This window comes from Marinobacter sp. (assembly GCF_048266785.1).
Lineage (GTDB): Bacteria > Pseudomonadota > Gammaproteobacteria > Pseudomonadales > Oleiphilaceae > Marinobacter.
Genome location: NZ_JBLWYX010000015.1, coordinates 1 through 55584, shown reverse-complemented (window position 1 = coordinate 55584; position 55584 = coordinate 1). Strand labels below are relative to the sequence as shown.

Below are 55584 nucleotides of genomic sequence, written 5' to 3'. Positions count from 1 at the left end.
GGCATTACTTTGGGGCGTGGTCATGGCCATATTCTCGCTGCTGCCTGCTGTGGGCGCGGCGCTGGTTTGGGTGCCGGCTGCGATTTATCTGGCCGCCGTGGGTGATGTCGTTGAGTCCATAGTGCTTACGATATTCGGCGTGGTAGTGATAGGGCTTGCCGATAACGTTTTACGACCGATTCTGGTCGGGCGGGATACAAAACTCCCTGATTACATTGTGCTGCTTTCGACTTTGGGCGGCCTTGCCATGTTTGGCGTTAACGGTTTTGTGATGGGCCCGCTGGTCGCCGCATTGTTCATGGCGTTCTGGGGGATCTTCATCCGGGAATTCAGCGAGGAGTCTCAGAGGGTCTGAGGTCAAGACTGTGATGTCGGTTTAGGCGACATGAGACAAAAGTATGTTAGGATTTTGCCAGCTAGCCCCAGTCCGTGGAGATTGGCACCACACAACAAGAAAGAAACGGATATCGCTGAGATATCAGGAGTAAAGCAGGTGAGTATCATTAAAAACGCGACCACCCGTATGGGCCTCTTTGCGCTTGCAGCAGGCGCAGCTGCAGTGTTGGGTTTCGCGCCCACCGCATTCGCCGATGAAACGGTTGCGCTGAAGAATGCCCTGTATGGCGCCGGGTACAATATTACGAATGTCAGTTCCAGAATGGATGATGCCACCCGGTCTGAATTGTCCCGCTTTCAGAAGGACAACGGGCTTCAGGCGAGCGGAATTCTGGATGAGGCAACCAAAAAAGCGCTGGGCATGATCAGTGTTCAGGTTGCGGCAGTCGCAACAGCTTCCAGGCCGGTAGTGTCCCAGCCTGCAGCCGTCAGCAACCCCGAGCCTGTCGAAGAAGACGCCATTGAGGAAGAAGGAGACGGTGGCTGGTCCCTGTTCTGATCGGGGGGCCCTTTTCGGTTTTGCAGGTGTCCAGGACGCAATACGAAAAAGCCCGCACAGATCATCTGTGCGGGCTTTTTTGTACCAGAGCCTGAATCAGCCAAGCTTCTCCAGATCCCTTACTGCACCTTTGTCAGCGCTGGTTGCCAGCAGGGCGTAGGCTTTCAGCGCAGCTGATACCGCACGCGCTCTGGGCAATTCGGGTTTCCAGCCTTTCGCGTCCCGGGCTTCGCGGCGACGATCGAGCTGCTGTTGATCCAACTGCACATTGATGGATCGCTGGGGAATGTCGATAAGGATCGGATCACCGTTTTCGATAAGCCCGATCGCGCCACCGGCTGCAGCTTCAGGTGAAGCGTGACCGATGGACAGTCCGGAAGTTCCGCCCGAGAAGCGGCCGTCGGTCAGCAGTGCGCAGGCTGCGCCCAATCCTTTGGATTTGAGATAGCTGGTGGGGTAAAGCATTTCCTGCATACCAGGGCCACCCTTGGGGCCTTCGTAGCGGATAATCACCACGTCGCCGGGCTTGACCTTGTCATCCAGAATGCCGGCTACGGCAGCGTCCTGGCTTTCAAATACCCTGGCTTTGCCTTCAAATACGAAAATGCTTTCATCCACACCGGCGGTTTTTACTACACAGCCGTCGACAGCGATGTTGCCATACAGAACCGCCAGGCCGCCCTCGGAGCTGTAGGCGTGCTCAGCAGAACGGATGCAGCCTGTCTCGCGGTCGCCGTCCAGGCTTGGCCAGCGGGTGCTCTGGCTGAAGGCCGTTTGGGTAGGGATGCCCGCCGGTCCGGCTTTGTAGAACTCAACAACCTCAGGGGTCGGAGAGCGCATGATGTCCCAGGTTTCCAGAGCTTCCTTCATGGTTTTGCTGTGTACCGTGGGCAGGTCAGTATTGATCAGGCCGCCACGTTCCAGCTCTCCCATAATGCCCATGATGCCACCGGCGCGATGCACGTCTTCCATATGATATTTTGGAGAATTTGGAGCCACTTTGCACAACTGGGGCACGCGGCGGGAAAGCTGGTCAATCTCGTTCAGAGTGAACGGGACCCCACCTTCCTGAGCGGCTGCCAACAGATGAAGAATGGTGTTAGTGGATCCGCCCATGGCGATATCCATAATCATGGCGTTTTCAAATGCCGCCATGGAGGCGATGCTCCGGGGCAGAACACTGGCGTCGTCCTGCTCGTAATAACGCTTTGCATTCGCCACAATTTGGCGACCGGCTTTCAGGAACAGCTGCTCCCGGTCGGCGTGGGTCGCCAGCATGGAGCCGTTGCCGGGGAGCGCCAAGCCTATGGCTTCGGCCAGGCAGTTCATGGAGTTGGCGGTAAACATGCCGGAGCAGGAACCACAGGTTGGGCAGGCACTGCGTTCGTATTCCGCGACCATTTCATCATCGGCAGCTGGATCTGCGGCTATGACCATGGCATCGACCAGGTCCAGCTTGTGCTCTGACAGCTTGGTTTTGCCGGCTTCCATAGGGCCGCCGGAAACGAAAATAGCGGGAATGTTCAGGCGCATGGCGGCCATCAGCATGCCCGGTGTGATTTTATCGCAGTTGGATATGCACACCATCGCATCGGCACAGTGGGCATTCACCATATACTCGACAGAATCAGCAATGAGTTCCCGTGAAGGCAGGGAATAAAGCATGCCGTCGTGGCCCATGGCGATGCCGTCATCCACCGCGATGGTGTTGAATTCTTTGGCAACGCCGCCGGCTGCCTCGATTTCGCGGCATACAAGCTGCCCCAGATCCTTGAGGTGGACGTGCCCAGGTACAAACTGGGTAAAGGAGTTAACAACGGCAATAATCGGCTTGCCGAAATCATCGTCTTTCATGCCGGTGGCGCGCCAGAGGGCGCGGGCGCCGGCCATATTACGGCCTGCGGTGGAAGTCCGCGAACGATACTGAGGCATGGTGCTCTGGTCTCTCTGTAGGAATACTTGGTAATAGCTTTGATTAAATGACAAAGTCTACCAGATTGGGCTCTCGGCGCATGGTTGTTTTCCTGCTCCATGGTTACAATGATTAACAGATATCACAAATCAGCTGCCCGCCTTGAGCTCACTCAGGAGATTGCCTATGGCTAGCCAGGAAAGCCTGCCGCTTCGTCGTCTGAAAGAATTTCAGCCGCTGAACCGGCTGACCGATGACCAGTTGGTATTGCTAGCCAGTCGCGCCGAACGCAGATCTCATGGCCCGGGCCAGCGGGTGCTGGAGCGCGGTGTGCGTGATGGTCTGGACTATTTCCTGGTAACCGGCAAGGTCGAGTTGGAATCCGTTGATGGGCGCAAAACGGTTATCGAAGCTGAAACCGATAAAGCTCTGAACCCCATCGCCAGGCTACAGCCAAGAATGTACGAAGTGACGGCGGTAAAGCCATGCGAATTTCTTGTCGTGGAACAGGATGTTCTCAATCAGCTTCTTCGGGCGGCCCCGGTTGCACAGGTAGAGATGGACTCAGGCGAAAGCCACGACAGCGGTGAGAGCGAAGAGCACCACCTTCTGATGAAATTCTATGCTGAGCTCCGCTCGAACCAGCTCAAACTACCCAGTGTTCCCGACGTAGCGTGGAAAGTGCGGCGCATGGTGGGTCGGGACGATACGACGGCAGACCAGGTGGCCAGCGCTGTGTCGGCGGACCCGGCCATGGCAGCCAAGCTGGTGCGGGCCTGTAATAGCCCGCTTTACCGTGGTTTCAGCGACGTGCGCAATGTTCGCGAATCGGTTATTCGGCTGGGTATGAAGACGACTCGCCAGCTTGTAACTGTGTTCTCCATGCGGGAAGTGTTCAAAAGCCGACACCCGTCGCTGCAGCAGGAAATAGAAAAACTCTGGCGACATTCTCGCGAAGTGGCGGCACTTTGCTGGGTGCTGGCGGACCACGCTACCCGTCTGAACCCCGAAGAAGCATTGCTGGCGGGTCTGCTTCATGACATAGGCGTAGTTCCGGTTCTGGTGCAAGCGGAGCACCACGTAAACCTGTTTGCCAACGACACAAATCTACAGAATGCCATCAGTGAACTCCGGGTTGATGTCGGCACCGCTGTCCTGGAGAGCTGGTCGTTCCCGCCGCCTTTCGTTGATGCCGTGCGGTACGCCGAAAATTGGAGTTATGAGAGCCGGGAGCCGGAGCCGCAGCTGGTGGATGTTGTGATTGTGGCGCAACTTCACGCCATGATTGGCTCCAGCCAGAATGAAGGTTTGCCGTCATTCGATGAGGTGCCGGCCTATCGCAGGCTTGGTAATCTTGAGCTCAACGCCTCACGGAGCCTGGAACTTCTGACAGAAGCACGGGCGCGGGTGGATGAAGTTCAACAGTTGCTGTCTGTCCGATGAAGGTTCCGGTCTTTCCGCTCAATTCGGTTGTGTTGCCCGGTGGCAGGATACCACTGCAGCTGTTCGAACCACGCTACATCGATATGCTGACCCGCTGCTTGAAGAGTGATGAGGGTTTTGTCATAACCTTGTTGCGTGATGGCGCTGAGGCCGGTCGGGTGGCGTCTTTTTACGAGACTGGCACATACGTGCGCATTATTGATTTTCAGCAACTGGACAACGGGCTGCTGGGAATTACCGTGGAGGGCGAAACCAAAGTTTCCATTGCCCGCTCCTGGCAGCAGGATGACGGTTTGAATCTTTGTGAGATGGAGTTTCTTCCGGCGGAAGCTCCAGGCAGCATTCCTGTCGCTTTCCATGAGCTGCCATCGGTTTTGCGTGCGCTTTTCCGACACCCGGTTATCCGGGACCTGGGGATGAGCGTGGATTATGAGGATGCCCGGGAGGTCGGCTGGCGGCTGACTGAACTGCTACCCTTGGACAAACAGGAAAAACAGCATCTCATGGAGATACAGGATCCTTTGGAGCGGTTGAACCGTTTGCAGGGATTGCTTGAGGCCCTCGAAGAGGGCTGATTGTTTCAGAATGCCGGTGCGTAGTGCCGTATGACATCTGGCCACGAGTGCCAGATGTAGCATGCGCAGATTGCTAACCAGGTAAGTGCTGCCGAGATGGTTACGGTATCCGGAGCGATAGGAACCCTGTCGAACCTGCTGAAGCTGGCTCTTGTTGCGCCGGTGATCGCCAATCCCAGTAATAACCCCCCTACAATATCGCTGAACCAGTGTACGCCCAGATAAAGCCGGCTAAGGGCTACGGGAATCAGTGGCAACGAGAACAAAATGTAGGTCTGCCAACGCTTGCGATTGCGGGTCTCAGCAGCCACAAAACTGGCCAGTAGGGTGACAAGCACCGTAATGCCTGTTGTATGGCCGCTGGGAAACGCACCGGATGAGGGTGGGTTTATAATCTGATCCGGCCGAGCAACGCCAAAGGCGGCTTTCAAGCTCCACACCAACACAATGGTCATCATGGCAGCCAGCAGAACATGAGCGGCAGCAGCGTAGTGCCCCCGGAATGCCAGTGCCAGACATGCCAGCACCGCTGCAGCAATGAGCAATGGAGGGTCGCCCAGAAGCGTGGCGGCAAGAGCCGGCGCGTCAAGTAACGGTTGGCGTAAGTCGCTGAACCACTGCAGGGCCAGTTGATCGAAAGGGACAATCACGTCCGTCATGGTCGCCAACTGGCCCCAGAGTATAAACAGCGCAAGGGCACCCAAGGCAAGCATTAGCGAGGCCAGCGGAAATTCCCCCTCTTGTGCAGGTCGCTCGTTGGTGTAAAGGCGCCAGAAACGATGAGTGGTCTCATACTGGGCCATTTGCCGCTGAAGCCAGAGGTAGAGGCGGCTCTGGTCGCCAAGGCCAAGTTGGAATCGAAAAATGATCAGGTAGATAAGTGCCAGTATTGCGATGCTGACACCGGTAACCAGGTAAACGTGCGCCGGAGGCTGTACATCACTCGCCATCGCGCTGCCCACCAGAAATCCTGGCAGAACATAGACAGGCGCCCAGCCAATGGCTGACCCGATGTTGAATGCCAGGAAACGCCGCCAGGGCATCAGAAGTGCACCGGCGATCAAGGGTATTACCGGGCGTACGGGCCCTACGAAACGCCCGATAATAACGCTTTTACCACCGTGACTATGAAAGAAGCGCTCGCCCTTGTGGATCAGCTTGGGGTAATGGTTCAGTGGCCACACGCTGGTCAGTCGGCCCTGAAAAAGCCTGCCGATCGCAAAACTCACTGTGTCCCCGGCGATTGCACCCAAGCCAGCCCACGCCAGCACGGGCATCAGCGGCATGCCTATCTGGGCCGCCATGGCGGCAAAGGTGAAAAGAAACGCTACGCCCGGTACAAGAATGCCCGCAATTGCCAGGGACTCAATAAATGCGGTACTGAACAGCGCCAGTGATAACCATCCCGGGTTGGCGCTCAGCCACGCGGTCAGGTCCGTAAGCCAGTCGCCGCTCATGAACCGAATGTTTCTCCCGGGCTGAACCACGCCGAGTCCGCGCCACGCCGACGGGCTTCAAGCATGGCCTGATGCGCACGGTTGCGCAGAGTATCAGTGCGCGTGTCACCGCTGCCCCGCGTTGTGCAGCCCAGGCTTACCGTCGCTTTGCCGATCACCGGCCAGTGGTTTTCGGAAATGGTGCGTCTGATACGTTCAGCAATCACGCGCACGCCTTCCTCCGGGGTGAAAGGCAGGATCAGAAAGAATTCCGAATCATGCAGTGTATACAGTGTGTCTCCGGCACGAATCACGCCAAACAGGTGCTGGGTCATGTTGCAAAACAATCCCTGTATGCCAGGTTTGCCGTGGAGGTCGGCCGCCTCGTCGGCATAATCGATGGTCAGGTTGATCACCGAGAGCGCGTGACCGGTGGCAATTGCACGACTGATTTCTTTCTGCAATGTCTCGTCGAGAAAGCGCGCGTTGTGTGCCCCCGTTACCGGATCGGTAATGGCAAGATCTTCGGCAGACTGTGCCATGTGATCGTAGTGCCATATATAAAGTGCCGCGACAGTCAGAACAATGAGCAGACCACTGACGGCTGTGATGGCATCTGCGGGGGGTTGCTTAACGAACAACAGAATTGCCATGGGTGTAAGCAGAAGCAGCGACAACATAAGCGCATGCCGGAGCGGCAGGATCAGCAAATTAAGCACCAGTAGCGGCATGGCCCAGTGCGTAATGCCGGTGCTGTTCATTGTCAGCATGGCCGCCAGAAGGCCGCTGTTCAGGCCGGAGAGAATAACCAGGTGGCCGGGTGCGGAAAGTTGGTGGCGACGGCTCAGGAGCGTATAAGCAACGCCCGCAAGCGTCAGTATGGCCATGCCGGTAGCCAGGTAGAAAAGCTCGTAAAAACCATAGCGAAGGTTTTGCAGGGCCAATGTAAAAATAAACAGCGTGGCAAGACCGTAGCTAACGCCGTGTGTCCAGGTTCTCAGCCGGGTTTCTGTCATGGCGCAGATCCTTCCGCACGGGGCTGGATTGGGGGAGTGGTTGGTGTCCAGGCGCTGTAGGCCTGAGTCCGGTTGCCTCCTTGTTGTTGAGCGCGACGCAGTGCGTTGGCGGCGCTTTGCTGGAGGCTGTCGGCATCATCGCCAATATTCAGCCCGGCGATGCCGGTGCTGATGGTCAGGTTCAAGCCGTGGGCTTCGAGTAGGGTGCAAAGTCCTTTACGGATAGTTTCAGCCCGGGCGATGGCTTCATGGGTGGCTATGCCCGGTAAAATAACCAGAAACTGCAGGTCTGCCGCCCGGTAATAGGTGTCAAAATCCCGGATCTGGGAGTGCAGAAAACGGCCGATTCTGGGAAGGATCGAGCGGATATCTTCGTCCGGGTCATTGTCACTGGCATGTGCGTCGAGACCGATCATGATGATGGACATATCCGTTCCTTCGCGCTCGCTGCGCTGGATTTCCTTATGCAAGTCTGCAGAGAGATATTCGCGGCTGGCGGCCTGAGTAAGTTCGTCTGTACGCCTCAGGGGCGCCAACTGGCGGGTTTTGTATTCGCGCAGAAATATCAGCACGGCTGAAAGAAGAATGGTTAGCAAAAACGCACTGATCATCTGGTGGCGATCTGCAATGCCTTCTGCCCAGTGAGCGGCGGCCAGGGCCAGAATCACCATGAATACGGTTACCAGGGTTGCGATTCCGCGGGGCACCAGTGCAAATGCAACCAGTACAAGCCCGTAAAGCCAATGGCTGAGTGCCCAGGGGCCAGTCCAGAAGCTGGTCATCAGCAATAGTATCAACGCTGCGAAAAACAGTTTCTGGATGGCTGGCCAAGGGCGGACTCCGCGCCCGGGATGGAAGCTGCGACCGCTTACAATGATACCGGCGACAGCTGCGGCGCTGGCCGCGGTGAGCGGCTCACCAAGCACGGCGCACAGAGCGACAACAACCAGAAAAAAAGCGAGGCTGGCGCGTGATAACCGGTTCAGCAAAAATTTTTCGGCCGTTTGGGCCATGGTATTCGTCCTTTTCGGGGGTTCCCATTGTACCGCAGCGGTATAATATCTGTTTGGGGTGCGTACTTGAAACCGGAAAGGTAAAGTTAGCCTCTTAATCCTGAATTCTGACTGAAAACACATAAGGTAAAGGGATGGATATTGCAGCCTATATGACCGAGGTCGGTCAGCAAGCCCGTGCAGCGGCAACGCTCGTAGCCCGCTCTACGACAGAAACCCGGAACCGCGCGCTGCTGGCCACCGCCGAGGCGCTGGATGCCGCCCGCAGTGAGTTGGCCGCGGCAAATGCCCGCGATCTTGCCAGCGGCAAGGAAAGCGGGTTGGATGCCGCCATGCTGGACCGGCTCGAGCTTACACCTGAGCGTGTTGATACGATGATTGAAGGGCTTCGCCAGGTAGCGTCTTTGCCCGACCCCATCGGAGCAATTACCGATATGACCTATCGCCCCTCCGGAATTCAGGTAGGAAAAATGCGCGTGCCCCTGGGGGTTATAGGCATTATCTATGAATCCCGTCCCAATGTGACCGTTGAGGCTGCAAGCCTCTGCCTCAAGTCCGGCAACGCAACGATCTTGCGCGGTGGCTCCGAGTCTATTCATTCCAATCAGGCTATTGCTTTGTGTTTGGCACGAGGCCTGGCTGACGCAGGCTTGCCGGCATCGGCCGTGCAGGTTGTCAAAACCACCGACCGGGCTGCCGTCGGCGAACTGATTACCATGCCGGAATACGTAGATGTGATTGTTCCCAGAGGCGGCAAGGGGCTGATCGAACGAATCAGCCGGGACGCGCGGGTACCCGTTATCAAGCATCTTGATGGCGTATGCCATGTTTATATCGACAGCCATGCCGATCCTGAAAAGGCATTGAACGTTGCCGTGAATTCCAAAACCCAGCGATACGGCACCTGCAACACCATGGAAACCCTTCTGGTGGACAAGGAAATCGCAGTTGACATGCTGGCGCTGCTGGGCCCGGCTTTTATCGAAAAAGGTGTTGAGCTGCGTGGCTGCGAGCAGACCCGGGAAATCCTCGCAGATATAAACGCTGCCACTGACGCAGACTGGGAGGAAGAATACCTGGCGCCAGTGCTGGCTATTCGCGTGGTTGACGGGCTGGAGGGAGCTATCGAGCACATCAACCGTTACAGCTCCCGACATACCGACAGTATCATCACGGAAAACTACACCCGAGCCAGACGCTTCATTACCGAGGTTGATTCGAGCTCGGTCATGGTCAACGCATCGACCCGCTTTGCAGACGGCTTCGAGTATGGGCTTGGCGCCGAGATTGGCATCTCTACCGACAAAATACACGCCCGCGGCCCGGTTGGGCTCGAGGGGCTGACCTCGCAGAAATACGTAGTGTTTGGCGACGGGCACATTAGGGCCTGATGCCGATGCATGTGATTTATGGCGGAACCTTCGACCCGGTGCATCATGGCCATCTGCGGCTTGCGCTGGAGGTTAGCGAACGGCTCGGACACGTGACGGTCAGTCTGGTGCCTTGCCATGTTCCGCCGCACCGTGGTGAGACTGGAGCAACGGCTGCGCAACGGCTGCGCTTGCTGGAGCTGGCGATTGCCGGTGAAGCTCGCCTGCGTATTGATGACCGCGAACTGCGCCGTGAAGGCGCGTCTTATACAGCGGATACGCTACGCCAACTGCGCAACGAGCTGGGTGCGGATGTGCCGCTGGTGATGGTGGTAGGTACGGACGCGTTTGCTGGTTTTGACCGCTGGAAGGAGTGGCAGCAGATTCCCGGCCTCGCGCACATAATTGTTGTGCGCCGCCCCGGTACCGCGCTGGATCCGCAAGGCGAGCCTGCGCGCCTGGTGGCAGAACGTGGAATTGAAAGTGAAGTAGATGGTGCAGGGGCTCTTTCTGGCCAGGCTTCAGGCCTTATTCTTGAGTTGGACCCGCCCTGGCTTGATATCTCCGCAACTGGCATTCGCGAGCGTATTGGCAGCGGCCGGTCACCCCGTTATCTGATGCCCGAGACGGTCTTGGCGGAGATTCAGCGTATGGGGCTTTATGGGGCATGCCCTGTGACGAACTTTTAGTGTTACAATCGCGTTCGAATATGACTTTTCGGGTGGCCATTCCGGCCGGCACCCGGACAACAGGGTAATTATGCAGGCAGAGCAACTCAAAGATCTGATAGTGAACGCACTTGAAGATGTAAAAGCAAAAGACATCAGCGTTATTGATGTGCGGGATCGTACCAGCGTCACCGACTTCATGGTTCTGGCATCCGGAACATCCAATCGCCACGTTAAATCCCTCGCGGACTCCGTTGTTATTGACGCAAAAGAGCAAGGCGTTCGTGTCGGCAGTGTGGAAGGCAGTGGCGGCAGCGACTGGATTCTTGTGGACATGGGAGACGTTATTGTTCATGTAATGTTGCCGGCGGCCCGTGAGTTTTACGATCTGGAGCGCTTCTGGCGCGATGCACCGGATGTCGGTGCTGCGGGCAGCGAGTAACCGTGCGGTTGCGTCTGATCTGTGTGGGGCAGAAAATGCCCGACTGGGTCAGTAAAGGCTACGACGATTACGCGCGTCGTATGCCTCCGGAAATGCCTCTTGATCTGGTAGAAATTGCCATGCCTCATCGTGGTAAAAATCCTGATATTCCGAGGCTCATGCAGCGCGAAAGCGAGGCAGTGCTGGCCGCCGCGGGGCCCAAGGACAGGGTTGTGGCACTTGAGGTTAATGGCCGTCCCTGGTCTACTGAAACGCTGGCCAGTCAGCTCGAAAGCTGGCAGCAAGACGGCCGTGACGTGAGCTTTCTCGTAGGCGGGCCAGACGGTCTGGCCGAACCTTGCCGCCAACGCGCCGACCAGCAGTGGTCACTTTCTCCTCTTACCTTGCCCCATCCTCTGGTGCGTATCCTTTTGGCGGAGCAGCTTTACAGAGCCTGGTCGATTACCCGCAACCACCCGTACCACCGGGCCTAGGAAACATCCATGCCGTGGGGTGAATTCAAGGATACTGCCGCCGAGCGCAGGCTATTCCAGCGTCGCGCTGTCGTTATGCTGGTCATTGTGTTTCTGCTTTTGGCAGGGCTAATCGCGCGGATGTACCAGCTTCAAGTGGTAGAACACGACATTTACACCACTCTCTCTGATAAAAACCGGGTTCAGGTTCAGTCTGTGCCGCCTCCGCGCGGGCTGGTTTACGATCGGAATCACGTGTTGCTGGCGGAAAATCGCCCGGTGTTCAGTGTGACCGTTGTGCCGGAGAGGGTTGGCGGCATGGATGCGACGCTGGAACAGCTGGTCAGCATTCTCGATGTTTCCGACGAAGATATGGAGCGTTTTCAGCGCCGTCTTCGCGAGCCCCGACGGCCCTTCCAGGAGATTCCGCTACGCTATGACCTCACCGAAGACGAGATTGCGCGGCTGGCTGTGCACCGGCACGAATTGCCCGGTGTGGAAGTGGAAGCAGAGCTGGTCCGCTATTATCCCCACAGCGAGCTGACAGCGCACGCGCTGGGGTTTGTCAGCCGTATTAACCGTGATGAGTTGCAGCGGATTGATCCGGTCAACTACGCGGGTACCAACTACATCGGTAAATCCGGTGTCGAACGGTTTTATGAAGAGCTGCTGCATGGAAAGGTCGGTTATCAGCACGTAGAAACCAACGCGCGGGGCCGTACCTTGAGGGTTCTCGAGCGGGAAAACCCGGTGCCGGGTGAGGATCTGGAGCTGCACATCGACCTGCGCCTGCAGAACCGGGCGCACGAGTTACTTGATGGGCGCCGGGGTGCCATCGTTGCCATTGAGCCCGCAACGGGCGGGATACTCGCCCTTGCCAGCGTCCCTGGTTTTGACGCCAACAAATTTGTGACCGGCATCAGCGTGCCGGACTACCGCGAATTAAGTGAGAGTAAAGACAAGCCTCTGTTTAATCGGGCTTTGCGGGGGCAGTATCCTCCGGGCTCCACGCTCAAGCCCATGCTGGCCATTGCGGCGCTTGATAGCGGTGCTGTGACCAGGGACCACAGCATTTGGGACCCGGGATACTTCCAGATCAACTCTGCGGGTCGCCGTTGGAGGGACTGGAAGCGAGGAGGGCACGGCTGGGTTGATTTGACCTATGCAATGGCTCAGTCCTGTGACGTCTATTTCTATGAAGCGGCTGTGGAAATGGGCGTGGACACCATGGTCAACTATTTGGCTCACTTCGGGTTTGGCGAAGATGCAACTCTGGATGTGTCCGGGGCCTTGAGTGGCCTTCTGCCGTCTCCGGACTGGAAGAGGGCAACGCGGAACGAACCCTGGTACCCCGGCGACACCGTTAATCTCGGGATCGGTCAGGGGTTTATGCTGTCTACGCCACTGCAGCTCGCCACGGCGACAGCGCTGATCGCCAATCGGGGAGAGTGGGTTGAGCCGCGACTGCTGAAAGATATTCAGGGAGACCGCACGCCAGATGAATTTTTGCCGGACGAAACTCACGAGCCTCTGAAGCTTAAAGATCCCAGCAACTGGGAATTTATTGCAGATGCCATGGCCGAAGTGATGCATGGCGTGAAGGGCACCGCACGTGCCGCTGCCCGGGGCGCGTCTTATCGAATGGCCGGGAAAACCGGCACGGCCCAGGTATTCAGCCTTGCAGAAGATGAAGAATACGATGCCGAAGAGGTTCGGGAGCGGTTGCGCGACCACGCCCTGTTTGTCGGCTTCGCGCCTTTGGAGAACCCGCAGATCGCCGTTGCGGTGATTGTTGAGAACGGAGGCGGCGGCAGCAGTACCGCAGCCCCTGTTGCCCGGGCCCTTTTCGATGCCTGGTTACTGGAATTTTCTGCGACTGGCGACGGCGCGCTGGTTAGCAAAACCGATTTTGAGAACGAGGCGCGCTGATGGCCACCCGGGAAGTGTTCAGTTCAACTGCCAGCAACCCCCTCGGTCGCCCGAGAGGATTGTGGTCGGCCCTGCACCTGGATCCTATTCTGCTTTTCCTGCTTCTCGCGCTGGTCTCTGGCGGATTGTTTGTACTTTACAGTGGCGCAGACCGCAATTTTGATGTGGTTAAGGCACAAGGTGTGCGTTTTGGCGTTGCCTTCATGGTGATGCTGGTTTTCGCCCAGCTCGATCCCTCTGTATTCCGGCGCTGGGCGCCTTGGCTGTATGGTCTGGGCCTGCTCGGTTTGATCGCTGTATTGTTTGTTGGTGTTGGCGCTAAAGGTGCGCAGCGCTGGCTGGCGCTGCCTGGGCTGCCACGGTTTCAGCCGTCAGAGTTTATGAAGCTGGCCGTGCCCATGATGGCTGCCTGGTATCTGTCGCGGTATTTTTTGCCGCCGAGACTGTCCCGCATCGGTGTGGGTCTGGCGATTGTGCTGCTCCCCATGGTCCTGATTGTGAAACAGCCGGATCTCGGAACGTCGCTTCTGGTGGGTATGGCCGGGTTGTTCGTAGTGTTTTTTGCGGGCATGAGCTGGAAGCTGATCAGTGCCTTTTTTGTGATGGTTTCCGTCGCAGCGCCGGTAATGTGGTTTTTTGGAATGCGGGACTATCAAAAGCAGCGTGTGCTGACAATGCTTGACCCCCAAAGTGATCCATTGGGTGCTGGCTGGAATATTATCCAGTCCAAAACTGCCATTGGCTCCGGTGGTTTTGATGGCAAGGGGTGGCTTCAAGGCACTCAGTCGCATCTTGAATTTCTTCCTGAAAGCCATACGGATTTTATCGTAGCTGTATTGGCGGAAGAGTTCGGGTTTATCGGTATTCTGGTGCTGCTCAGCGTGTACTTTCTGATTATTCTGCGATGTCTCTTTATTGCGGTCACCGCTCAGGATTCATTCAGCAGGCTGGTAGCCGGCGCACTGACCATGACTTTTTTCATTTATGTGTTTGTAAATGTCGGCATGGTGAGCGGGCTGCTGCCTGTTGTCGGCGTGCCCTTGCCACTGGTTTCCTACGGCGGTACCTCAACCGTCACGCTGATGGCGGCCTTTGGCATATTAATGTCCATACACACCCATCGCAGGATGATCACGGCCTGATGTCAGGCCGGTAATGGTGATACCTATAGCGAACCCGTTACAATGGTATGTGTCGCGATGTTTCATGTATCTGGCGGCACGTATTTCAGAGGACGTCCCGACAGTGGTATCAAATTATTTACATTTATGGCTGATGGTATCGGCAGCTTCGGTACTGACCGGTTGCGCATCGTCTCCGACATCGGCGCCGGCCGGAACCGATCATTCATCGCGTTATACGATTACCCAGGACAGAGCGCCCACGGGAAACTTTGATGTATCCGGGTTGTCAGATGCCGTACCCGTATACCAGGCGCCGGTCAGGGCCGGAAATAAATCGTCTTATACGGTTTGGGGCAAACATTATAACGTAATGGACAGTAACGACGGTTATGTCGCCCGCGGCACTGCAAGCTGGTATGGCGAAAAGTTTCATGGCCACAAAACGTCTAACGGCGAGATCTTCGACATGTATGAGATGTCTGCCGCCCATAAATCCCTGAGGATTCCGGGATACGCAAGAGTGACCAATCTGGATAATGGCCGCACAGTGATCGTTCGGGTTAATGATCGAGGGCCGTTTCATGGAGATCGATTGATCGACTTGTCCTATGCGGCCGCCAAGAAACTGGGTTATCAGTCGCGCGGAACCGCCCGGGTAGAGGTAGCATCGATTACGGTCAAGCCTGATGGCAGTATGTTCATTGCTGGCCAGCCCTTTGCGCCCGATGGGCAGCCGACTGTTCAGCCCGTTCCAGGGACCGACGATGCTGTGGCCGCAAACGATCGGCAGGATGCCAACGGCGGCCTGTTTGTCCAGCTGGGTTCGTTCAGCAGTCGTGACCCCGCAGAGAAACTGCAGGTTCGAGCCAGTAGCGTGCTCAACAGCTCTCTAGATAACCCCGTGCGGGTGCGTTCCGTAGACACCGCTTCCGGGCGTTTTCACCGGGTACAGGTTGGGCCGTTTCAGGATGAGGGCAGTGCGCGCAAGACCCAGAGCCTGCTGGAAGCACGAGGGTTTTCGCAGTCAATTGTAATGACCGACTCTCACTGAGCGTCAGGCCAGACATAAAAAACACACTTAACGACGAATGAATGGACCCATGGCACTAAAATCAGTTTTTCGCTCGCTCTCCTTTATCTCAGCGTCTCTCGCGTTTGTGTTGATGCTTTCAGTATCAACCAACGCCATGTCCCAGACAGTGCTGATTCCGTCTCCGCCACAGATTGCTGGCAGTTCTTACGTGCTCATGGATCCGAAAAGTGGTCGCATTATTATGGAGCAGAACAGTAACGAGCGGCTGCCACCGGCCAGTCTGACCAAAATGATGACGGCCTATATTGTCGAGCGTGAGCTGGACGAGGGGCGGATCAACATGTCCGACATGGTCCCCATCAGCGTAAAGGCCTGGAAAACAGAAGGTTCCCGTACGTTTGTCAAAGAAGGCACCAGCGTATCCGTAGAGGATCTTCTCAAAGGCGTCATCATCCAGTCCGGTAACGATGCATCGGTTGCGCTGGCGGAATTTGTTGCCGGCAGTGAGGGAGCGTTCGTTGATATCATGAACCAGCAGGCTCAGCTACTGGGCATGAAGGACACCCACTTCGAGAACGCCACGGGCCTGCCTGCTCCTGATCACTTTTCCACCGCGTATGATCTGGCCGTTCTGGCCCGTGCAATTATTAACGACTACCCGGAAAACTATCCGATCTACGCGGAGAAACACTTTACTTACAACAATATCCGGCAGCCTAACCGCAACAGCTTGCTGTGGCGCGATGACAGTGTTGATGGCCTGAAAACCGGCCATACGGAAGAAGCCGGGTATTGCCTTGTTGCTTCTGCGAAACGCAACGATACCCGCTTCATCGCCACGGTTATGGGCACCAGCAGTTCACAGTCGCGGTCCCAGGAAATTCAGAAAATGCTGAACTACGGGTTCCGCTACTTCGAGAGCGAGCGGTTGTTCCGCGCCGGCCAGGAACTGATAGAAGCCGAGGTATGGGGCGGTCAGTCAGATCAGCTCTCTGTAGGCATGCTTGAAGACGCTTTTGTAACCATTCCCCGCGGATCCCGTGACAGCCTGGAGTCCACGGTGGATCTGGATGCGGTGATCAAGGCGCCGGTTCAGGCCGGTGATGAGCTCGGGCGTGTGAAGGTATCGTTTAACGGCGAGGTGCTGATAGACCAGCCTGTGCTGGCGCTGACAGACGTCCCCGAGGGTGGCCTGTTCAAACGCATCTGGGATGCTATCAAGCTGTTTTTTATTCAGTTATTTTAGTGAGGGCGAACTGGCCCGGGAGTGAAACGGCATGAGTGAGCCGAAAGCACCAAAAATTGAATTTCCCTGCGACTATGCCATCAAGGTGATCGGTGATTCCGCACCGGATTTCCGGGAGGTTGTCCTGGGGATTATTGAGCAGCACGCACCAGGAGTCTGTGAAGCCGATATTACGGTTAACGACAGCAGCAGGGGGCGGTTCTGCTCGATCCGGCTGACCATCGCAGCCACCGGCGAGCCGCAATTAAAAGCCTTGTTCGAAGACCTCAAGGCCAGTGGCCGCGTGCACATGGTGTTGTAAGCCTGATGTCTGAACTGATAGTGAGGTCACTGGGGCAGCAGCCCTATCTGGAAACCTGGGAGGCTATGAAAAGCTTCACGGCGGACAGAGGCGACAGCACAACCGATGAGCTCTGGTGCCTTGAACACCCGCGGGTGTATACGCAGGGTCAGGCGGGCAAAGCCGAACATATTCTGGCGCCCGGCGACATTCCGGTGATTCCGGTGGACCGGGGGGGGCAGGTAACTTACCACGGCCCAGGGCAGTTGGTAGTTTATCTGATGATCAACCTGTCTCGCCGCAGGATGGGGGTGAGGGCGCTGGTTGATGTTATTGAGCAGTCTCTTGTTGGCACGTTGGCCGAGCTCGGCATTACCGCGGAACCCCGGCCAGACGCGCCGGGCGTTTACGTCGGTGACGCGAAAATCGCGTCCCTCGGGCTTAGGGTACGGCGTGGATGCTCCTTTCATGGTCTGGCGCTGAATGTCCACATGGATATGGAACCCTTTCGAAGGATCAACCCCTGTGGCTATGCCGGCTTGGCCATGTGCCAAGTCAGCGATTTTGTTGCCACTGCGCCCATTGATGATATTGAAAAGCGCCTGGCGGCCCAACTGGTTGTGGGTCTGGGCGATATCGCAGTAAGTTATCGTGAGGGCTGGGGGAATTAAGCGGACGCGCCATCCCGATGCGCGCAAACACGGTTGTGCCCGAGAGTTTTTGCACGATACAGAGCTTCATCTGAACGTTGAAGCAGCTTGTCGACAGATTCTGATCCTCTGATAATTGCCACTCCAGTGCTTACCGTGCAATGCACGGGCTTCTCCCCGACCGAGTGAACGCCATGCGAAAAATGCCAGTAGCGGCACGGCGGCAATGCTCAGCCAGTTAATCAGAACAGGGATGGGTATGTCGCCCTTGACCCGAAACTGCGATTGCTCTTGGGCCGGGATATCAGGTGCGGTATTCGACATAGGTTGAACGGGTTCTTTTGATAGTAATCAGGGCATTTCTGGATGCGTGGAGCAGATATAAACTGGCTGCGGTTAATAAGCAATGGCCGCTTGGCCGGGAAATACCGGTCGAATCCGGTAGGTCAGGTAGTTACAGTGTCCGTATAATGGTCGAAGCCGCCTGGTGCTGTTACGTTAAAGGGATCAAATCAGCGATTCATTCAGGGTGGTTAAATTCTCCGATTCAGACAGGTTATACATGTCTTCCAGACGCCCAGGTAAATCAGTCTCCCGCATCAAGACCGGCAGCTTCGAACGTCGGCTGAGCCTGACTCGCGCAGGGCTCTTTGCAGGAACACGAATGGCTTCGCACATGGCCACCAACTGGTTCAGCAGCAAGGAAGCCCGGGATGAGCGCCACCGTGCCATGCTCTCCAAACAGGCCCGTTTTCTGGTACATGAGTTGGGCAAGCTGAAAGGCAGTGTGGTCAAAATCGGCCAGGTAATGGCGCTTTACGGTGAACATTTCCTGCCTGAAGAAGTCACTGAAGCATTGCATACCCTGGAAGACCAGACCACATCCCTTGAGTGGTCTGCCATAGAGCGTGTGCTCAAGGCAGAGCTGGGCAGCGAGCAACTGGCAGAGCTGGATATAGATATAGAGCCAATCGGGGCAGCCTCCCTCGGGCAGGTACATCGCGCCGTTCGGCGCAGCGATGGCCTGGAACTCGTGCTCAAGGTTCAGTACCCCGGTGTTGCAGATGCTGTAGACAGCGATCTGAATGCGGTGGCGCAATTGCTCAGAGTGGCGCGATTGGTGAGTTTTGGGCCTGAGTTTGAAGACTGGCTGGAAGAAGTCAGGCAGATGATGCACAGAGAGGTCGATTATCGCCTGGAAGCGCGCACCACCGAGAAGTTTCGCCAGATGCTCTTAGATGATCCACGTTTTATAGTTCCCCGGGTGCTGCCGGAGTATTCCTCTGCCCAGGTGATCGCCTCGACTTACGAACATGGCCACTCTGTCAATTCTGTCCTGGTGCGTGACTTGTCGCTTGAGCGCCGCAGCGATCTGGGCAAGGCGGCTCTGGAGCTTTTTTTCCGGGAGTTGTTCGTTTGGGGCGAGATCCAGACAGACCCCAACTTCGGGAACTACCGCATTCGGATTGCCGGAGAAGACGGTAAAGGCGCGGAGCATGATCGCATCGTGCTGCTGGACTTCGGCGCGGTACAGATCTACTCAAGAGAGTTTCTTGACCCGGTAATCCAGATGATCAAGGGCTCTTACGAGGATGATCTTGATGCCGTGATCGACGGAGGGGTGAAACTGCGTTTCATGAGCACAGACTGGCCGAAGGAGGTGCTGGAAACGTTTGGGCAGGTGTGTATGTCTGTTCTGGAGCCCTTGTCCAGTGATCACGGAAGCTGGCCAGACTACGCTGTAAACAGTAAAGGTCAGTACCGCTGGAAGCAAAGTGATCTGCCATCGAGAGTGGCCCGGCAGGCGGCTCGGTCAGCCATAAGCCGCTACTTCCGGGTGCCGCCCAGTGAATTTGTATTTCTCAACCGCAAACTCATTGGGGTGTATACCTTTATTGCCGTGCTTTACTCGGAGTTCAATGGCGAACCCTTGCTGCGCAAGTACCTTTACGGTGAGGGCGATGATATGCCTGATGCTTCAGCGACCAGCCAGATCACAAAGGCATAGCGCAGCCCTTTACCGATACCCACAAGCACAATGAAGTTCAGCCAAGGCACGCGCATGATTCCGCCGACCAGTGTCAGCGCGTCGCCACCCAGGGGCAGCCAGCCCAGAAGCAAAGACCACTGGCCGTAACGGTTGAAGCTGTTCCTGGCTTTATGCAGCTGTGTCTCGCTCAGGGGAAACCAGCGTTTGTGTTTGAAGCGGTCCACCTGCCTGCCAATGACGCCATTAACCACAGACCCCAGAGTGTTACCAAGCGTGGCCCAGAACCACAGCCACAGCATAGGGTATCCCTGAACAACCAGCGTGCCTGTCAGTATTTCCGAATACGCCGGCAGCAGCGTGGCTGCGGCAAAAGAGGTCAGAAACAGTGTCAGGTAGACCACGAAGTTCTCCTTGTGGTGATGGGGATTTGCTCCTTTCGGTAAGCGAAAAGGCTCTATGTATGATCCGGTACTATGGCGGCCATTCAAAGCATCAATTTTTAATAGTCCGTAAACATGTCATCATGATTCAAAGATTTTTAACACCCCTTTTGCACAACCCTTTTTACACTCCCGGGAATCGCTCCGGGACAACTATTCGGGAGGTTTTATGGAGCAGGTAACGATTTACGGCCGTTCAAGTTGCGGGTTCTGCGTGCGCGCAAAGAGCCTGTGCGAGTCTCGCAACATGCCGTATACCTGGGTCGACATGATCGAACATGATATGACGAAGGCAGACATTGCTGACAAGATTGGCCGCCCTGTCCATACCGTTCCCCAAATTCTTGTGGGTGACAGGTACATTGGCGGTTATGACGAGTTTTCCGCTTACGTGCGTGCACTGGAAGCGGAAAAAGCTCACTGAGCCACGTTTTGAAGATGTAAAAAGGCCCTGCAGAAAAACCGCTGCAGGGCCTTTTTCGGATGGCCCAAAATGCAGTGGGCGATGGAGTATTGCTCAGAACTGAAAGTCGGTTTTCAGTTTCTTTTCTGTCAAAGTGTTTTTCAGCTTCGCAACCCGGGGTAAACCGTTGTCAAACGGAGGGAAGCTCTCACCGGCAATCAGCGGCTCAAGGTAATCCCGGCAGTCTTTTGTAATACCGAAGCCATCATCAGTGATGTAATGGATCGGCATTTTCTTTTCCTGGTTGGCCACCTCACTGAGGGGGGCTTCGCCAATTTTCCAGATGTAGGGCTTTGCCTGCACACGCACGATGGTGGGCATAACGGCCTGTTTGCCAGCCAAGGCCATTTCCACGGCAGCCTTGCCAACGGCGTAAGCTTGCTCAACGTCCGTTGCAGAAGCGATGTGACGCGCGCTGCGCTGCAGGTAATCTGCTACCGCCCAGTGGTATTTGTGCCCGAGTGCCTGTTTGACCATGTTGGCCAGTGCTGGTGCTACGCCGCCCAGCTGCGTGTGCCCAAAGGCATCTTTCGCGCCGGCATCTGCCAGAAACCGGCCGTCTTCGTACTGAGCACCTTCCGAGGCCACCACCACGCAGTAACCATATTCTTTCACGCAGAACTCAACTCGCGCCAGAAACGCTTCGCGGTTAAACGGAATTTCCGGGAACAGGATAATATGGGGCGGCTCGCCTTCGCTCTGACCAGCCAGGCCGCCAGAAGCGGCAATCCAGCCGGCGTGGCGACCCATCACTTCAAGAATGAACACCTTGGTGGAGGTTTCGCACATGGATTGGATATCCAGGCTGGCTTCCAGTGTAGAGGTGGCAATGTACTTGGCGACAGAGCCAAAACCCGGGCAGCAGTCCGTAAACGGCAGGTCGTTATCTACGGTTTTGGGAACACCAATACAGGTAATGGGGTAGCCCATCTTCTCGCCCATCTGTGAGACTTTGTAGGCTGTATCCTGGGAGTCACCACCACCGTTGTAGAAGAAGTAGCCAATATCGTGGGCGCGGAACACCTCGATAAGACGCTCGTATTCGCGGCGGTTTTCTGAAAAGTTTTTCAGTTTATGGCGGCAAGAGCCGAAAGCACCGCCCGGAGTGTGGATCAGCTCCTGAATGGATTTATCACTTTCGAGACTGGTATCAATCAGTTCCTCGTTCAGTGCGCCCAGAATGCCGTTGCGCCCGGCAAAGACTTTGCCAATTTTGTCCGGATGCTGGCGGGCGGTCTGGATAACCCCGCAGGCACTGGCATTGATGACGGCGGTAACACCGCCGGACTGAGCGTAGAATGCGTTCTTGATGGCCATCTCGGGGTGGAGTCTCCTGCAGTTTCAATAATGGCGCAGATGATACGCCAAATGCTGACGATTTTCATGGCAAGAAATGCGGAGGGCTTTGTTCTTGACGTCTTGACGGAGTGAGGTGGATACGGGAGGCTTGTCGGGTTTAAACGCAGAGGACAGTCGGCGAATGCATATTCATATCCTGGGGATTTGTGGCACATTTATGGGCAGCCTGGCTGTTCTGGCAAGGGAGCTTGGCCATACGGTTACAGGCTCTGATCAGGGTGTCTATCCGCCCATGAGTACCCAGTTAGAGGCGCAGGGTATCAGCCTGATGGACGGTTTCCGTGCTGAGCATCTGCAGCCGAAGCCCGACCTGGTGCTGATTGGCAACGCCATGTCCCGGGGTAACCCCGAGGTAGAGGCGGTACTGAATCACAACATTGATTATATGTCCGGCCCCGAGTGGTTGGCCCGGGAAGTGCTCAGGCATCGCTGGGTTATGGCTGTGGCGGGCACCCACGGTAAAACCACTACCACCGCTATGCTGCTCTGGATTCTTGATCAGGCAGGGCTTGCGCCGGGTTACCTGGTGGGTGGTGTACCCAAAGACTTTTCGGTATCGGCCAGCCTCGGGAACAGTGACTTTTTCGTCATTGAAGCGGATGAGTACGACAGTGCCTTCTTCGACAAACGCTCCAAGTTCATCCATTACCGCCCGCATACTTTGATTCTGAACAACCTTGAGTTTGATCACGCCGACATCTTTGACAACGTCGAAGCGATTGAGCGTCAGTTCCATCATCTGGTTCGCACGGTTCCGTCTCAGGGGCTGATAATCCGCCCGAGCCTGGATGCGCACCTGGATAAAGCGCTGGCTATGGGATGCTGGAGCCCGGTTCAGGGTATAGCGATTGGTAGCGAGATAGCGGGTGCCGCCGACTGGCGCGCCGAACTGCTGTCTGAGGATGGTAGCCGGTTTATGGTTATCCACCATGAGCAACCAGTTGCTGTCGTGAAGTGGAGCCAGACCGGTATGCATAACGTTCGCAACGCTTTGGCAGCTATTGCGGCGGCAAGGCACGTGGGCGTAACGCCGGACCATGCGGTAGCCGCGCTGTGCCGGTTCTCTGGTGTAAAGCGCCGTATGGAACTGCTTGCGGATATCGGCGGGGTGCGTGTCTACGACGATTTTGCCCACCACCCCACGGCAATAGCGACCACGCTGGACGGCTTGCGTAATCAGGTGGGGGAGGAGCCGATTATCGCCCTCATCGAACCCCGTTCCAACACGATGAAGCAGGGTGTTCATCAGCATACGTTACTGCCAAGTGCAGCTTTGGCAGACAGGGTCTATTGGGCCAATCTGAACAACATGGACTGGTTGCCGGAGCTGGTGTCAGCGTGGCAATCGGATAATCCGGAATCCGGGCAACACAGTGTTGAATCGACCACAGAGGCGCTGACTGACCGGGTGATGGCAAGCCTGCCAAGTCCCTGCCACATTGTTATCATGAGCAACGGCGGTTTTGGTGGCATTCACGGTAAGCTCGTCGCAGAACTTGAACGTATCCATGGCTGATCCGGCACTCAGGGAACCATAAAGATGACGGAAACCATGACGAACAATCAGTCGAAAAGGCGAACAGTCAATCTGGCATTCACCGGCGCCTCCGGTGCCCAGTACGGCCTGCGCCTTCTGCAGTGTCTGGTGGCTGCGGGCTGCCGGGTTAACGTGATGATCAGTAAGGCCGCGCAGATTGTCATTGCGACAGAAACCGACCTGAAGCTGCCGGGAACTCCGCCGGCCATGCAAAAAACCTTGTCTGAATACGCCTCTGCCGAGCCCGGCCAGGTGCTGGTATTTGGCCGCGAAGACTGGTTTTCTCCCCCCGCTTCCGGGTCTGGCGAAAAAGCACCTCTGGTGGTTTGCCCTTGCAGTACCGGAACCCTCTCCGCGCTGGCCACCGGTGCCAGTAACAACCTGATTGAGCGCGCCGGCGATGTAGCACTTAAAGAGCGGCGCCAACTGATTCTGGTGCCCCGCGAAGCGCCATACTCCGAAGTGCACCTGGAAAACATGTTGAAGCTCACTCGCATGGGCGCTGTCATCATGCCGGCCAGCCCGGGGTTCTACCATAGGCCTGAGTCGGTGCAGGATATTGTGGACTTTATTGTCGCCCGTATTCTCGACCATCTGGGCCTGCCTCAGGATCTGATACCCCGATGGGGCGAGGCCCGGGTTAGCGCCAAAGTGGATCGCATCGATGGTTTTGGCCAGCACGATTGATGGTTTTAACCATTGAGCAAACCCGCCTGTCGGCAGAGACTTGGTGAACGCCAATAACAATATTGTTCACTGACTGAGGTTCACCATGATTCCACGTACGCTCTTCGACGCTGACCTTGACGGTTTTCGGGATTCCGTTCGGAAATTCCTTGAGCAGGAAGCTGCGCCATACCACGAGCAGTGGGAGAAGGATGGCCAGGTCAGCCGCGAGTTGTGGCAGAAGGCCGGCGAACTGGGTTTTTTGTGCCCGACCATGCCCGAGGAATACGGCGGTGTTGGCGCTGACTTCCGTTACAGCGCGGTTGTGATGGAAGAGGTCTCGCGGGCCGGGCTTTCCGGTATCGGCTGGACTCTGCATTCCGATATTGTTGCACCCTACATTCTCAAGTACGGCTCGGAAGAGCAGAAAACGCATTACCTGCCCAAAATGGCCTCTGGTGAAATTATCACCGCAATTGCCATGAGCGAGCCGGGTGCCGGTTCTGATCTTCAGGGTGTGAAAACCACGGCAATAAAGAATGGCGACCACTACACTTTAAACGGTTCCAAAACCTTTATAACCAACGGCCAGATGGCCGACCTGGTGATCGTTGTTGCCAAAACCGATCCGAAAGAAGGCGCAAAAGGCATCAGCCTGCTACTGGTTGAAGCCGCATGGGAAGGTTTTGAAAAAGGCCAGAACCTGAACAAAGTCGGTATGAAGGCTCAGGATACTTCCGAGCTTTTTTTCCAGGACGTAAAAGTCCCGGTCACTCATCTGCTTGGTTCCATGGAAGGGCAGGGCTTTATGCAACTGATGCAGGAGCTTCCTGCAGAGCGCCTGCAGATTGGCCTTACCGCAATCGCCGCCGCAGAAGCGGCCTGGCAGTGGACGCTTGATTACGTCAAAGAGCGCAAAGCCTTCGGCAAGCCGGTGATCAAATTCCAGAATACCCGTTTCAAAATGGCTGAGATGAAAGCAGAAATCACCGCCGCCCGGGTGTTCACCGACCGTTGTCTGGAGCTTCACCTGGAGAAAAAGCTCGACATACCAACCGCCGCGATGCTGAAGCAATACACGACGGATCTGCAGTGCCGGGTGATGGATGAGTGCGTGCAGTTGCATGGAGGCTACGGCTACATGTGGGAATACCCGATTGCCCGCGCCTGGGCTGATTCGCGGGTTCAGCGTATCTACGGCGGAACCAACGAAATCATGAAAGAGATCGTTGCGCGGGCATTTTAAGTTGCATTCCGCAAGAGCCCCGGAGACTGCAGGCAGGCAAGGAATCGGCTGTAATTCCTGGTCTCATCTGGGGTAAGTTCGGGAGAAACGGATTTTGGAGATTCATGTGGTTTTACCCATAACTTTTCCAAATTTTGAAGCATAAATTTTCCACTACAGAGCCAACTCACGGTTAATAATGACGCAACTATAGTCTGGCGCGAGCGCCCAGATTTTGGTGAGGCACGTTCCTGAATACTGCGGGCTCAAAACGCACGCCTTAAACAAAAGCGAACATTGGTAAGGCCTCTCTAAAGATACATGCCTCCGCTTATCGCAAGGCATTCCGCTGCCGGTAAGCCTGTGGTGTTATCCCCGTCCAGCGAATAAAGCTTCGGGTAAACGCACTGTGCTCCGAATAGCCCAGTAGTAACGCAATATCCACTAACCCCAGCCTGGTCTCGCGCAGGTAGCGTTCAGCTATTTCCTGTCGCACTGCCGCCACCTCTTTTAGAAAGCTGGTGCCGGCCGCCGTCAGTTGTCGTTGCAGGGTGCGAACGGACAGGTCCATGCTTTCTGCAACCGAGGCAATCTCCGGATTGGCTTCCGGCAATAGCCTTCCAACGCGACGACGCACCTCATCAATCAGCGGCGACTGGTCAGGCAAGCGCGCAAGCAGTGATTCCGCCTGCTCTTCCAGCATGGCGAGCATGGCCGGGTCCGCACTCTGAAGAGGTTCCAGCAGGGTCTGTGCATCCAGGTGTATCACCGTATCGACTTGTTCAAAATCCACAGGACAGCCGAAAAAATTCCTATATTCCCGAATACTGGTGGGCGTTGGGTTGATGAAAGAAACATAGGTCGGGGCAAATTCCCGGCGTGTCAGCCCCCGACACAGGTGCACCAAAGCCGTTATCGCGGTTTCATCAACCAAGGGGCCCGGCCTACCATGCTCGGCATCCCATACAAGCGCTACGCCATCACCGTTCGCCCGAATTTCCATAGGGGTTACGTCATAAACCAGCCGTTGATAGCGGTTCAGGCGACTCAACGCCTCTCTCAGATTCCGCGAGGCCATGATCATGTAGCCCAGCACACCGACGTGGCGGAGGCTCAGGGTCTGTCCCAGATGGAGCCCGAGCAGTGGGTCATTCAGGTGGCTCGCTGCACAGTCCAGCAGCGCACGCCAGTCATCGATCGGCAAATCGGCATTCAAGGCAGTGTCTGCCGGCGGCCTGGGATGTGGCAGCAATGCGTCGCTGTTCAGCCGCTTTGCGTCCAGGTGCTCGTAAAGAGCAAGAGCAAAACTGGCCGGCACACGGCGTCGATGTGGAGCACTCATTATCATCTCGATGTCAGGCAACCGCTTTGGCGCAAGATGTTAAATCGATGGCAGCCCATGTCAAGCAACCGGTTCACCATTTAGCCAAAGTAGCCCGACTACAAATAAGTTCCGAGGATGAAAACATGCAGCTATTGGTTACCGGCGCAGCCAACGGGATCGGTGCCAGCGTTACAGAGCTGGCCACTCAACAAGGGCACAAGGTTATCGCGACCGATCTAGATATTACGGCGCTGAAGCAGCGCTGGGAAAACCAGCCGTCCGTGCGCAGCGAAGCCCTGGATGTGCGCGACGAAGGGCAATGGCGCAGCCTGATCCGAAAGCTTGAGAGCGAAGGCCAAACAATTGACGTACTGGCAAACGTAGCCGGCGTATTGCGCAGCGGGCGTACGGGCAACCTTAAGGGTGAGGACGTTCACCTGATGCTGGACGTGAATGTGCAGGGTGCCATTCTGGGTGCCAACGCCGCTGCCGCACACATGATCGCCCATGGCATCAAAGGCCACATTATCAATGTCGGCTCTATCGCCTCTCTGTATGCCACATCAGGCACTACTATCTACGCCGCCAGCAAGTTTGCGGTGCGGGGGTTCAGCATTGCTGCCGCCGGCGATCTTCGCCCCCATGGCATTGCGGTCTCCCTGGTAGGCCCTGGCCCGGTCAAAACTGGCATGCTGGAACAACAGCGGGGCGACGACAACGCCGCGTTGACCTTTTCCGGGCTACGGGCCCTCACCACGCAAGAAGTGGCTGAAACAATCCTGGGCCCGGTACTCGCGAAACGCCCGCTGGAGTGTTTCTTACCTTGGCATGAAGGCATCGTGGGTAAGATTTGCAACCTCATGCCCGGCCTCTTTTTATACATGACCCGACGCGCCTTTAACCGCGGCCGCAAGAATTTCAGTTCCGACAACTTCTGATGAACGCAGCGAGGAAATAAACATGACCACGTTCAAGCAAATCACCGATTTTGACCAGTCGCGCGACGCTCACGGCCAGCAGGCCCGGGTGGGAGACACACGCGCTGCAGCTGAAACGTTCCGTGCCGCCATGCTGGCCGGGCCCAAGGCTCGCTACTTTCGCTCTTTTGATCTGATTAAGGTTCCTTACCCGTCCCGTTTCGGCCTGCGCAACGCCTTTTCCCGGGAAAAGTGGGTGGGATTTATGCACATCCAGAATCGGCTGTTTGTGGTGCAGTTCGACACCCCCGACGGCGTAAAGACTCTTCTGGTCTCACCCTCCGACCACGAAAGGGGCGGGGAAACGCCGTTCTTCCGACGCCTGCAGGACAAAAACCCGGACTTTCTCACCAAATTGATCACCCAGCGGCAAAGCACCGTTCCGGAGATCATCGCCAGCATCGGCCTGAAGCCGGAAGACATCGACTACATCACCTACGACCACCTGCACACCCAGGATGTGCGACGGTGGCTCGGGACCGATCAGGAACCGGCGTTATTTCCGAATGCCAAGCTTCTGGTGCATTGGCGTGAATGGGAGTCAGCTTTGGATCTGAACCCGTATCAGGCGGACTGGTACTGCCCCAACGGCATCGCAGGGATCAGGGATGACAGAATCATCAAATTCGACGGCTCCATCATGCTGGGCGATGGTGTCGCACTGGTTCACACACCTGGCCACACTGAGGGGAATCATTCCATCGTGGTACATACCGATGAAGGACTTTGGGTGACCAGTGAAAACGGTGTCAGCGTGGATTCCTACGCCCCTCAACTTTCTACAGCCAGTGGCGTCGCGACCTATGCCAAAACCATCGGCACCGAGGTAATCATCAACGGCAATACGCTTGAAAACTCCATCGACCAGTACATTTCCATGGTTCAGGAAAAAACCATTGCCGGGCCATCGCTGCGCGACCAGCGCTTCCCCAATGTTTTTCCGTCCTCTGAAATGACGCCGTTCTGGGCGTTCCCGGGAACCTCGTCGGCGTTCTATGTTGGCGAAGCCAGACATGGTGCGCTCTATCTACCCGCTAGCGTTGGCAGAATACAATGAAACGCACAGTCGCCTGTCTCTGACAAGAAACGAATCGATCCGAAACCGTCGGTTCATCAATCCTGGCATGCAATTCTCGGGCATACGCGTCGTCGTGGAGAATCTGGCGTGATCGGCTGGTATAGGAAGCGTCGGGCAAACAATTGATGGCGAGCGTTAATTGGTGCTAACTGAATGTTGAGGACGGATACCAGTACGCCCGCGCTCTACGGGCGCGGGCGTACTGGGGGTCTCTCGTGCACTAGCTTGCAAGCACGAGTGTTAGGAGAATCACTCCACGATCATTATCGACTTGACGTTAACGAACTCCTTCATGCCGAAACCGCCGTGCTCACGGCCGTAACCGCTGTCCTTGACACCGCCGAAGGGCAGCTGCGGCTGGGCAATATTATAGCCGTTGATGTTAACCATGCCGGTCTCGAACAGGTTGCGAGCAATATGGATGGCACGCTTTTCGTCCTTGGAGAAGATGCCGCCACCCAGGCCGTAGCGGGAATCGTTGGCGACGCGAATGGCCTCGTCCTCGTCCTTCACACGAATCAACGACGCCACCGGGCCGAACAGCTCTTCGTCATAGGCAGGCATTCCTGGCTTCAAGTCTTCCAGCACGGTGCTGGGGTAGAAGTAGCCTGGACCGTCGGGGATTTCACCGCCCAATACGCAAGTCGCACCGGCGTCGATGGAGCGCTTGACCAAGTCGTGCAGGGTTTCGCGCAAATCGTCACGGGCGATCGGGCCAAGCTTGGTGTTCTCGTTGGTCGGGTCACCGTATTCGACCTGGCTCATCTTCTCGACGAACTTGTCGCGGAATTCCTGATAGACCGCATCCACCACGATGAAGCGCTTAGCCGCCACACAGGTTTCGCCGTTATTGTAGATACGGCCCTGGACGCAAGTCTCGACCGCGAGATCGATGTCCGCATCGGCCAGCACCATAAAGGCATCGTTGCTGCCTAACTCCAGTACGGTCTTCTTCAGGCACTCACCTGCCTTGGCTGCCACGGCGCCGCCCGCCTTCGGGCTGCCGGTGAGAGTTACACCGCGCACGTATTCGTGCTCGATGAGCTGACCGACCTGGTCCGCGTCGATGAGCAGATTGCGGAACACGTTCTCCGGCAGACCGGCTTCGCGGAAGACCTTCTCGATCTCCACCGCCGACCCCCAAACATTGGGGGCGTGCTTGAGCAGCACGGTGTTGCCCGCCATGATGTTGGCGATGCTGTAACGAATTACCTGATAGAACGGGAAGTTCCAGGGCTGGATACCTAGAATCACACCGGTGGGCAGATAGCTGACCAGTGCACGGCCGCCTTCAAGTTCGCGTTCCTCGTCGGCCAGCGCCTTGGGCGCAGTGTCGGCGCTGTATTCGCAGATGGCGGCGCACAGCTCGATCTCACCGCCGCCCTGGGAAATCGGCTTGCCCATTTCCCGGGTCATCAACGCGGCGTACTCATCCTTGTTGGCCCGCAGGCGCTTGGCGATTTCACGCAGGATGTTGCCGCGCTCCTCTAAGCTGGTCTTGCGCCATTCAAGAAAAGCCTGATGGGATTCCTTGAGCGCTTGTAATGCCTGGTCGTCGCTGAGCGTTTCATAGGTGGCGATGGTCTCGCCGGTGGCCGGATTGATGGTCTGATGTGTCTTTGCCATGTCATTCATCCTTTTTTGCAATGGTTCATAGAACCCGTCTGGAACGGGGTTCTGACGTAAGTTTTGGAGTCAGGGTGCGCAGGGTCCGTCGCCCTGCTTCGCACTTAACCAAACGGCCGTTGTTTTATCCAGTCGACGGTCTGGGCGAGCGTCGTGGGTATATCGCGGAAAGTGACACCCAAGCTGTCGCGCCGGGTGAAATCGAACTGTGTCGGCTCTTCTGCCGAGCCCGTCAATGGCGCCGGTAGACCAGCTTCGGGCACGTGCGGCGCCAGGGCGGAGTAGATGTCGGCCCAGGTCCAGCTGTCGTAGACCGCGAAATAACGCCCTTCGGCAGCCGACTGTTCATAGGCGGCGAGAAACAGTGTGGCCACGTCGTCGATATGGGCCATGGAAATGGAGCCACTGGGCACCGTTTCGTGCTGGCCTTTTCGTCCCTCGACCATTGAAGCCAGGCTGGCATGCAAGCTGCGTTCGAGATGCTGCGGCAGCACCGTTGGGCCGAGCATGAACGTGGGTAGCAGAATCGCCAGCCGCTGGCAGTTATCGGCGGCGAAGGCCTTGGCCTCGCGTTCCATCACGGTCTTTTCGGCGGCCGTGTATTTTTTGCGGCTCATCTGCTCTTCGGCATCCGATACGGCGTCCAGCTCGTTTTTCACCGCTATCGGCTCGGGCGGATTGGTGCTGCTGGTACTGCTGCAGATCACCACGTTCGCGGTGCCGGCACGCGCTGCGGCCTGCATGATTGCCAGACAACCGTCAGCGGTCGGTCGGATGATGTCGCGCCAGCCCTGCTCGTCGTCCATTTCGCTGGCCGGGGTGCCGTCCGGCCCGCTATGGCGCGGCGCGAGGCTGGCGATGAATACGCCGTCTGCGCCTGCCATGGCCTCATCGAAGCTGTGGGTGTCGGTCATCTCGGCCGAGAACAACGTCAGCCGCTCAGACGCACCGGGGAGCGCCTGGAGGTGACGCGTTTTGCTGTCGTCGCTGGCATCGCGCAGCGTGGCGTTGACGCGGTAACCGGCTGCGAGCGCCGTCTTGACGATGTTCGAGCCGACGAAGCCGCTGCCGCCGGCGACACACAACGTCGTGGATTGCTTGTTCATGATTGCACACCCCGAATAGGGAAATTGATGACCGGTCCCGGCACGATGGGAAAGTGTGTCACGCCCCAGTCGTTGCGGGCAAAATGCAGGTCGCTGTGGCAAACGCCGCAATAGAGGATTTCAATGGCGACGTCGTCTTCGCGCGGCTGGCAACGCTCGAAATTGAAGGGCGCCAGAAGTTGGTCGGCGGCATGCGCCGCATAAGCACGGGTCTGACTCATAGCAGGTCTCTTCGATTGGTGTGAATGCCAGAACAATGACAAGCATTATAGGAAATGCAGCCAGCGAATGGCATCAACATTCCTGCGGGATTTTTGCACGTTTCTACTAAATCAAGGCGCCCCCAAGGATTAATGAGGGTATAATTAGCATAATCGTCCCGTGCTGAATCAAGGAGTTCAAGATGCCTGCCTCCCCATCGACCGATGTCCTGATCGAGTTGATCGCGCCGCTGATCGAGCATGACGGCTACATCAGGACATCACTGCCATCGGTGACGCTGATGGCGCTACGTCGACCCATCCCACGAACGCCACTGATATACGAACCAAGCCTGAATATCATCGCCCAGGGCTACAAGATCGGCTACCTCGGCAATCACGAGATTCACTACGGTCCAGGGCAATATCTGGTACAGACGCTGCCGCTACCTTTCGAATGCGAGACCCATGCGTCGCCCGAGTCGCCGCTACTGGGCGTATCGATACGCCTCGATCCGGCGCTGCTGGTGGAACTGGTCACGGCCATGGGAGAGCGCGACGTTAAGGATGAGGAATCGCCTGTACCCATGGACTCGGTGTCGATGACCCACGGCATGCACGGCGCTGTGGTCCGACTGTTGCAGACACTGCATGATCCCTTTGAGATCGCGGCCATGGGATCGCAGCGGGAGCGCGACGTGCTATTCGAGGCCTTGAAGGGACAGCAAGGGGCCGCCCTTCGCGCCTTGGTGCATCACCAGGGCCACTATTCGCAAATCGTCCAGGTGCTGTCACAGTTGCATGCCCGCTACGCGGAGGAGGTCTCGATAGAAGCTCTGGCTCACCAGGCCAACATGAGTCCCTCGGCTTTTCACAAGCACTTCAAGCAGGTCACCCAGGCCTCTCCACTGCAATATCTCAAGCGGCTGCGTCTGATCAAGGCGCAGCAACTGCTTGTTCAGGAAGCTCACAACGTGAATCAGATTGCCGAGGCGGTCGGCTATCACAGCGTTTCCCAGTTCAGTCGTGACTACAAGCGTTGCTTCGGCACCCCGCCTCTGCGTCATCGCAAGGAGGAACGTGCGCTGCAAGCCTCATGAACCGTTCGCTTGGGAGTTGTTGCCTTCTCCAATGGCCGGATACAGCCAAGGTCGACGATAAGTGTCGGTAGCAGAACCCCATCGGAATCCAATACACGTACTGAGCGATCAGGATCGGGTCCCAGTTCGACCAACCTAGATCCTGTTGGTCAGGGAATCAGGACAATCTTTTCAGAAGCGCCCTCTTTCACTCGATGATAGGCCGCCACTGCCTCTCTTAAGGGTCGCTCGATAAAATCACCCATATCAGGGATATTCAGAGGATTATCGAGGAAATCAAAGAGGGTGAAGCGAGCTTCTATCAGCCCGATATTGATGAGTTGAAGAGTGAATTCATTGGAATGCGCAGTCCCGCACCCTCAAGCCCAGTGAAAGAAAAAAAGGCCGGAACTTCCCCTTCCCATCCTGGTGTCAGGAAGCCAAAAAGGGATCCGATCAATGCATCATGAAGAGTATCTCAGTTCAGCTGCGCGTAGCACGCTCCGGCCGATTGTGATTAGAGGAGAGGGAGAACACATCGAGTCCCTGACGTCATACATCGGGCGTCTCGCCTGGCACCACTCGGTTAAGCCCTCTTTGCTGATCAGTAGTTTGATGGACCCCGGAAAGTCCGCTGGATTTCTGAATCATGAAATAGCGACGAGCTTTAATTCACTGACTCCCAAAACGGCCGCCATCGTAGAAAGTGTCGCGACGCAGGCAGGCCTTGCCAGTCATTTGGTCGCGGCTATGACCTTTGTCCATCTTCATGATCAGATTGATCATAGCGCGCGCGGATTCATCAGAAAGGCCAAGCAGTGGTGTCCCGTTTGCTATCACGAAGATCATTCGAATGGAGGCCAGTACGATCGCCTCGCCTGGAGCTTGCAAGGCGTCTCGCATTGTGTGAAGCACCGATGCAAGCTCAGGGATTATTGCCAGCATTGCTTAAAAGCTCAGCCCTACCTCTCCACCAAATGTAAGGTGGGATTCTGTCATCACTGTGAGCAATCACTAACGGAGAGCGTTCTATCGAAACGAGCGGATGTCGACTGCAAAGAAAGTGAGGTTTATTCCTCCCTCGTACTGGGAATTGTCGATCAAGCTAACGCTGAAACTGAAAGCCTTGAGTCCATATTGCGGCAAATTGCCTATATGTTCTCCGCTGAAGGAATCCCGCGATTTGCTGAGTTCCTTAAAATGGACAGGCATTGTGTAGAGCGCTGGATGACGGGGGAAACGAAACCAGCTTTCAAAAGTGTTCAGCGCGTTTGTGGCAAACTAAAGGTGCCCTGGGCAGATGTTCTGATGAGGCGTATGAGCGCATCTGAAATCATCGAATCAAACAAACGAAGTCGATCGAAAATCCAATGGGCTCGCAGAGAGCTGGACTCTGAAAGAGAGCTACGAGTGGTTGATGGAGAAATACTTCATGACGATCAGCCCTGTGCAAGGAAGGTCAGGAGCGCTGCTGCAATTGAACGGATTGATCGTTACCTCGATCAAATTATTTCCGGCAAAGTAAAGCCCTATTCGCGCGCAAAAATCGCCTCCACGCTGGGCGTCTCCTCTGGTTATCTTGAGTCCTTGTTCGGCCAAAAGGTCAAAACAATCTCAGAGATCTACAAGAAGTACTTGGATGACTTGAGCGTATCAAGAACCGAGCTCCTGAAGGCTGAAATTTATGTGTCGCTTCAAATGGTCTATGAGGACGGAGAGGCCCCAAGCTGGAGTAACGTCGGTGTCTACCTCTCGGAGGATCTGCAAAAGCGTTTTTCGATGACGGAGATCGCTAGGATTCGGAAGGAGGCAATCCCGGACGTTTTCTCCGGCCGTTACCAAGCAAGTGCCCAAAAGGCCAAGAGGAAGCTGGGGCTCGTTAAGTGAAGACTTTAAGAGAATGCTTTTCCTGAATTCTTTTCAGACGTTGGCTTGAGCTTACAGGTCGAATGCGATGAACTTTTTTGGCCCAGATTATGAACCATAAAATTTCCTCAATTATCGAGATTTGAGGGTGGTAGGTGTGGAAGCATAACTTTTCCGAAAGGGGGCAAGTGCTGTAAGTGAGCGAATTCAGATGACATTCAATGAACTGCGCCGGGGTGACAGTGATTCGTGGTCAGTCCATTGGTACTGTCCGAGAACAATAAATTTTCCATCACGGAAAAGTTATGATTCAGATGACAATTCAGCATTTCTCAGGAAGAGAAATGGTGCCGAGGAGAGGACTTGAACCTCCACGCCCTTGCGAGCACTAGCACCTGAAGCTAGCGTGTCTACCAATTTCACCACCTCGGCAGGTGATTTGCAGATTTACCGTTAGTTTGTTGAAAACTAGGCGTTTCTGCCAAATATGAAGGTATACTTCATCAGATGGCGCGTACTTTAATAATTCCGACTGTAGCTGTCAAACGTTTTTTCAGTAATTGGGCGGCACGTATTTGTGCTTATAAAGGGTGGGTTGTTAGGCAGTCGATCCGTACCAACGTATACTATATCGCAAACGAATATGAACAGCGCCGCTGTGGCGCCGCATTTAGCAAGGATTTTAATGGTTTCCAGGAATAAAAAACACAAAGACCCCCACGCGGGCCGTGAGGCTCAAAACTATGATAACCCGATTCAAAGTAGGGAATTCATTCTCGCGCACCTGAAAGACCGTGGGGCGCCGGCAACACACGAGACGTTGTGTTCCGAGCTTGGCCAGACAACTCCGGAAGGTATCGAAGCACTCAGGCGGCGCCTGATTGCCATGTGCCGGGATGGTCAGCTTATTTGTAACCGTCGCGACGCGTTCCTTCCGATTGAGGAAGCCGATCTGGTCAGCGGTCGGGTTATTGGTCACAGAGATGGCTTCGGCTTTCTGGTGCCGGATGATGGTGGGTCTGATCTGTTTCTTACCGCACGCCAGATGCGCATGGTGTTTCACGGTGACAGGGTTGCCGCACGGGTAGACAAGGTTGATGATCGTGGTCGGCGTGAAGGCGTTATCGTTGATGTTATAGAACATCGCACACACCAGACCGTCGGGCGCTTTTTTAATGAAAGCGGTATCGCCTACGTGGTACCCGAGAATGCCAGGATCAACCACGAAGTGCTGGTGCCGGAAGAGCATATTGGTGAGGCTTATCACGGTCAGTATGTCGTTGTGGATATTTTGCGCCAGCCCACAATGCGCAGCAAGCCCACGGGCAAGATTGCTGAGATTCTGGGGGAGCATATGGCCCCGGGTATGGAAATTGATGTGGCTATCCGCTCTTACGATATTCCCCATAGCTGGCCAACGGAGGTGGGCGCCCAGGCAGCGGCTATTCCAGGGGAAGTGGAAGAGAAAGACAAAGCCAATCGTGTGGATATCCGCAATATGCGATTGGTGACGATCGATGGCGAGACTGCGCGGGATTTCGACGACGCCATATATTGTGAACCGAGGGGCCGTGGTGCCTATCGCCTGGTCGTGGCAATAGCCGATGTATCCCATTACGTACGCACCGGCTCGCCTCTGGATGAAGAGGCCCTGCGCCGGGGCAACTCGGTGTACTTCCCGGACCACGTGGTGCCCATGCTTCCGGAGAAGCTTTCCAATGGCCTGTGTTCCCTGAACCCGGACGTTGATCGCCTGTGCATGGTGGCAGATATGACCATCAGCGCTGCTGGCAATATCAGTGGGTACACTTTCTATCAGGCGGTGATGCGCAGTCATGCGCGGCTGACCTATAACAAAGTCAGCGACATGCTTGAGCGGCCAGATTCAGAGCCGGGTTATCGGTTGTCTGCCCAGTACGCGGATGTGCTTCCGCATCTGCATAACCTGTACGATCTTTATAAGCTGCTGCGTAAAGCGCGAACGGAACGTGGTGCTATTGATTTTGAAACCACGGAAACCCAAATTGTTTTCGATGCCGAGCGCAAAATCGAAGAAATTGTGCCGGTGCACCGTAACGATGCTCACAAGATTGTGGAAGAGAGCATGCTGTGTGCCAACGTGGCCGCGGCGCGCTTCCTGAAGAAACATAAAATGCCAGCACTCTACCGCGTGCACGATGGCCCCTCGGAAGAGCGGCTCAATTCGGTGCGTTTGTTCCTGGGTGAGCTTGGGCTGCAGCTGGGTGGCGGAGACAAGCCGACTTCGGCAGATTATCAGGCGCTGTTAGCCCAGATAACAGACAGGCCAGATGCCAATGTGATCCAGACGGTTATGTTGCGGTCGCTGAGTCAGGCGGTCTATAGCCCGGAAGAAAGTGGTCACTTTGGCCTTGGCTTTCCGAGTTACGCCCACTTTACCTCCCCGATTCGACGCTACCCGGATCTGGTGGTGCACCGGGCTATCAAATCGCGGATTCATAACCCCGAAGTTTCAAAGGACGTTGTGTCACCGCGCGTCTTTGATCCGGAGCTGGTGCAATATCCTTACGATTATGCCCGCATGGAGCAGTTGGGCGAGCACGTGTCGATGACTGAGCGGCGCGCCGATGACGCCACTCGTGATGTCATGGCGTGGCTCAAATGCGAGTTTCTCAGTGATCACGTCGGAGAAGAGTTTGACGGGGTTATCGCCGCCGTTGTGCCGTTCGGGTTCTTTGTCGAGTTGTCTGGTGTGTATATCGAAGGCTTGGTGCATGTTTCGACCCTCAGCGGTGATTACTTCCACCATGATTCGGCTAAACACCGCCTGATTGGCGAGCGCACAGCGGTCAGCTTCCGCCTGGGTGACGAGCTAAGAGTTCGAGTGACGCGGGTTGGTATGGAAGACCGCAAGATCGATCTGGAGTTGGTCAGTGAGCCGAAGCGTCGGCAAGCGGATCGGGATGCTCTGGATGTGGCCAAGCGTGACACTCGTGGGAAGAATGGCAAGCGCACGGATAAAAGCCGGAGCCGGAGTGGTTCAACCGGCGCTGGCAAGTCTGCAAAAGGCGCAAAAACTGGAAAGGCCGTAAAAACTGAAAAAGCAGGTAAGCCAGCCAGTGCGAAAGCGCAGCTGGCCGCTGAAGCCGCCCGTGAGGCCAGCAAAAAACCGAAAAAAGGCCCTGGCAAGCCAGCCGGTGCCAGCAAGCCGCGGAAGCCGCGCAAGATAGACAAATAACAGGAAGCCGAACCAGTGTCCGAAGAATTTGTATTTGGCTGGCACGCGGTTGAGGCTGTCCTCAAGCGCGAGCCAGGAAGGTTGCAGCAGGTCTGGATTCAGACTGGCCGGCAGGACAAGCGAGTAAAAACCATCACCGATTCTCTGGATGAGTTGGGGGTTAAGTGGGCTGTTGTCCATCGTCGGGAGCTGGATGAGCGCGTTGGCGGAGTCCACCAGGGTGTGGTTGCTGCGGTTACTGAAAGCCGCGAATGGACGGAAGACGATCTTCTAACCCAGCTTGCGACAAGTGACAAACCCCCTTTTTTGCTTGTACTGGATGGCGTAACCGACCCGCACAACCTGGGCGCATGCATGCGCACCTGTGATGCAGTTGGTATTCAGGCTGTTATCGTGCCGAAAGATAAATCGGCGTCGCTGACAGCGGTGGCTCGAAAGGTTGCCTGCGGCGCTGCGGAGACTGTGCCTTTTGTTCGCGTGACCAATCTGGCGCGGTTTCTTCGCACCCTGAAAGACCAGGGGGTATGGCTGATCGGTACCGCTGGTGAAGCCGAGGCCACGTTGTATCAGGCAGACTTCAAGGGCCCGGTTGCGTTGGTTATGGGTGCCGAAGGCACGGGCATGCGCCGGCTCACGCGGGAGCACTGCGATCAGCTCATCAATATTCCCATGTTGGGGCATGTAGACAGTCTCAACGTTTCCGTCGCGACCGGTGTCTGTCTGTACGAAGCATTGCGCCAGCGTCTTGGTTAACTCTTGCACAGAAGGCTGTGTCCGCCTAGAATGCGTCACCCCTTTTCCAAGGGGGAGGTTTTGTATTGCTTTTAATCAGGCATGCATAGTCTCGCTTTTGATCGGGCTTTTCTTGTAAGGTCTTATTGATAAAGCAAAAAACCGGCGGCCCAGGCTGCCACCTCCTTGCTTTCTTGCTTCCCGGCCAGTCCGCGAATTAAGGAAAGCTGTTCAATCCGTAGGGAGAACTCATGCGTCACTACGAAATCGTGTTTATGGTACACCCGGATCAAAGCGAGCAAGTGCCCGCGATGATCGAGCGTTATACCAGCGTCATCACTGAAGATGGCGGCAAGGTACATCGCCTGGAAGATTGGGGCCGTCGTCATATGGCTTACCCGATCAACAAGATTCACAAAGCTCACTATGTGCTGATGAACGTAGAATGTTCACAGGCAGCGATGGACGAGCTGACTCACAACTTCCGGTTCAACGATGCCATCATTCGCGACTTGATTCTGCGTCGCGATGAAGCCGTTGCTGATATCTCTCCGATGAAAGCCGCTGAGTCCCGTGAGGACCGTCGTTCCGGCGGAGAGGATCGCCCGCGTCGTTCAGCTGAATCTGATGAGCGTCAAGACGACAGTCAAGATGATAATCAGAAAGCTGAAACCCAGGACGAAGAAGAGTAATTAACCGGAGTTGAGGAGTTACGTTATGGCTCGTTTTTTCAGACGTCGCAAGTTCTGCCGTTTCACGGCGGAAGGTGTTAAAGAGATCGATTACAAGGATCTGGACACCCTGAAAGGCTACATCACTGAAACCGGCAAAATCGTGCCCAGCCGTATCACTGGCACCAAAGCACGTTATCAGCGTCAGTTGGCAACCGCTATCAAGCGGGCCCGCTTTCTGGCACTGCTGCCGTACTCGGACAGCCACGATAACTAAGTAACAGATAGACAGGACTTGGGACCATGCGTGCACTGGCACAATTTGTAATGCGCGGTCCCCTTCAGGCCAGCGGAGTAGCAGCAGTTGCAACTGCGGTACCCTTGCTGTTCTGGATTGGCGCAGCGGTTGTCGGCCTGGTTATTCTCAGGCTTGGCATCAGTCAGGGGCTTACTATTGGACTCTGGGCATTGCTTCCAGCGCTTGGCTGGGGTGTGTTTGGAGGTGATCCGACAGCCTTGGCGGTTTTGCTGCAAGTGATGCTGATGGCGTCATTGCTCAGAACAACGCTGTCCTGGGAAAGAGCCCTTCTGGGAGGGAGCTTTTTGGCGATCGTCATGGGGCTTACGTTGCCCATGATGTATCCCGGTTTGCTGGACGAACTCGTTCGCGCCGGGGTCAGTTTTTACGAACAGTACAATGCTGAAGTGGCTCGTTCGCTCGGGAGTGATCTTGAGACGGTGATACGGGACACAATGAACGCCAGTATGGCGGGCAGTTACTTGGCAGTAGGCGTGGGCATGACAATGCTGGCCAGATCATGGCAGGCGGGATTGTATAATCCCGGCGGTTTCCGTACGGAATTCCATGGTCTGAAATTGTCTCCTGCTATTGCTGCGGTCTTTGCCGTCACCATGGTTGTAGGTCCGTTTCTCGGGCTGAACTCCATGTTACTGGTCTGGGTAGCTGGAACGCCGATGTTTTTGGCGGGTCTTGCACTGATTCATGGCATTGTCGGGCTTAAAAAACTGAGTGGCCAATGGCTTGCAATGTTCTACGTTGCGCTGGTTCTTCTGGGCCCAAGCCTGATGATTCTGTTAGTGGTTCTGGCATTTGTGGATAGCTGGCTGGATATCCGGGGGCGAATAAAGCCTGCCGGGCCGGCTGAATAAAGCACGAAGAGGTTAACGAGATGGAAGTTATTCTGCTCGAGAAAGTTGCAAACCTTGGCTCCCTGGGCGACAAGGTAAAAGTTAAATCCGGTTACGGCCGTAATTACCTGCTTCCGTACGGTAAGGCTGCGCCTGCCACTGAAGCAAACCTGAAGGCGTTCGAAGAGCGTCGCGCTGAGCTTGAGAAAGCTGCGGCCGAAAAGCTGGCAACGGCTCAGGTTCGCGCTGAGGCTCTGGAAGGTGCATCCTTCACAGTTACCTCCAAAGCGGGTGATGAAGGCAAGTTGTTCGGCTCCATCGGTGTTCGCGATATTGCAGACGTAATTACTGCTGCGGGCACTGAAGTAGAGAAGAGTGAAGTTCGTCTACCGGAAGGCCCATTGCGGGCGACCGGTGAGTACGAAATCGAACTTCACCTGCACTCTGACGTTGAAGTGACTGTTAAGCTGGCGGTTGTTGCCGAGTAAGCTTCTTACTCTGTAACACGCTGGTGGCTTGCAGTGAGGCCTTTTGGGGTTCATTGCCAGCCAAACCGACAGGCCCGAACCGTTTATACGGCTTTCGGGCCTGTTGCTTTCTGGTATGCTGTCAGCATCCAGTAACCCCCTCCCATCGCTGCGACATTCCACATACACTGTCGTGGTGATGATGCTTAACTGAAGATATGTTCATGGCCAAGCCTAATCTGAAGCCCGCTAGTACTGATCCAGAAACCAGCCGAATCAAGGTGCCCCCTCATTCCGTTGAGGCGGAGCAGGCGGTGCTGGGCGGCCTGATGCTGGACAACCGGCGGTTTGATGAAATCACCGAGATAATCTCCGCAGTGGATTTCTATCGCCAGGATCACAGGCTGATTTTTGGCGCGGTAGAGCGTCTTGCCAGCGAGAACGAGCCGCTGGACGTGGTCACCCTGGCTGAGTTTCTGGAGCGGGCCGGTGATATAGAAGATGCTGGTGGGTTGTCTTATCTTGCTGCACTGGCGGAAAAAACTCCGGGCGCTGCCAATATCCGTGCCTATGCCGAGATTGTCCGCGAGCGCTCGATTCTGAGGCAGCTTGTGGAAGTTTCCGGGAAAATTTCAGATTCCGCTTTTAATCCCCAAGGCCGCAATAGCAATGAGATTCTGGATGAAGCTGAGCGAAACGTATTCCAGATCGCTGAATCCAGGGTTAAAGAGGGTTCAGGCCCTCAGTCCATCAACCCGATACTGACCAAAACTCTGAGTCGCATCGAGGAGTTGTTCGAGTCTGGTGAGCAGACAACGGGTCTTACCACCGGGTTCAGAGATCTGGATGAACAGACGTCCGGTATGCAGCCGGCCGATCTTATCATCGTGGCCGGTCGACCCTCTATGGGCAAAACCACATTCGCCATGAACATTGTCGAGAATGCGCTGATCAGCACGGGCACTCCGGTTCTGGTCTTCAGTATGGAGATGCCGGCAGATGCGCTTGCCATGCGTATGCTTTCATCCCTTGGGCGTATTGATCAAAGCAAGGTTCGAGGCGGCAAGCTGGAGGAAGATGACTGGCCCAGGCTGACTTCTGCCGTCAGCCTGCTCAAAGACAAACCGTTGTATATTGATGATACGCCCGGTCTCAGCCCTACTGAACTGCGCTCCCGGGCGCGAAGAATTGCGCGTGAGAACGACGGTAAAATCGGCCTGATTATGGTGGACTATCTGCAGTTGATGCGGGTGCCAGGTAACACCGAAGGCCGGACCGCAGAGATCTCCGAGATTTCCCGGTCTTTGAAGGGCATTGCGAAAGAACTTAGTTGCCCTGTTGTAGCGCTTTCGCAGCTTAACCGGAGCCTTGAACAACGCCCGAACAAACGCCCAATCAACTCCGACCTGCGGGAATCGGGTGCGATTGAGCAGGATGCCGACGTTATCATGTTTGTGTATCGTGATGAGGTATACAACGAGGATACATCGGATAAAGGTGTTGCCGAGATCATTATTGGTAAGCAGCGTAACGGTCCAATTGGGACGATTCGTCTGGCGTTTATCGGCAAATACACTAAGTTTGAAGATCTGGCCCACGGTGACTACAACGACTATGGTGGTGAATACTGATGCCGCGCAGCACAACTGCCCACATTGATCTGGATGCCCTGCGTACCAATTACCGCACAGCTTGTGAGCGTGCGGGCAGTGCCAGGGTTATGGCTGTTGTTAAGGCTGATGGTTATGGCCACGGTATTGCCCGGATTGCATCCGCCCTGGCAGACATTGCGCCCAAATATGCCGTTGCCTGCATTGAAGAAGCTTTTGCTATTCGTGCGGCAGGCCATCCTCAGCCGGTGGTATTGCTCCAGGGTGTGCATGCTGCGGATGACCTGGCGGACTGCGTAGGAAGTCAGTTCGAGCCAGTGCTGCACGGTGAACACCAGGTGGAGTGGATGGCGCAGGGTCACCACCTGCCGGACTTCTGGCTGAAGATTAACACCGGCATGAACCGCTTGGGCTTTCGGTCCGAGGACGTCCCGGCTGTTATGGCCAGGCTTGAGAAAATGAGCGCTTTTGCGCGGCTTCAGGGCTTTGTCAGCCACTTTGCTTGCGCCGACGATGCCGGCAGCACAATGACGTCTGCCCAGACAGCCACCTTTGAAACGGCAACCTCGCCTTGGCCCTCGCTGATGAAAAGCGTGGGCAATTCTGCGGCCCATTTTATTCCTGGCCAACCACTGTTTGACTGGAGTCGTCCGGGCATCATGCTTTACGGCGGCTCACCCATAGTCGGCAAGACAGGCCCCGAGCTGGGCCTTGAGCCTGTAATGACCCTTGAGGCGCCTTTGATAACCACTCGGACTGTCAGGGCAGGTGAGAGCGTCGGTTATGGGGCTGCCTGGGTCGCGGAGCGCGACACCCGGATGGGTATGGTGGCGATTGGCTACGGAGACGGCTATCCCCGCCATGCTGGCACGGACACACCGGCCGCAATTGGTGGTCGCCGTATCCGGCTGATTGGCAGGGTGTCCATGGATATGCTGGCGGTGGATCTGAGTAATGCGCCGGAGGCCCGGGAAGGCGATCTGGTTGAGCTCTGGGGACGCACCGTTGGAGTGGATGAGGTAGCCAGCTGTGCTGGCACCATTTCTTATGAGTTGCTGACGGGCATCACCAGCAGGGTTCCTCGCATCTGCCGATAGTTTACTCAGACATCTTCAGGTTGATGAATGATGTCCTCGATGAAATCGAGAATAGAGGCCAGACTGCGGTCATCGAGTTTTTTAAGCACTTTGTGGACGACCATTTTACTGCCTTTGAGCATGCTGCTGATGCCCACTCTGGCCATGCCCAGCATCATGTTGCTGGCTCTAAGACGCCGAAGTGGCTCCAGGAAAAAGAAATCCAGGCCTGCGTCGGTCAACAATAGCGGGAAGCCATTGGCCGGCCGAATCCCAAGGCATGTCATATCAGTAATATTCGGAGGCATTGACCCTAGTGCATGTACTTGTCGTTCACGATTATGGTCCCTTGGGAAAAGTTCTGCTTGAGCGGCTCAGGGAGACATCTCTGCATGTCAGCCCCTTGCTGGTCAGTGACCCTGCAAGCGCCAACCTCAGTGCGCTGGAAAGCTGGATCCCGGAAGACACCGATCTGATCGTCAATGCGCTATGGCTGGCAGATCCCGAAGCTGCCGAAATGGACCCGGAAGGCACTCACAGAGCTGCGTTTTCCTTGCCGGTGGCCATCGCGGAGTTTGCCCGCGACAGAGATATTGCGTTGTTCCAGTTGTCTTCGTGTTATGTGTTTGATGGCCGCAAACAGAGTGGTTATATCGCTTCCAACCCCGGCCAGCCGGTAAATGAATTGGGCAACTGGCAGTGGGAGTGCGAGCAGGCGTTGCGCACGCTCTTGCCCCGGCACATCATTTTGCGCACCGGCTGGAGCCTGAGCCGTTTTATTCGGAAGGTTCAGGCCAGCACGGCCTCTGCCAAGGCTTTGGCTTTGCCTGGGCGGTGTGTGGGCCAGCCTGTGTCTGTGAGGGATCTCGCGCGGGTAATGACTGCGGTTATACAGCAGTTGGATTGTGGTGCGGAAGTGTGGGGGACATTCCAGTATGCCGGCGCCGAGGAAATCAGTTTGTATGAGCTGGGTCTGGCGATTGCCGGCTTACCGGGAATTCCGGAAAGTCTTCATGTGGTGGACGACATGCCGGCATGGGGAGCTTTGGAACCGCCAAATACCACGCTCATCTGCACAAAAATCCGCAATACGTTTGGCATCAAACAGTTTCCCTGGCGCTCCGGGCTGGTTGAGGAGTTGGCAATACTGAGGAGCGAGGCGAAGCAGGTAGGGGCCCGAACGCCGACCGCATAGCGGCGGGCGGTTTCGGAAAATCCAATCTATTACTGGCAGCCTTGGCGGGAAAACTCCCGGGTTACCAGTTGCAGTGCTTCAACATCCAGCAGTTCTACTTCCCGGCCCCGCGCACGGATAATGCCCTGGTTCTGGAAGCGGGTAAAAACACGGCTGACGGTTTCAACAGCGAGTCCCAAGAAGTTGGCTATGTCATTTCTTGCCATGGGCAGGCTGAAGTTCGTGGGTGACATGCGCCGGCGCTGGAAGCGGCTCGACAGCGACAGAAGCAGAGACGCAATGCGCTCCTCGGCTGTGTTTTTGCTCAACAGCATCGCGAGCTGATGACTGTTCTGAATTTCCTGGCTCATCAGGCGGTACATGTGGTGCTGCAGATCCGGCAGCTTGCCAGTGAGTTCTTCCAGCTTTTCTACCGGGAACTCGCACACGCTGGTGCGCTCCAGTGCCTTGGCTGTGCAGGCATACGTTTCACCGCTCATGCTGTCCAGGCCGACAATTTCACCAGGCATAAAGAAGCCTGTGACCTGCTCTTCACCGCTTTCGGTAATAATTGATGTCTTGATTGAACCGCTCTTCACAGCAAAACACGAACGAAACTGCGTGCTCTGATCAAAAATGTGTTCGCCGCGATTGTAGATGCGCCCCTGTTGAACGATGTCTTCCAGACTGTCCAGATCGTTATCCTGAACAGCGAGTGGCAAACACAGGTTGCTCAGGCTGCATTGATGACAGGAAGCTTTCAGAGGAGAAGAAGCCTGGCGGAATCTGAGTGCTTGGGCCATTGGGCATAACCGTCCGATTTGATGCAAGTCAAATAGCTACTTTAATACGCGAGCGCCACTTTGCCAATGACCAAACTTAAGGATATGTGCATTTAGTAGAAATAAAAGGCGGGGTTGCCCAGAGCCAAACCCCGCCTTTATAGCCTTTAGACCGGCAGTCTCTCGAACACCAGCGACGCGTTTGTTCCGCCAAAGCCGAAGCTGTTGGACATAACAGTATCAAGCTTCGCGTCCCGGCTCTGAGGGCCCACCAGAGGCATGCTGCCAATGGCTTCATCTAGGGAGGAAAGGTTGGCGGTGCCGGAAATAAAGCCGTGTTGTAGCATCAGCAGGGAGTAAATGGCCTCATGAACGCCTGCCGCGCCGAGGGAATGCCCTGAGAGAGACTTGGTGGAAGAAATGGCGGGAATATCTGCACCGAACGTTTTCTGCACAGCGCCCATCTCGGCTAAATCGCCTACCGGAGTACTGGTGCCGTGGGCGTTGATGTAATCAATTTTCCCGCGAATGGTCGCCATGGCCTGCTTCATACAGCGCTCGGCACCTTCGCCAGAGGGCGCCACCATGTCGTAACCATCTGAGGTAGCACCGTAACCGGTGAGTTCTGCAAGAATGTTGGCACCACGCTTTTTCGCATGTTCCAGTTCTTCAAGCACCACCATGCCGCCGCCACCGGCGATCACAAAGCCATCCCGACCGGAATCGAAGGGGCGAGATGCGGTTTCAGGCGCATCGTTGTACTTGGTGGAAAGCGCGCCCATGGCATCAAACATCATGGTGAGGCTCCAGTCTTCCTCCTCACCACCACCGGCGAAAACAATATCCTGCTTGCCGTTCTGGATCTGCTCCATGGCGTGACCAATGCAGTGCGCACTCGTAGCGCAGGCAGAGGACATTGAGTAGTTCACACCCCGGATTTTATAAGCCGTGGCCAGGCAAGCTGACACCGTGCTGGTCATGATACGTGGCACCATGTAAGGGCCGATGCGTTTCACACCTTTTGCCCGCATGATGTCGGTCGCTTCCACCTGGCTTGAACAGGAGGAGCCGCCAGAACCGGCAATCAGCCCCGTGCGATCGTTGGAGATATGTTCTTCGCTCAGGCCCGCCTGGGCAATCGCCTGCTCCATGGCGAGATAGCTGTACATGGCAGAGGGGCCCATGAACCGTCGCATTTTACGGTCAATAACCGTGGTATCGACGGTCGGAGAACCGGAAACCAGGCTGCGAAATCCCATTTCTTTGTAGGTTTCGTTGAAGCGGATGCCTGAGGTTCCGTTCCTGAGGCTTGCATGCACCTCATCAAGAGAGTTTCCGAGGCACGAAATAATGCCCATGCCAGTGACGACGACTCGTCTCATAGTGTTCTCCTTTAGTGGCGGCGGCCAGAATGGATTGCTTTGGAGGCGGCCTTCTTCTCTCTGAGTTTAGACTCTTTTTCGGCGTCGGCCTTAGCGGCTTCCACAATTTCCTGTTCAACCATCTCTGGTGTTTCAAGAGAAATCCGCCCCAGGGTGCCGGCACGAAACTCATTGAGCAGTACTTCAGAGACCTTGTTCAGGTCGGGTACGCCACCACGGCCGAGGAAATGGCGCTTGGCCGCGATGCCATCCATCACCGCCAAGCCATCCACAGGTAGTTCGTCAAAACCGTAACGCGCTTTTATCAATTCCGGATAGGCTTCTCGCAGGTAGTCGGCCTCAAACAGGGCGATATCTTCGAAATCCAGCACGGAGCTGCGAATGGCTCCGGTGATCGCCAGCCGGTAGCCGCAAGCTTCGGGTGAGAGCTTCGGCCACAGAAAACCGGGGGTATCGTAAAGAAGGATGTTGTCCGGCAGCTTGATGGTTTGCTGTGATTTGGTCACGGCCGGTTCGTTGCCGGTTTTGGTGGCAGGGCGCCCGGCCAGGGTGTTGATCAGAGTGGACTTGCCAACGTTGGGTATTCCCAAAATCATAACCCGCAGAGCGCTTTTCTGACGATCGTGGTTCGGCGTCATTTCACCAGCCAGCCGCAGGATGCCCAGTGCTTCACCGCGTTGGTTATGGGTAAGAGTGATGGTTCTTACACCGCGCTCTTTCTCCAGCCATGCCTGCCACTTTGCGGTAATCTCCGGATCGGCCAGGTCGCGCTTGTTAAGGACTCTGAGCAGCGGAGTTTCCCCGCGCAGCTCGGGCACCAACGGGTTTTCGCTGCTGAAAGGAATGCGTGCATCAAGTACCTCGATGATGAGATCCATCTGAGGCATGATCTTTTTGATCTCCTTGCGGGCTTTGTGCATGTGCCCTGGAAACCAGTTAATAGCCATCGTTTACGCTCCAGCGGTGTTTTAACCGCATCATTATGAAGGGGAATGACTAAACTTTCACATTTGTTTCAATGCACTCGTGTGGCGGGTTCCGGGAGGAAAAGGCGCACAACATGTACAAAAAGAAGGGGTACCGGGGTGAAAAACAGATGCGGGATGTTTTAGGGTGTCACTTCAGATATCTGCCCACGTCTTATAGCTCAATCAAATCGTTCAATTAAATCGTTAACGGAGATTTCTATGAAACTCGCAAAACTGTTCGGTACCGCTCTTGTTGCATTGAGCCTGTCGGCCCCGGCATTGGCCCAGCAAGCAGGCGCTGCTCAGCCGGATCAGGTTACCCAGCTTGCACAGATGGTAGGGCTTTCGGAGGATCAGCAGAAAGAGATTCGCGGCATTCTTGATGAAATGCAGGGCGAGATCCAAACGCTGCGTGAAGAGGCCCGCGGCCTGCAGCAGCAAATGCAGAGTGAAATCAAAGCGGATTATGATGAAGATGCCATCCGTGAACACGGCGAAGATCTGGGTGATGTGACCGGTGAGATCGCCGCGCTTTCAACTCTGATGCAGGCCAAAGTAGACAACGTGTTTACTCAGGAGCAACGCGACGAGCTGGACAAAAAGATGCAACAGATGCGCCAGCAAATGCAGCAACAGCGTCAAATGCAGCAGGGACAATAAGTTCTCTGAGGCTTTAACAGCTCTGTAAAGTGGCCGCCTCAGTCCACTGTGACGTTCGAGGCGGCTTCTTCCAGGGAGTCGATAAGGTGCTTCAGGCGCTGGCTCATGTCAGCACTCTCTCCCAGTTGAACAACCATGCTCTGGGTGGCCTCACGGATACCCTGCACGTTAGCAAGCACATCGTCCGTTCCTGCGGCCTGCTTCGCGGAGACGTTGGCAATTTCTTCGTTCGTCTGGTCAATCCGTCCTACCACCGTGTTAATCGCTTCCAACGCGTTGCGACCTTCTTCCGACTCTTCCACGCAACGGCTTGCTTCAACGGAGCTGCCGGTCATCTGCTCGACGGCGGCTTCCATGGCTTTTAGCAGGCGATCTATCGTGTCCTGAATCTGGCCAGTGGAGTCTTGAGTTCTTTGGGCCAGGTTGCGAACTTCATCAGCCACTACGGCAAAGCCCCGCCCCTGCTCGCCGGCTCTTGCGGCTTCTATAGCCGCATTTAGCGCCAGCAGGTTGGTCTGCTCGGCAATGCCACGGATCTCGGTAACAGCTTTCCCGATTTCATGGCTGTTTTCCGCCAGAACCTCGACGCTGCTTGCGGAGTTGCGAACGGCTGTCGCCAGCGTGCGGATGCTGTCGGCGCTGCGGCCAACACGTTCACTGCCGGACATTGCCGTTTCCCGAGCCTCATGGGAAAGCGTTTTGGCGATATCCGCCTGCGCTGCGATCCCGATAAAGCTCTGCAGCATCTGCTCGATTACTTCTGTGGAACGATCGGCGTTCGCCTGCTGCCGGTTCAGATCATCGCGTCGTGCCTCGGCGGCCGTTGCCAGGGCTTGAGCCTCGTTGTTCAGCCGTTCGGTGGCCTGCTTCATACTCCGCACGACACCGACGGTGCGATCCTGCATGGCATTGAACGCCTGTGCCATTTCGCCGATTTCGTCGCTGGAGTTTATATCTGCCCGTTGGCTCAGGTTGCCACTGCTTTGAACCTGCACCATGGTGTCTTTCAGGCGGTTGATATGCCGCTCAATAAAGGAAATCAATAGCTGGGAGCCCGCCATTTCCACGGCCATGAGCACGGCGACTACGAGAGCAAAGCCTCCTGCGGTATCGCGGAATACGTTAGCGAGGCTTTCCCCGGTGTGGTTGGCAATGCTGTGCATGGCGTAAAACGCCAGCAAGCAAAGAACGATAAGCACAAGGATGTTAAGCAGCCAGAACTTGTACTTCAGCCGGGCGTTTCTCAGCAGCGTTAGCATGGCGACTCAGTCCAGGGTTTTTACGGGGATCTGCAAGGCGTTGGAGGCGGCAGGCACCTCGGGCACCGCGAGCCCCAGGTTGTTCTTGTCGAATACTCTGTCGGCGCGATAGCTTGAGCGAACCATAGGGCCGGAAGGCACTTCCATAAAACCCTTCTCAAGACCGATCTCGCGATACCGGTTGAATGCTTCCGGTGTTACGTACTGCTCTACCGGTAAATGGTTTGGTGTTGGTCGCAGGTACTGGCCCAGAGTCAGAATGTCCACGCCGATGGCACGCAGGTCGTCCATCGTGGCAAGTATTTCTTCTTCTGTCTCGCCCAGGCCCAGCATCAGGCTGGTTTTGGTGAGCACGTTGGGGCGGTATTGCTTGGCATGAGCCAGCACGCTCAGCGTTTTGTGGTAGCCGGCGCGGGGGTCACGTACACGGCGCGTAAGCCTTTCCACGGTTTCCACGTTCTGGGCAAACACCTCAAGGCCGGAATCCAGCACCTTTTCTACATCGGACATCACCGCATCGAAGTCTGGCGTCAGTGCTTCCACGGCAACTTCGGGTGTGCGCTTTTTGATCGCGGAAACGCAGGCGGCGTAATGGGCTGCACCGCCATCATCCAGGTCATCCCGGTCTACAGAGGTAAGCACGATATAGCGCAGCCCCATGAGCTCGACGGATTTAGCGGTGTTTTCCGGCTCGTCTTTATCCAGCCATCCATTGGGATTGCCTGTATCCACCGCGCAGAAACGACAGGCGCGAGTGCACACCGAACCCATCACCATAATGGTTGCGGTGCCAGCGGTCCAGCACTCGCCAATGTTGGGGCAGTGAGATTCCTGGCATACGGTGCTTACCCGGTTTTCGGTGACGTTTTTGCGCACGGCTTCAAAGCGTTCACCCCCCGGCATCCGCGCTCTCAGCCATTTGGGCTTGCGGTCAACCGGTACCGACTCCTGATTTGCTGAGCGCTTCACGCCATCCTTGATAGCCGAAAAGCCATGCTCGTTGCGGAATTTGGAACCACTGGTGACGCGGGGCTTTGCGCTTTCGCTCATTGCAACCGGACTCTCATTGAGACTAAGGGGAATCCTAGAGAATAATCGGCTAGCGGGGGAGTTACAAGGCAGATAGGGGCAATCACGGGGTGCTGGACGGGGTTACCGGGTACGACATTCGTCGTACCCGGTTGAGAGTAGTCAGCGTGAGAGCAGTCAAGCCTGGGCTTTTGCCAGCGCCTGAGTAATGTCGGCCAGTATGTCGTCTATATGCTCAATCCCGATAGACAGGCGCACCAGGTCTTCACTGACGCCTGCGTTCTTGAGTTCCTCCGGGTTCAGCTGGCGATGCGTGGTGGTTGCCGGGTGACAGGCCAATGATTTCGCATCACCAATGTTCACCAGACGGTAGATCAAATCCAGCGCATCAATAAACCTGGCGCCGGCTTCGAGTCCGCCCTTAATGCCGAAGCTTACAATGCCAGATGCTTTGCCGCCGCAGATTTTCTCACAGGTGGCTTTAAACGGGCTGTTCGCCAGAGCCGCGTAGTTTACCCACTCTACCGCAGGGTGATCCTGAAGGAAGTTGGCAACCTTCTCGGCGTTTTCACAGTGGCGCTCCATACGCAGCCCCAAAGTTTCCAGACCCTGCATGATCAGGAACGAGTTGAACGGCGAGAGGGCAGAACCGGTGTTACGCAGCGGCACAACGCGGCAGCGACCGATAAAGGCTGCAGCGCCCAGGGCTTCGGTGTAAACCACGCCGTGATAGGACGGATCTGGCTCGTTCATCATTGGGAATTTTGCGCCGTTGGCTTTCCAGTCGAACTTGCCGGAATCCACAACGATGCCAGCTACGGTGGTGCCGTGGCCGCCAATGTATTTGGTTAGGGAGTGCACAACGATATCGGCGCCGTGCTCGAATGGGCGGCAGATATAGGGCGTTGCCACAGTGTTGTCCACAATCAGCGGAATACCGTGCTTGTGGGCGACTTCAGCCCAGCGGGCAATATCCACTACGTTGCCGGCAGGGTTGCCAATGGATTCGCAGAAGAGCGCGCGGGTCTGATCATCGATGGCTTTTTCGATTGCATCAAAATCATCGTGGCGAACCATGCGGCACTCAATTCCCTGGTTGGGCAATGAGTGGGCAAACAGGTTGTAGGTGCCGCCATACAGTTGGCTGGTGCTGACAATATTATTGCCAACCCGGCAGATGGTTTGCAGGGCATAAGTAATGGCAGACATGCCGGAGGCAACCGCCAGAGAGCCCACGCCGCCTTCAAGGGCTGTCATGCGTTCTTCAAGCACCGAGTTGGTCGGGTTCATGATCCGGGTGTAAATGTTGCCCGCGACCTTCAGGTTGAACAAGTCTGCACCATGCTGGGTGTCATCAAACGTGTAGGACGTAGTCTGGTAGATCGGTGTAGTGGCCGCCTTGGTGGTCGGATCGCCTTTGAAGCCGGCGTGGAGGGCGAGCGTCTCGAATTTCATGTTAACTTCCTTGCGAATGGATAATAGTTGGTGTTATTCGGTTCGGACATCAGTATGCCATATAGATTTAGCGGGGTTTATAACGCTATGCAATCGTGACATGCGGGAAAATACGATGCGATTGAAAGCAGGCAATTACTGCTCAGGAAGAGCGGCTGCATCGGTGTCTGGAAAAACCGTGTCGTAACACCAGGTGAACACAAAGGCGTACACCAGATAAAACAGTGCAAACGAAATATCCACAAAAAGCGCCTCCAGCAATTCGATCTCCATCCACCAGGCAATAATCGGAAGGAAGGCCATTAGCAGCCCCAGCTCAAAACTGAATGCGTGCAGGAAACGAAGCTTGATGGATTTTCGGGTTGAGCCAGTCAACCGTTTTAGCGTGTGGTCAAAGCCCAGATTGAAGATGTAGTTCCACACCGTGGCCAACGTAGCGCCAATGAGCCCGAGCACACCGGTTTTTTCGAGTGAGTAGCCGAAGGCAAAGGCCGCAAGGGGAACGGAAATCAGCAAACCGATAACTTCAAAGGAAACCGCTTGCCGGATTCTGTCGCCGGTGGTTCTCATGAGGTGTCTCCGCAGAGGCGGGGCATAGAGAGTTTCGTTGCCCGGAAATAAAAAAAGGCCGCGACGTGAATCGCGGCCTTTTTCGAATACTGGTAGCAAGGGGCGGAGTTGAACCGCCGACCCCAGCATTATGAGTGCTGTGCTCTAACCAACTGAGCTACCTTGCCATTGCTTCACCAAAGGAAGCGGCGCGTATATTATGTACGGAGCGCCGGAGTGTCAAGAGCTGGCCTGTAAATCTCATCGCGCAATGCCTTTCGTATGTGTGTTATCTTTCTTTAAATGCTTTTGAAACATAGTGTTGAAGCGTTTTCGGGATTTCAAGTCGCCCCCTGAAGGAAATAGGACTTACCATGGTTGAAGACCGCACCGACATCCCCCTGACCTTGAAGTTTGGGCATGAGGAACTGATCATTCGCCGCCGCTACGAGGTGATCAGCATCGTTAACGACTTTTTCATTGCCATCTGGTTTCTTATTGGCAGCATCCTGTTCCTGTACCCGGAATATGAAAAAGCGGCCATCTGGATGTTCATCATTGGCAGTTTCCAGTTTCTGGTTCGCCCCACCATCCGGCTGATCAGGCATATCCACCTGAAGCGGATACCGGCGAGCAACTGGGAAAGCTAGAAACCGTCATCGACAGGGCTGCGGACACCGAATCCGCCTTTGCGAAGAATATTTTGCTATCGTGAATGCAGACAACGCGGCTTGAACGCAAGCATCGCGCACCTAAGGAACATGCCCTCATGCAATTGGAAAAATCTAAAAAGAGAATAGCCAAGAAAGTGAAAATGGGATTTCAGGGCTACCCAACACTTGGTATCTGCTACTCTGGGCCTAATGCTGATTTGGCGACTGAGGTTGCCCTTGAATTCGTTCTGGAAGAAGGAGCGGAGCCGCTAACCGAAAAGTTTTCCACGGAAAGTGATATCCGCGAGGATGAAACTGTCCAGTCTGCAATCGTAAAAACCATAGAAAGGTCAGGTGCACGATCAGTTACGTTGCACGAAGGCGTGAAATTCAATAGTGCAAAATAGGGCAGGTTCACTCTGTCGCTGAATGGTGTGCCATACCGTGATTATGATTCTCTCATGAAGTCCAAAACCAGCCGACTCGATCGTTTTATCAGTCAGAATAGTGATTTTTCGATTTCAGACACGCGCCTTTTGATTGCTCAAAAGCGGATTCTTGTGGATGGCTGTGGGGCGTATTCAATCCAACAAAAAGTGACAGAATTCACTCATGTTGTATTGGATGGTCACTGCTTAAAAGATAACAAGCCCGTTTATCTTATGCTGAACAAACCCAAGGGTGTTGTTAGCGCGACCAAAGACCTTGAGCACCCAACTGTTTTGGACCTTATTCAGCACCCCCGGAAAAACGAACTGCATATTGTCGGGCGCCTGGACCTTAATACCACGGGGCTGGTGTTATTAACCAATGACGGGGCTTGGTCGCGCAAGATCAGTTTGCCTGAGACAAAGCTCGCAAAGACCTACGAGGTTACCTTGTCTAAGCCGTTGAGTGATGAATATGTTGCTGTGTTTCAACAGGGCATTTATTTTGCCTACGAAAACATTACAACTCAGCCCGCATGTTTGGAAATACTCTCCGACTACACCGCCAGGCTCTCACTGGTTGAGGGCAAGTATCACCAGGTTAAACGCATGTTTGGCTTTTTTCAGAACGAAGTGTTGGCACTTCATCGGGTTTCTGTCGGGGATATTTCTCTGGCTGGGCTTGGAATGGGGAAGAGCAGGGCGTTGATGGTTACCCCTCCTTTCACTGAAAGGAGGGTGCGGGACTAATTAAACGTTAAATCGGAAGTGGATAACGTCGCCGTCTTTAACGATGTACTCCTTGCCTTCCAAACGCCATTTTCCAGCTTCTTTGGATCCAGCTTCGCCGTTGTATTTCACGAAGTCGTCGTACCCGATGATTTCCGCGCGGATGAAGCCGCGCTCGAAGTCAGTGTGGATGACGGCGGCGGCTTGGGGTGCAGTAGCGCCGATTTTCACAGTCCAGGCCCGCACTTCTTTCACACCTGCGGTGAAATAGGTCTGCAGACCCAGCAAGCTGTAGCCGGCGCGGATAACGCGATCAAGCCCTGGCTCATCCATGCCCATTTCACCCAGGAACATGCTTTTTTCGTCGTCTTCCAGTTCTGAAATTTCAGACTCGATTTTGTTACAGATGGGAACGACAACCGCGTTCTCGGTTTCTGCAATCTCGCGCACGGTATCCAGGTACGGGTTATTTTCGAAGCCGTCTTCGCTGACGTTGGCAATGTACATGGTTGGCTTGATGGTTAGCAGGCACAGTTCGCGGATCAGTAACAGTTCGTCTTTATCCAGCCCCATGCTGCGCACAGGTTTGCCTTCGTTCAGTACGGGCAACAAGCGCTCAAAGATCTCGATCTGGGCCTTGGCTTCTTTGTCCCCGCCTTTGGCAATCCGCTGAACGCGCTTGATGGCCTTTTCAACGGTATCCATGTCTGCCAGTGCAAGCTCGGTATTGATGATCTCAATGTCGGCTGCAGGATCAATTTTATTGGCAACGTGGATAACGTTGGGGTCATCAAAGCAGCGCACTACGTGAGCGATGGCTTCGGTTTGGCGAATGTTGGCCAGAAACTGGTTGCCCAGGCCTTCGCCTTTGGATGCGCCTGCGACCAGACCAGCGATATCCACAAATTCCATGGTCGTGGGCACTGTGCGTTGCGGTTTAACGATTTCCGACAGTTTATCAAGCCGGGGATCCGGCATGGCGACCACACCTGCGTTAGGCTCAATGGTGCAGAACGGGAAGTTTTCCGCGCCTATGCCTGCCTTAGTCAATGCGTTGAACAGGGTGGATTTGCCGACGTTAGGTAGGCCGACGATGCCGCAGTTAAAACCCATGGAATGCCTCTGCTGGTACGGGGAAATTTGGCCGGATTATACCGGTGTCCGGCAGAGTGTG

At 55.5% G+C, this 55584-nt stretch carries 56 protein-coding genes, 2 tRNA genes and 2 pseudogenes (1 of these 60 only partly in view); 36 read left to right on the top strand and 24 right to left on the bottom strand.

Annotated features, from left to right (window positions below):
- Together ACN0V1_RS17240 and ACN0V1_RS17235 are read left to right on the top strand one after the other, a co-directional pair.
- A protein-coding gene (locus tag ACN0V1_RS17240; RefSeq protein WP_417546177.1) for an AI-2E family transporter crosses the window boundary here: on the top strand, nucleotides 1-355 show its 3' end. 701 nt of this gene lie to the left of the window's left edge; 355 of the gene's 1056 nt are visible here — the last part of the coding sequence; its start codon lies off the left edge, out of view; it ends in the stop codon at nucleotides 353-355.
- A 138-nt stretch (nucleotides 356-493) separates the two neighbouring features.
- The gene (locus tag ACN0V1_RS17235; RefSeq protein ID WP_417546176.1) at nucleotides 494-895 is read left to right on the top strand and encodes a peptidoglycan-binding domain-containing protein; all 402 of its coding nucleotides are present in this window, start codon (nucleotides 494-496) and stop codon (nucleotides 893-895) included.
- Nucleotides 896-991: 96 nt separating this feature from the next.
- Here the strand turns inward: ACN0V1_RS17235 and ilvD are convergent, their stop codons facing one another.
- Nucleotides 992-2827, bottom strand: coding sequence for a dihydroxy-acid dehydratase (ilvD, locus tag ACN0V1_RS17230; RefSeq protein ID WP_417546175.1), 1836 nt, complete (start codon nucleotides 2825-2827; stop codon nucleotides 992-994).
- A gap of 166 nt (nucleotides 2828-2993) precedes the next feature.
- Between ilvD and ACN0V1_RS17225 the strand changes: the two genes are divergently transcribed.
- On the top strand, nucleotides 2994-4250 hold the full coding sequence (locus ACN0V1_RS17225) for an HDOD domain-containing protein (RefSeq protein WP_417546174.1): 1257 nt from the start codon (nucleotides 2994-2996) through the stop codon (nucleotides 4248-4250).
- Nucleotides 4247-4825 (top strand): LON peptidase substrate-binding domain-containing protein, encoded by a 579-nt coding sequence (locus tag ACN0V1_RS17220; protein WP_417546173.1) that lies wholly within the window; start codon nucleotides 4247-4249, stop codon nucleotides 4823-4825. The genes ACN0V1_RS17225 and ACN0V1_RS17220 overlap by 4 nt, the downstream gene beginning before the upstream one ends.
- 5 nt (nucleotides 4826-4830) lie before the next feature.
- Here ACN0V1_RS17220 and ACN0V1_RS17215 read toward each other — a convergent pair whose 3' ends face one another.
- Genes ACN0V1_RS17215 through ACN0V1_RS17205 form a run of 3 tightly spaced genes read right to left on the bottom strand, consistent with a single transcriptional unit; the run spans nucleotide 4831 to nucleotide 8290 of the window.
- The gene (locus ACN0V1_RS17215) at nucleotides 4831-6282 is read right to left on the bottom strand and encodes a bifunctional DedA family/phosphatase PAP2 family protein (protein ID WP_417546172.1); all 1452 of its coding nucleotides are present in this window, start codon (nucleotides 6280-6282) and stop codon (nucleotides 4831-4833) included.
- The gene (locus tag ACN0V1_RS17210) at nucleotides 6279-7277 is read right to left on the bottom strand and encodes a GGDEF domain-containing protein (RefSeq protein WP_417546171.1); all 999 of its coding nucleotides are present in this window, start codon (nucleotides 7275-7277) and stop codon (nucleotides 6279-6281) included. Before ACN0V1_RS17210 ends, ACN0V1_RS17215 begins: the two co-directional genes overlap by 4 nt.
- Nucleotides 7274-8290 (bottom strand): GGDEF domain-containing protein, encoded by a 1017-nt coding sequence (locus ACN0V1_RS17205; RefSeq protein WP_417546170.1) that lies wholly within the window; start codon nucleotides 8288-8290, stop codon nucleotides 7274-7276. Before ACN0V1_RS17205 ends, ACN0V1_RS17210 begins: the two co-directional genes overlap by 4 nt.
- Before the next feature lie 134 nt (nucleotides 8291-8424).
- Between ACN0V1_RS17205 and ACN0V1_RS17200 the strand changes: the two genes are divergently transcribed.
- From ACN0V1_RS17200 to lipB, 10 genes are all read left to right on the top strand, one after another.
- On the top strand, nucleotides 8425-9681 hold the full coding sequence (locus ACN0V1_RS17200; protein ID WP_417546169.1) for a glutamate-5-semialdehyde dehydrogenase: 1257 nt from the start codon (nucleotides 8425-8427) through the stop codon (nucleotides 9679-9681).
- Between the two features lie 5 nt (nucleotides 9682-9686).
- Entirely contained in the window at nucleotides 9687-10349 is a 663-nt protein-coding gene (nadD, locus tag ACN0V1_RS17195; protein ID WP_417546168.1) for a nicotinate-nucleotide adenylyltransferase, read from the top strand.
- Between the two features lie 70 nt (nucleotides 10350-10419).
- A complete protein-coding gene (gene rsfS / locus ACN0V1_RS17190) occupies nucleotides 10420-10770 on the top strand; it encodes a ribosome silencing factor (RefSeq protein ID WP_417546167.1) in 351 nt (116 codons plus the stop codon).
- 2 nt (nucleotides 10771-10772) lie between these two features.
- A complete protein-coding gene (gene rlmH, locus ACN0V1_RS17185) occupies nucleotides 10773-11243 on the top strand; it encodes a 23S rRNA (pseudouridine(1915)-N(3))-methyltransferase RlmH (protein ID WP_417546166.1) in 471 nt (156 codons plus the stop codon).
- A gap of 9 nt (nucleotides 11244-11252) precedes the next feature.
- Complete coding sequence (mrdA, locus tag ACN0V1_RS17180; protein ID WP_417546165.1) at nucleotides 11253-13151, top strand: penicillin-binding protein 2; 1899 nt, start codon at nucleotides 11253-11255, stop codon at nucleotides 13149-13151.
- A complete protein-coding gene (gene rodA, locus ACN0V1_RS17175; protein ID WP_417546164.1) occupies nucleotides 13151-14293 on the top strand; it encodes a rod shape-determining protein RodA in 1143 nt (380 codons plus the stop codon). Before mrdA ends, rodA begins: the two co-directional genes overlap by 1 nt.
- Before the next feature lie 133 nt (nucleotides 14294-14426).
- The gene (locus ACN0V1_RS17170; protein WP_417546219.1) at nucleotides 14427-15326 is read left to right on the top strand and encodes a septal ring lytic transglycosylase RlpA family protein; all 900 of its coding nucleotides are present in this window, start codon (nucleotides 14427-14429) and stop codon (nucleotides 15324-15326) included.
- A gap of 49 nt (nucleotides 15327-15375) precedes the next feature.
- Entirely contained in the window at nucleotides 15376-16554 is a 1179-nt protein-coding gene (locus ACN0V1_RS17165) for a D-alanyl-D-alanine carboxypeptidase family protein (protein WP_417546163.1), read from the top strand.
- 31 nt (nucleotides 16555-16585) lie between these two features.
- On the top strand, nucleotides 16586-16855 hold the full coding sequence (locus tag ACN0V1_RS17160) for a YbeD family protein (RefSeq protein WP_417546162.1): 270 nt from the start codon (nucleotides 16586-16588) through the stop codon (nucleotides 16853-16855).
- A 5-nt stretch (nucleotides 16856-16860) separates the two neighbouring features.
- Nucleotides 16861-17505, top strand: coding sequence for a lipoyl(octanoyl) transferase LipB (gene lipB, locus ACN0V1_RS17155; RefSeq protein ID WP_417546161.1), 645 nt, complete (start codon nucleotides 16861-16863; stop codon nucleotides 17503-17505).
- Here the strand turns inward: lipB and ACN0V1_RS17150 are convergent.
- Both ACN0V1_RS17150 and ACN0V1_RS17145 read right to left on the bottom strand, forming a co-directional pair.
- The gene (locus tag ACN0V1_RS17150) at nucleotides 17502-17627 is read right to left on the bottom strand and encodes a hypothetical protein (RefSeq protein WP_417546160.1); all 126 of its coding nucleotides are present in this window, start codon (nucleotides 17625-17627) and stop codon (nucleotides 17502-17504) included. The two genes, lipB and ACN0V1_RS17150, sit on opposite strands and share 4 nt — an antisense overlap.
- Entirely contained in the window at nucleotides 17572-17808 is a 237-nt protein-coding gene (locus tag ACN0V1_RS17145) for a hypothetical protein (protein WP_417546222.1), read from the bottom strand. Before ACN0V1_RS17145 ends, ACN0V1_RS17150 begins: the two co-directional genes overlap by 56 nt.
- A gap of 238 nt (nucleotides 17809-18046) precedes the next feature.
- Between ACN0V1_RS17145 and ACN0V1_RS17140 the strand changes: the two genes are divergently transcribed.
- Complete coding sequence (locus tag ACN0V1_RS17140; protein WP_417546159.1) at nucleotides 18047-19492, top strand: ABC1 kinase family protein; 1446 nt, start codon at nucleotides 18047-18049, stop codon at nucleotides 19490-19492.
- Here ACN0V1_RS17140 and ACN0V1_RS17135 read toward each other — a convergent pair.
- Nucleotides 19432-19875 (bottom strand): YqaA family protein, encoded by a 444-nt coding sequence (locus tag ACN0V1_RS17135; RefSeq protein WP_417546158.1) that lies wholly within the window; start codon nucleotides 19873-19875, stop codon nucleotides 19432-19434. The two genes, ACN0V1_RS17140 and ACN0V1_RS17135, sit on opposite strands and share 61 nt — an antisense overlap.
- A 208-nt stretch (nucleotides 19876-20083) precedes the next feature.
- Here ACN0V1_RS17135 and ACN0V1_RS17130 point away from each other — a divergent pair, with 208 nt between their 5' ends.
- Nucleotides 20084-20338, top strand: coding sequence for a GrxA family glutaredoxin (locus ACN0V1_RS17130; RefSeq protein ID WP_417546157.1), 255 nt, complete (start codon nucleotides 20084-20086; stop codon nucleotides 20336-20338).
- 93 nt (nucleotides 20339-20431) lie between these two features.
- Here ACN0V1_RS17130 and ACN0V1_RS17125 read toward each other — a convergent pair whose 3' ends face one another.
- Nucleotides 20432-21694, bottom strand: coding sequence for a 6-phosphofructokinase (locus ACN0V1_RS17125; RefSeq protein WP_417546156.1), 1263 nt, complete (start codon nucleotides 21692-21694; stop codon nucleotides 20432-20434).
- Nucleotides 21695-21857: 163 nt separating this feature from the next.
- On the opposite strand from ACN0V1_RS17125, the gene mpl reads away from it, so the two are divergent.
- The 3 genes from mpl (at nucleotide 21858) to ACN0V1_RS17110 (ending at nucleotide 25185) form a co-directional block, all read left to right on the top strand.
- On the top strand, nucleotides 21858-23252 hold the full coding sequence (mpl, locus tag ACN0V1_RS17120) for a UDP-N-acetylmuramate:L-alanyl-gamma-D-glutamyl-meso-diaminopimelate ligase (protein WP_417546155.1): 1395 nt from the start codon (nucleotides 21858-21860) through the stop codon (nucleotides 23250-23252).
- Between the two features lie 24 nt (nucleotides 23253-23276).
- Nucleotides 23277-23960, top strand: a complete 684-nt coding sequence (locus ACN0V1_RS17115) for a flavin prenyltransferase UbiX (protein WP_417546154.1) — start codon at nucleotides 23277-23279, stop codon at nucleotides 23958-23960.
- 85 nt (nucleotides 23961-24045) lie between these two features.
- Nucleotides 24046-25185, top strand: a complete 1140-nt coding sequence (locus tag ACN0V1_RS17110; protein WP_417546153.1) for an acyl-CoA dehydrogenase family protein — start codon at nucleotides 24046-24048, stop codon at nucleotides 25183-25185.
- Nucleotides 25186-25495: 310 nt separating this feature from the next.
- Here the strand turns inward: ACN0V1_RS17110 and ACN0V1_RS17105 are convergent, their stop codons facing one another.
- Entirely contained in the window at nucleotides 25496-26506 is a 1011-nt protein-coding gene (locus ACN0V1_RS17105) for an AraC family transcriptional regulator (RefSeq protein ID WP_417546152.1), read from the bottom strand.
- Nucleotides 26507-26631: 125 nt separating this feature from the next.
- Here ACN0V1_RS17105 and ACN0V1_RS17100 point away from each other — a divergent pair, with 125 nt between their 5' ends.
- Together ACN0V1_RS17100 and ACN0V1_RS17095 are read left to right on the top strand one after the other, a co-directional pair.
- A complete protein-coding gene (locus tag ACN0V1_RS17100; protein ID WP_417546151.1) occupies nucleotides 26632-27426 on the top strand; it encodes an SDR family NAD(P)-dependent oxidoreductase in 795 nt (264 codons plus the stop codon).
- A gap of 22 nt (nucleotides 27427-27448) precedes the next feature.
- Complete coding sequence (locus ACN0V1_RS17095; protein ID WP_417546150.1) at nucleotides 27449-28522, top strand: hypothetical protein; 1074 nt, start codon at nucleotides 27449-27451, stop codon at nucleotides 28520-28522.
- A gap of 270 nt (nucleotides 28523-28792) precedes the next feature.
- Here the strand turns inward: ACN0V1_RS17095 and ACN0V1_RS17090 are convergent, their stop codons facing one another.
- The 3 genes from ACN0V1_RS17090 to ACN0V1_RS17080 all read right to left on the bottom strand — a co-directional run bounded on the left by ACN0V1_RS17090 (nucleotide 28793) and on the right by ACN0V1_RS17080 (nucleotide 31496).
- Complete coding sequence (locus tag ACN0V1_RS17090; RefSeq protein WP_417546149.1) at nucleotides 28793-30169, bottom strand: NAD-dependent succinate-semialdehyde dehydrogenase; 1377 nt, start codon at nucleotides 30167-30169, stop codon at nucleotides 28793-28795.
- A 104-nt stretch (nucleotides 30170-30273) separates the two neighbouring features.
- Nucleotides 30274-31275 carry an NAD-dependent epimerase/dehydratase family protein gene (locus tag ACN0V1_RS17085; protein ID WP_417546148.1) on the bottom strand — a complete coding sequence of 334 codons (1002 nt, stop codon included), beginning with the start codon at nucleotides 31273-31275 and terminating at the stop codon, nucleotides 30274-30276.
- A complete protein-coding gene (locus ACN0V1_RS17080; RefSeq protein ID WP_417546147.1) occupies nucleotides 31272-31496 on the bottom strand; it encodes an alcohol dehydrogenase catalytic domain-containing protein in 225 nt (74 codons plus the stop codon). Before ACN0V1_RS17080 ends, ACN0V1_RS17085 begins: the two co-directional genes overlap by 4 nt.
- Nucleotides 31497-31678: 182 nt before the next feature.
- On the opposite strand from ACN0V1_RS17080, the gene ACN0V1_RS17075 reads away from it, so the two are divergent.
- Both ACN0V1_RS17075 and ACN0V1_RS17070 read left to right on the top strand, forming a co-directional pair.
- The gene (locus tag ACN0V1_RS17075; protein WP_417546146.1) at nucleotides 31679-32575 is read left to right on the top strand and encodes an AraC family transcriptional regulator N-terminal domain-containing protein; all 897 of its coding nucleotides are present in this window, start codon (nucleotides 31679-31681) and stop codon (nucleotides 32573-32575) included.
- 438 nt (nucleotides 32576-33013) lie between these two features.
- On the top strand, nucleotides 33014-34441 hold the full coding sequence (locus tag ACN0V1_RS17070; protein WP_417546145.1) for a TniQ family protein: 1428 nt from the start codon (nucleotides 33014-33016) through the stop codon (nucleotides 34439-34441).
- Nucleotides 34442-34765: 324 nt separating this feature from the next.
- On the opposite strand, the gene ACN0V1_RS17065 is transcribed toward ACN0V1_RS17070, so the two are convergent.
- A tRNA-Leu gene (locus ACN0V1_RS17065) sits at nucleotides 34766-34852 on the bottom strand.
- Between the two features lie 253 nt (nucleotides 34853-35105).
- Here ACN0V1_RS17065 and rnr point away from each other — a divergent pair.
- The 8 genes from rnr to alr all read left to right on the top strand — a co-directional run bounded on the left by rnr (nucleotide 35106) and on the right by alr (nucleotide 43363).
- The gene (gene rnr, locus ACN0V1_RS17060) at nucleotides 35106-37637 is read left to right on the top strand and encodes a ribonuclease R (protein WP_417546144.1); all 2532 of its coding nucleotides are present in this window, start codon (nucleotides 35106-35108) and stop codon (nucleotides 37635-37637) included.
- Between the two features lie 15 nt (nucleotides 37638-37652).
- Complete coding sequence (gene rlmB, locus ACN0V1_RS17055; RefSeq protein ID WP_417546143.1) at nucleotides 37653-38390, top strand: 23S rRNA (guanosine(2251)-2'-O)-methyltransferase RlmB; 738 nt, start codon at nucleotides 37653-37655, stop codon at nucleotides 38388-38390.
- A gap of 230 nt (nucleotides 38391-38620) precedes the next feature.
- The gene (gene rpsF, locus ACN0V1_RS17050; RefSeq protein WP_417546142.1) at nucleotides 38621-39061 is read left to right on the top strand and encodes a 30S ribosomal protein S6; all 441 of its coding nucleotides are present in this window, start codon (nucleotides 38621-38623) and stop codon (nucleotides 39059-39061) included.
- A 25-nt stretch (nucleotides 39062-39086) separates the two neighbouring features.
- Nucleotides 39087-39317, top strand: a complete 231-nt coding sequence (gene rpsR, locus ACN0V1_RS17045) for a 30S ribosomal protein S18 (RefSeq protein ID WP_071264330.1) — start codon at nucleotides 39087-39089, stop codon at nucleotides 39315-39317.
- Between the two features lie 26 nt (nucleotides 39318-39343).
- Nucleotides 39344-40210: a hypothetical protein gene (locus ACN0V1_RS17040; RefSeq protein ID WP_417546141.1), complete on the top strand. Its 867-nt coding sequence runs from the start codon at nucleotides 39344-39346 to the stop codon at nucleotides 40208-40210.
- A 20-nt stretch (nucleotides 40211-40230) separates the two neighbouring features.
- Complete coding sequence (rplI, locus tag ACN0V1_RS17035; RefSeq protein ID WP_417546140.1) at nucleotides 40231-40677, top strand: 50S ribosomal protein L9; 447 nt, start codon at nucleotides 40231-40233, stop codon at nucleotides 40675-40677.
- 203 nt (nucleotides 40678-40880) lie between these two features.
- Complete coding sequence (dnaB, locus tag ACN0V1_RS17030; RefSeq protein WP_417546139.1) at nucleotides 40881-42287, top strand: replicative DNA helicase; 1407 nt, start codon at nucleotides 40881-40883, stop codon at nucleotides 42285-42287.
- Entirely contained in the window at nucleotides 42287-43363 is a 1077-nt protein-coding gene (alr, locus tag ACN0V1_RS17025) for an alanine racemase (protein WP_417546138.1), read from the top strand. The genes dnaB and alr overlap by 1 nt, the downstream gene beginning before the upstream one ends.
- A gap of 5 nt (nucleotides 43364-43368) precedes the next feature.
- Here alr and ACN0V1_RS17020 read toward each other — a convergent pair.
- Nucleotides 43369-43584, bottom strand: a pseudogene (locus tag ACN0V1_RS17020) (hypothetical protein); the annotation flags it as partial.
- Between the two features lie 74 nt (nucleotides 43585-43658).
- On the opposite strand from ACN0V1_RS17020, the gene ACN0V1_RS17015 reads away from it, so the two are divergent.
- The gene (locus tag ACN0V1_RS17015; RefSeq protein ID WP_417546137.1) at nucleotides 43659-44537 is read left to right on the top strand and encodes an SDR family oxidoreductase; all 879 of its coding nucleotides are present in this window, start codon (nucleotides 43659-43661) and stop codon (nucleotides 44535-44537) included.
- 29 nt (nucleotides 44538-44566) lie between these two features.
- On the opposite strand, the gene fnr is transcribed toward ACN0V1_RS17015, so the two are convergent.
- The 3 genes from fnr to ylqF all read right to left on the bottom strand — a co-directional run bounded on the left by fnr (nucleotide 44567) and on the right by ylqF (nucleotide 47627).
- Entirely contained in the window at nucleotides 44567-45319 is a 753-nt protein-coding gene (gene fnr, locus ACN0V1_RS17010; protein ID WP_417546136.1) for a fumarate/nitrate reduction transcriptional regulator Fnr, read from the bottom strand.
- A gap of 146 nt (nucleotides 45320-45465) precedes the next feature.
- Nucleotides 45466-46680, bottom strand: a complete 1215-nt coding sequence (gene fabB, locus ACN0V1_RS17005) for a beta-ketoacyl-ACP synthase I (protein WP_417546135.1) — start codon at nucleotides 46678-46680, stop codon at nucleotides 45466-45468.
- Between the two features lie 11 nt (nucleotides 46681-46691).
- Nucleotides 46692-47627: a ribosome biogenesis GTPase YlqF gene (gene ylqF, locus ACN0V1_RS17000; protein ID WP_417546134.1), complete on the bottom strand. Its 936-nt coding sequence runs from the start codon at nucleotides 47625-47627 to the stop codon at nucleotides 46692-46694.
- A 240-nt stretch (nucleotides 47628-47867) separates the two neighbouring features.
- On the opposite strand from ylqF, the gene ACN0V1_RS16995 reads away from it, so the two are divergent.
- A complete protein-coding gene (locus ACN0V1_RS16995) occupies nucleotides 47868-48308 on the top strand; it encodes a Spy/CpxP family protein refolding chaperone (protein WP_417546133.1) in 441 nt (146 codons plus the stop codon).
- Between the two features lie 38 nt (nucleotides 48309-48346).
- On the opposite strand, the gene ACN0V1_RS16990 is transcribed toward ACN0V1_RS16995, so the two are convergent.
- From ACN0V1_RS16990 to ACN0V1_RS16965, 6 genes and pseudogenes are all read right to left on the bottom strand, one after another.
- Complete coding sequence (locus ACN0V1_RS16990; RefSeq protein ID WP_417546218.1) at nucleotides 48347-49054, bottom strand: methyl-accepting chemotaxis protein; 708 nt, start codon at nucleotides 49052-49054, stop codon at nucleotides 48347-48349.
- A gap of 159 nt (nucleotides 49055-49213) precedes the next feature.
- Nucleotides 49214-49369: pseudogene (locus tag ACN0V1_RS16985) on the bottom strand (HAMP domain-containing protein); the annotation flags it as partial.
- Nucleotides 49370-49573: 204 nt separating this feature from the next.
- Nucleotides 49574-50617 (bottom strand): lipoyl synthase, encoded by a 1044-nt coding sequence (gene lipA / locus ACN0V1_RS16980; RefSeq protein WP_417546132.1) that lies wholly within the window; start codon nucleotides 50615-50617, stop codon nucleotides 49574-49576.
- 156 nt (nucleotides 50618-50773) lie between these two features.
- Nucleotides 50774-52051 (bottom strand): O-acetylhomoserine aminocarboxypropyltransferase/cysteine synthase family protein, encoded by a 1278-nt coding sequence (locus tag ACN0V1_RS16975; protein ID WP_417546131.1) that lies wholly within the window; start codon nucleotides 52049-52051, stop codon nucleotides 50774-50776.
- 135 nt (nucleotides 52052-52186) lie between these two features.
- Entirely contained in the window at nucleotides 52187-52621 is a 435-nt protein-coding gene (locus ACN0V1_RS16970) for a PACE efflux transporter (protein ID WP_417546130.1), read from the bottom strand.
- A gap of 90 nt (nucleotides 52622-52711) precedes the next feature.
- A tRNA-Met gene (locus ACN0V1_RS16965) sits at nucleotides 52712-52788 on the bottom strand.
- Nucleotides 52789-52974: 186 nt separating this feature from the next.
- Between ACN0V1_RS16965 and ACN0V1_RS16960 the strand changes: the two genes are divergently transcribed.
- The 3 genes from ACN0V1_RS16960 (at nucleotide 52975) to ACN0V1_RS16950 (ending at nucleotide 54431) form a co-directional block, all read left to right on the top strand.
- A complete protein-coding gene (locus tag ACN0V1_RS16960) occupies nucleotides 52975-53250 on the top strand; it encodes a YrhK family protein (protein ID WP_417546129.1) in 276 nt (91 codons plus the stop codon).
- A 119-nt stretch (nucleotides 53251-53369) separates the two neighbouring features.
- Nucleotides 53370-53660 carry a hypothetical protein gene (locus tag ACN0V1_RS16955; protein ID WP_417546128.1) on the top strand — a complete coding sequence of 97 codons (291 nt, stop codon included), beginning with the start codon at nucleotides 53370-53372 and terminating at the stop codon, nucleotides 53658-53660.
- A gap of 54 nt (nucleotides 53661-53714) precedes the next feature.
- Nucleotides 53715-54431: a pseudouridine synthase gene (locus ACN0V1_RS16950; protein ID WP_417546127.1), complete on the top strand. Its 717-nt coding sequence runs from the start codon at nucleotides 53715-53717 to the stop codon at nucleotides 54429-54431.
- Here ACN0V1_RS16950 and ychF read toward each other — a convergent pair whose 3' ends face one another.
- The gene (gene ychF, locus ACN0V1_RS16945) at nucleotides 54432-55523 is read right to left on the bottom strand and encodes a redox-regulated ATPase YchF (RefSeq protein WP_417546126.1); all 1092 of its coding nucleotides are present in this window, start codon (nucleotides 55521-55523) and stop codon (nucleotides 54432-54434) included.
- Nucleotides 55524-55584 lie beyond the last annotated feature (61 nt).

Coding starts and splice junctions, on each gene's coding strand:
- ilvD (WP_417546175.1), bottom strand. CDS start 2,827: ATGCCTCAGTATCGTTCGCGGACTTCCACCGCAGGCCGTAATATGGCC.
- ACN0V1_RS17225 (WP_417546174.1), top strand. CDS start 2,994: ATGGCTAGCCAGGAAAGCCTGCCGCTTCGTCGTCTGAAAGAATTTCAG.
- ACN0V1_RS17220 (WP_417546173.1), top strand. CDS start 4,247: ATGAAGGTTCCGGTCTTTCCGCTCAATTCGGTTGTGTTGCCCGGTGGC.
- ACN0V1_RS17215 (WP_417546172.1), bottom strand. CDS start 6,282: ATGAGCGGCGACTGGCTTACGGACCTGACCGCGTGGCTGAGCGCCAAC.
- ACN0V1_RS17210 (WP_417546171.1), bottom strand. CDS start 7,277: ATGACAGAAACCCGGCTGAGAACCTGGACACACGGCGTTAGCTACGGT.
- ACN0V1_RS17205 (WP_417546170.1), bottom strand. CDS start 8,290: ATGGCCCAAACGGCCGAAAAATTTTTGCTGAACCGGTTATCACGCGCC.
- ACN0V1_RS17200 (WP_417546169.1), top strand. CDS start 8,425: ATGGATATTGCAGCCTATATGACCGAGGTCGGTCAGCAAGCCCGTGCA.
- nadD (WP_417546168.1), top strand. CDS start 9,687: ATGCATGTGATTTATGGCGGAACCTTCGACCCGGTGCATCATGGCCAT.
- rsfS (WP_417546167.1), top strand. CDS start 10,420: ATGCAGGCAGAGCAACTCAAAGATCTGATAGTGAACGCACTTGAAGAT.
- mrdA (WP_417546165.1), top strand. CDS start 11,253: ATGCCGTGGGGTGAATTCAAGGATACTGCCGCCGAGCGCAGGCTATTC.
- rodA (WP_417546164.1), top strand. CDS start 13,151: ATGGCCACCCGGGAAGTGTTCAGTTCAACTGCCAGCAACCCCCTCGGT.
- ACN0V1_RS17170 (WP_417546219.1), top strand. CDS start 14,427: ATGGTATCGGCAGCTTCGGTACTGACCGGTTGCGCATCGTCTCCGACA.
- ACN0V1_RS17165 (WP_417546163.1), top strand. CDS start 15,376: ATGGCACTAAAATCAGTTTTTCGCTCGCTCTCCTTTATCTCAGCGTCT.
- ACN0V1_RS17160 (WP_417546162.1), top strand. CDS start 16,586: ATGAGTGAGCCGAAAGCACCAAAAATTGAATTTCCCTGCGACTATGCC.
- lipB (WP_417546161.1), top strand. CDS start 16,861: ATGTCTGAACTGATAGTGAGGTCACTGGGGCAGCAGCCCTATCTGGAA.
- ACN0V1_RS17145 (WP_417546222.1), bottom strand. CDS start 17,808: ATGTCGAATACCGCACCTGATATCCCGGCCCAAGAGCAATCGCAGTTT.
- ACN0V1_RS17140 (WP_417546159.1), top strand. CDS start 18,047: ATGTCTTCCAGACGCCCAGGTAAATCAGTCTCCCGCATCAAGACCGGC.
- ACN0V1_RS17130 (WP_417546157.1), top strand. CDS start 20,084: ATGGAGCAGGTAACGATTTACGGCCGTTCAAGTTGCGGGTTCTGCGTG.
- ACN0V1_RS17125 (WP_417546156.1), bottom strand. CDS start 21,694: ATGGCCATCAAGAACGCATTCTACGCTCAGTCCGGCGGTGTTACCGCC.
- mpl (WP_417546155.1), top strand. CDS start 21,858: ATGCATATTCATATCCTGGGGATTTGTGGCACATTTATGGGCAGCCTG.
- ACN0V1_RS17115 (WP_417546154.1), top strand. CDS start 23,277: ATGACGGAAACCATGACGAACAATCAGTCGAAAAGGCGAACAGTCAAT.
- ACN0V1_RS17110 (WP_417546153.1), top strand. CDS start 24,046: ATGATTCCACGTACGCTCTTCGACGCTGACCTTGACGGTTTTCGGGAT.
- ACN0V1_RS17105 (WP_417546152.1), bottom strand. CDS start 26,506: ATGAGTGCTCCACATCGACGCCGTGTGCCGGCCAGTTTTGCTCTTGCT.
- ACN0V1_RS17100 (WP_417546151.1), top strand. CDS start 26,632: ATGCAGCTATTGGTTACCGGCGCAGCCAACGGGATCGGTGCCAGCGTT.
- ACN0V1_RS17095 (WP_417546150.1), top strand. CDS start 27,449: ATGACCACGTTCAAGCAAATCACCGATTTTGACCAGTCGCGCGACGCT.
- ACN0V1_RS17090 (WP_417546149.1), bottom strand. CDS start 30,169: ATGGCAAAGACACATCAGACCATCAATCCGGCCACCGGCGAGACCATC.
- ACN0V1_RS17085 (WP_417546148.1), bottom strand. CDS start 31,275: ATGAACAAGCAATCCACGACGTTGTGTGTCGCCGGCGGCAGCGGCTTC.
- ACN0V1_RS17080 (WP_417546147.1), bottom strand. CDS start 31,496: ATGAGTCAGACCCGTGCTTATGCGGCGCATGCCGCCGACCAACTTCTG.
- ACN0V1_RS17075 (WP_417546146.1), top strand. CDS start 31,679: ATGCCTGCCTCCCCATCGACCGATGTCCTGATCGAGTTGATCGCGCCG.
- ACN0V1_RS17070 (WP_417546145.1), top strand. CDS start 33,014: ATGCATCATGAAGAGTATCTCAGTTCAGCTGCGCGTAGCACGCTCCGG.
- rnr (WP_417546144.1), top strand. CDS start 35,106: ATGGTTTCCAGGAATAAAAAACACAAAGACCCCCACGCGGGCCGTGAG.
- rpsF (WP_417546142.1), top strand. CDS start 38,621: ATGCGTCACTACGAAATCGTGTTTATGGTACACCCGGATCAAAGCGAG.
- rpsR (WP_071264330.1), top strand. CDS start 39,087: ATGGCTCGTTTTTTCAGACGTCGCAAGTTCTGCCGTTTCACGGCGGAA.
- ACN0V1_RS17040 (WP_417546141.1), top strand. CDS start 39,344: ATGCGTGCACTGGCACAATTTGTAATGCGCGGTCCCCTTCAGGCCAGC.
- rplI (WP_417546140.1), top strand. CDS start 40,231: ATGGAAGTTATTCTGCTCGAGAAAGTTGCAAACCTTGGCTCCCTGGGC.
- dnaB (WP_417546139.1), top strand. CDS start 40,881: ATGGCCAAGCCTAATCTGAAGCCCGCTAGTACTGATCCAGAAACCAGC.
- alr (WP_417546138.1), top strand. CDS start 42,287: ATGCCGCGCAGCACAACTGCCCACATTGATCTGGATGCCCTGCGTACC.
- fnr (WP_417546136.1), bottom strand. CDS start 45,319: ATGGCCCAAGCACTCAGATTCCGCCAGGCTTCTTCTCCTCTGAAAGCT.
- fabB (WP_417546135.1), bottom strand. CDS start 46,680: ATGAGACGAGTCGTCGTCACTGGCATGGGCATTATTTCGTGCCTCGGA.
- ylqF (WP_417546134.1), bottom strand. CDS start 47,627: ATGGCTATTAACTGGTTTCCAGGGCACATGCACAAAGCCCGCAAGGAG.
- ACN0V1_RS16995 (WP_417546133.1), top strand. CDS start 47,868: ATGAAACTCGCAAAACTGTTCGGTACCGCTCTTGTTGCATTGAGCCTG.
- ACN0V1_RS16990 (WP_417546218.1), bottom strand. CDS start 49,054: ATGCTGCAGAGCTTTATCGGGATCGCAGCGCAGGCGGATATCGCCAAA.
- lipA (WP_417546132.1), bottom strand. CDS start 50,617: ATGAGCGAAAGCGCAAAGCCCCGCGTCACCAGTGGTTCCAAATTCCGC.
- ACN0V1_RS16975 (WP_417546131.1), bottom strand. CDS start 52,051: ATGAAATTCGAGACGCTCGCCCTCCACGCCGGCTTCAAAGGCGATCCG.
- ACN0V1_RS16970 (WP_417546130.1), bottom strand. CDS start 52,621: ATGAGAACCACCGGCGACAGAATCCGGCAAGCGGTTTCCTTTGAAGTT.
- ACN0V1_RS16960 (WP_417546129.1), top strand. CDS start 52,975: ATGGTTGAAGACCGCACCGACATCCCCCTGACCTTGAAGTTTGGGCAT.
- ACN0V1_RS16955 (WP_417546128.1), top strand. CDS start 53,370: ATGCAATTGGAAAAATCTAAAAAGAGAATAGCCAAGAAAGTGAAAATG.
- ACN0V1_RS16950 (WP_417546127.1), top strand. CDS start 53,715: ATGAAGTCCAAAACCAGCCGACTCGATCGTTTTATCAGTCAGAATAGT.
- ychF (WP_417546126.1), bottom strand. CDS start 55,523: ATGGGTTTTAACTGCGGCATCGTCGGCCTACCTAACGTCGGCAAATCC.